This is a genomic window from Klebsiella sp. CN_Kp097 (assembly GCF_040064495.1).
GTDB classification, from domain to species: Bacteria; Pseudomonadota; Gammaproteobacteria; order Enterobacterales; family Enterobacteriaceae; genus Klebsiella; species Klebsiella aerogenes.
In genome coordinates this window covers 285,382-343,052 of record NZ_JBEAIL010000001.1, presented here as the reverse complement: position 1 = coordinate 343,052, position 57,671 = coordinate 285,382, and the positions used below count along the sequence as shown (strand labels likewise).

Here is a 57,671-nt window from a genome sequence, read left to right as displayed (position 1 = left end):
ATCCAGCTTGTAAACCGCCCCGCCCTGCACATCTTTAAAGCCTTCGGCGCTGGCGACGTACAGCGCATCACCCTGCGGGCTTAGCGCCATCTCGTACAACCCTTCCGCTAGCTGGCGCTGCAGCGGTTGCGCCACGTTAGCCGCAGGAGAGTTAACAACCGGTTGCGCGACGGCAGCGGAATGGTGAGTCGCGCAGCCGCCTAACGTCGCGCTGATGGCCAGCGCCAACGCCGGAAGAGTGTATTTCATTGGAACAACCCTATAAAAAATCAATGACCCGGTGGTCGCGCAGTGGCCGATATTGTGTGTTTCCGGCCTGCTGTCTTTGCGTCACCCTACGCCTTTGCTGTTCCTTGTGAACGACTCACTGGCGCAGATCGATCCCTGCTTAGCCTGCGAACAAAAAAGAGAATGAGAACTATACGCATTATCAGATGTCAGGCAACCCCCGGCGGGCAAAAAAGATAATCTGCTGATTATTTAACGTGGAATAGCGGATTGATAGGGGAAGAAAGAAACTTCGGGATCGATACATACCCGGATAGCGGGGCACTACGCCTTATCCGGGCGACAGGAGGCTATGCCGCACGCTTCTTGCGAAGGGCGGCTTAGCACGCTTAATGCAATTTCAGGCGCGGGCGAATAATCCGGTTAATCCCGCCGGACAACATCATCAGGCCGGTTTTTAAATAACCGTGCAGCGTCACCTGGTGCATCCGATACAGCGAATCGTAAACCATCCGCGCAATACGGCCTTCGACCATCATCGGGCCGATCGGTAGATGCCCCATGATGCTGCCAAAGGTCGTGTAGCCGGAGAGCGAAACCAGCGAACCACGATCGCGATAGGAGAACGATTTCAACTTATGCCCCTTCATCCGGGCGATAATATTGTCGGCAGTGAAGAGCGCCATTTGATGCGCCGCCTGGCCACGCGGTGGAATAAATCCGCCTTCCGGACGCGGGCACGCCGCGCAGTCGCCGAAAGCAAAAATATCAGCGTCGCGCGTGGTTTGCAGCGTCGGGGTCACCACCAGTTGATTAATACGGTTGGTCTCCAGCCCGGCAATATCCTTCATGAAGTCCGGCGCTTTTATCCCCGCCGCCCAGACGATTAAACTCGCCTCAATAAACTGGCCATCTTTGGTATGCAGGCCGCCTTCTTCAACGCCGGTGATCATGGTATTGGTCATCACATTCACGCCAAGTTGGGTCAGCTTTTCGTGCGCAGCGCTGGAAATCCGTTTTGGCAGCGCAGGTAAAATACCGTCGCCGGCTTCTATCAGGCTGACATTTAACGCTTCGTTGGTCAGATCTTTATAACCGTAGCTACGCAGTTCTTTTACCGCATTATGTAATTCGGCAGATAATTCAACCCCGGTAGCGCCCCCGCCAACAATGGCAATATTGACCTTACCTGACGTCTGAGGGTCGGCAGAATAGCGCAGAAATTGGTTCAGCATTTGCTGATGAAATACTTTTGCCTGCTCAGAACTGTCGAGAAAAATACAGTACTCTTTAACACCCGGCGTATTGAAATCATTGGAAGTACTGCCCAGCGCCATTACCAGAGTGTCCCAACATAATTTACGCTCCGGCACCAACACCTCGCCTTGTTCATCCCGCAGCGCGGCGATAGTAATCGTTTTATTCTGCCGATCGATATCCATTACCGAACCGTGCTGGAAGGAAAAGTGGTGTTTGCTGGCATGGGCAAGAAAGCTTAACGCATCCACGCCTTCATCCAGCGAACCAGTGGCGACTTCGTGCAGCAGCGGCTTCCACAGATGGCTCTGGCTGCGGTCTACGAGAGTGATATTCGCTTTCCCTCGGCGCCCTAATTTACGTCCCAGTTGGGTCGCCAACTCCAGCCCACCGGCGCCGCCGCCGACAATAACGATCTCTTTTAATGGCGTAGTCAATGTGACCTCCAAAATAATTAATTAAATGTTAATTAAAAACACTCTAAATAATTTTTAGTTAACAATAATCCAAACAATAAAATGCCAGACATCCATTAGATGATGACGCGGTGCATATTGGTAATCGCAAATTTAATTGGCGGCAATTTTTAATCGGGATATTATTGTACAAGTTTCCGGGTAATTTTCCTGCACGTATATTCGAGGTAAACAAAAAGGCCACCAAATTATTATTTGGCGGCCTGGTGGTGGATTAGATAATAATAACCAGCAAGTCTTATATTTCACTAATTAATGGTGATTAGCGGCATCCCGGTATTCCTGTGGTTTAATAACGCATCATCACCGATTTAAGTTCAGTATAATCATCAATAAACGCGCTACCAAACTCACGGCCAATACCCGATCCTTTCATGCCGCCGAACGGCACCGCCGGGTCGAGGAAAGTATGCATATTGACCCAGACGATCCCGGCGTCAATGGCCTGCGAATAGCGCAGCGCCTGGCGGATATTATCCGACCAGACGCTGGCCGCCAGTCCATACGGCGAAGCATTAATTCGGGCCAGCGCCTCTTCTTCACTGCGATAACCAATAAAGCTGCATACCGGGCCGAAGGTCTCCTCGCGCATCAGGGTGCTCTCTTCGCTGCGCACCTTAACCGCCGTCGGCTGCAGGAAATAGCCCTCGCCGGGCAGCGCTTCGCCGCCGCAGATGATGGTATCCCCCTCTTCGCGTGCGGTCTGAATGAGCCGCAAGACCTTGTCATACTGCTGGCGGTTGGCCAGCGGTCCCATCAGCGTTTGTTCATCCAGCGGCGACCCCGGCGCGAAAGCGCTGAGCCTGTCTTTCAGCAGCGCCAGCACCGCATCCAGTTTGCCCTGCGGCAGATAAAAGCGCTCAGCGGCAGCGCAAATCTGCCCCTGGTTGAGGTAACCGGCTTCGATAATGCCGTTCACCATGGCCTCCGGCGTCAGGTCATCGAGAAACAGCGCGGCGTTTTTACCGCCCAGCTCCAGCGTAACCCGTTTACCTGACGCACTGGCCGACTGCTGGACTTTTTCCCCGGTCGCCACCGAGCCGGTGAAGCTCACCTTGGCGCAGGCCGGATGCGTGATAAGGCGTTGGGCAATCTCGCCGCCGGCGCCGTTGACCACGTTAATGACGCCATCCGGGATACCTACCGCTTTCGCTAGTTCCGCCACCCGCAGCAGCGTCAGCGGCGTATACTCGCTCGGCTTGAGGACGATAGTGCAGCCACAGACCAGCGCCGCCGCCATCTTCCAGATGGCAATCATAATCGAGAAGTTCCACGGTACGATGCCGACCACCACGCCCAACGGCTGGCGGCGGGTAAAAGCGGTATATTTCTCCCCGGCCATCGACGGCAGCGAGACATCCAGGGTTTCGCCGGTGATTTTCCCCGCCCAGCCGGCGAAGTAGCGCAAAAACGCCACCGACTGATCCAGCTCGAGCATCCGCGCCAGCATGATGGTTTTACCGGAGCAGAGACTTTCCAGCTGCGCCAGCTCTTCGCGATGCTCTGCCAGCGTGTCCGCTAGTTTCAGCAGCAACGCGCCGCGCGCCAGCGTCGGCATCTCGCGCCACTGATTAAACGCCTGGCGGGCGCTTTCCATGGCTCGGTCCGCCTGGCCGACATCCGCCGCCGTGATTTCGGCAATCGCCTCTCCGGTCGCCGGGTTTATCACCGCGAACGGCGCGCCGTGGCCCGCCTCCCGATGACCGGCAATAAACTGCCCGTGCGGCTGGCGTAAAAAGGCAGTCACTTCCGCCAGTAAGGTTATTTCGCTCATCGTCAGCACCCGTTTTTCAGCAAAGTTAGCCCATCACAGCACGGTTGCTCCGCGACGCCCATCGTTCTAAAGAACGTCATTCTTCCGGACGATATTCAACGCCCGCGCGGCGTGCTGTGATGAAGACATTGAGCCAGGCAAGACGACAGGGTAACGCGATGAATATTAAAATCGATGCGCTGAACTACTACGGCGCGACGAAGAAATACCAGCTCCATTTTCCGGCGCTGCGGGAAGATATCGAAGCCGATGTGGTGATTATCGGCGGCGGCTTCTCCGGCATTAACACCGCGTTGGAACTGGCGGAACAGGGGATCACCAACGTGGTGGTGCTGGAAGCGCGCCATCTTGGCTATGGCGGTACCGGGCGCAACGGCGGCCAGGTGATGGCCGGGATCGGTCACGATATCGAAGCGGTGAAAAAACACGTCGGCAAAGAGGGGCTGGAAACGCTGTTTAAAATCGCCAATCTCGGCGCAGGCATCATTCGCGAACGCATCCGTAAATACAACATCGACGCCGATTTCGTCCCCGGCTACGGCTACCTGGCCTATAACCAGCGGCAGCTTAAAACGCTGCGCCAGTGGGAAAAGGAGTTTAAAGCCGCTACCCCGGATGAAGAGATTGAACTGTATACCGGGAAAGAGGTACAGCAGGTGGTCGGCTCCGAGGTCTACTGCGGCGCGCTGAAACATATGGGCGGCGGGCAGATCCATTCACTCAATATGCTGCTTGGTTCGGCACAGGCCGCGCATTCTCTGGGGGTGAAAATTTTCGAATCCTCACCGGTGGTGGAGGTGAATTACGGCAAACAGGTGCAGGTGCGCACCGCGATGGGCAGCGTTAAAGCCGCCAAACTGCTGTGGGCCTGCGACAGCTTCCTCAACAATATGGAGCCGGAGATCTACAACAAAACGCTGGTCACCTACTCTTATCAGGTATCGACCGAGCCGCTCTCCGATGAACTGATCGAGCGCATCAGCCCGCTGCGCGGCGCCTTCAGCGATATTCGCCCGGTGATTAACTATTATCGCGTCACTCGTGAAAACCGCCTGCTGTTTGGTAGCGCCACCCGCTTCCTGGAGTATACGCCGAATGATTTCGCCGCCTGGAATCGTACGCTGCTGGCGGAGGTCTTCCCGTACCTGAAAGATGTGAAGATCGATTTCGCCTGGGGCGGGCCGATGGCCTGCAGCGCCAACCTGTTCCCGCAGATTGGCACCTTACGCGACCATAACAACGTCTTTTACGTCCAGGGGTACTCCGGCTTCGGCGTCACCCCCTCGCACATCGTGTGCAAAATCCTCGCCGAAGGGATCAATGGCGGTTCCGACCGCTATCGTCTGCTAAGCAGCATTCCCCACGCGACCATCCACGGCCGTGACAGCCTGCGCTTGCTATTAGTCACCGCCGGAAAACTGATGCATCAAACCGCCGGTTTCTGGAAAGGCCGGAGTTAATCAGGAGAACGCTATGCACGCTTTTAAACTCAAACACCCGGTACCTGAACTGCAGCCGATCGGCAGCGTCAGCCTGCTCGGCGCGACGCCGACCGCCGGCGACCCGCAGGTGGCCGGGGCGATGATCTACGGCGAGCCGCAGGACGCCTTTACCTGCGGACTGTTTTCGTCCACTGAGGGGAGCTTTACCATGACCTATCCGTTTACCGAGCATGCCACCGTGCTGGAAGGCGAAGTGGAGCTGACCGTCGCCGGTGGCGAGCCGCAGCGCTTCGCGCCGGGGGACAGCTGGTTTGTCAAACAGGGTACCGAAGTGGAATGGAAAATCCTCACCCCACGTTTCGTCAAACACTATCTGGCGAACGTCGAGACGCTCTAACACGCTGATAATGCCCGGCGGCGCATTACGCCTTCTCCGGGCTACCAAATCGCACAGCGCTGTAGCCCCGGTAAGCGGCAGCGCCACCGGGGATTTTGAGGCCAAATTAAAGGCAGGCCGCACGGACCGTAGGCCGGGTAAGGCGCTAGCCGCCACCCGGCAGAAATACGCGCAACGTGGCAAGACAGATGGCCCCGCTTTCCGGGGCTATTTTATTTATCAACCGCCACATTCATGGACTACGTCACAGATTCACCCGTTGCTCTCCACCTTCCGGACGATATTCGTTGAGCAGGATGCCCGCCTAAATTATGACTATCCGGGAGTGGCGCTGGCTATTCCCTGCCCTCCCCTACATTGTGCAGAGGTTGACTATGTTTAGTAACAGACTCGCCAGCCATCTTGAACGCGGCGTCGTCGGCTTTCCGACGACCCTCGCCAGCTCGGTTGGGCTGATTATGGCAAGCCCGGTGATCCTGACGGTCACCAGCGGATTCGGCATGGGCGGCGACACCTTCGCGCTGGCGGTACTGCTGGCTTTTATTATGATGCAGGCGCAGGTCACTACCTTCGCTGAAGCCGCGACGTTAATCCCCACCACCGGTTCGGTGTACGACTATATCTCCTGCGGTATGGGCCGCTTCTTCGCCATTACCGGCGCGCTGTGCGCCTATCTTATCGTCCATATCTTCGCCGGCACCGCGGAGACCATTCTCGCCGGCATTATGGCGCTGGTGAACTTCGAATCGGTCAACGCGCAGATGGCCGCCCATCAAAACACCTGGATGGTCGGCGTCGGTATGGTGGTCATTTTCGGCCTGCTGAACGCCATTGGCGTGGAAATTTTCGGCAAGGTCGAAGTGGTGCTCACCTTTGGCATGTGGACGACGCTGACCATTTTCGGCCTGTGCGGCATTTTTATGGCGCCGGTGACTCACCTTTCCGGCTGGTTCGGCACGCCGCTGAACGTTAGCGATATCTCCGGCCTGTTCGGCTATATCGGCATGGCGATGTTTATGTTCGTCGGCTGCGAACTGGTGACGCCGATGGCGCCGGAAATCAAAAAAGCCCACCGCACCATTCCGCGGGCGATGGCGCTGGGTTTACTGGGCGTCGCCAGCTGCATGTTTATCTACGGCGCGGCGATTAACCGCCAGGTGGAAAACGTGGTGGTCGATGCGGCGAATAACATCCATCTGCTGGACACGCCGATGGCGATCCCGGCCTTCTCCGAGCGGGTGATGGGCCACGCCGGCCAGTATTGGCTCGGGGTCGGCCTGCTGCTGGCGGGCTGCGCCACAATTAATACTTTGATGGCCGCGGTGCCGCGTATTATTTACGGTATGGCGCTGGACGGCGCGCTGCCGCGTTTTCTTACCTGGCTGCATCCGCGCTTCAAAACACCGGTGATCGCGATTGCCATCGGCGTGGCCATCCCCTGCCTGCACGCCTGGTACCTGAACGGCGATCTGGACCGCATCGTGCCGCTGATCCTCGCCGCGGTCTGCGCCTGGGGCGTAGCCTATCTGCTGGTCACCCTGTCGGTGGTGATGCTGCGCATTCGCCGCCCGGACCTGCCGCGCGCCTACCGCTCGCCGTGGTTCCCGCTACCGCAGATTATCTCCAGCGTCGGGATTATCATCGCGATCGTGAATATTACCCCACCGGGAATGGACAGCCGCGAGGTGCTGGTGCCGTTCGGAATTATGCTCGGCCTGACCGCTGCCTATGCCCTGTTCTGGACGCTGTGCGTACAGCGCGTTAATCCGTTCAAGCCGCTGGAGGTGGAAGAGGTGGTCGAGCGCGCTATCGGCAATTACGAGAAACAGACCCGCGGGGAGATGACGCCTGATGTCCTCCGTCCCCTGGTTTGAAACGCCATTAATGAACGCGGTGCAGCGCGACTTAGCGAGCTGGCCGAGCGAAAAACTGAGCGAAAGCAGCGCGATGTTGCGGCTAAACGACGTCACCGCCGTCACCTTCAGCGTGCGCCAGAAGCGGCTATTTATGGCCAGCATTCACAGCTGCGAGTTTGTCGTCGAGGGGCCGGTTACCCGGCCCGCTCGCGGCAAGATCCGCGCCCACCAATCCGGCTGGCTGAAACGTCAGCCCATCCGCTTTATCGGCAGTAAAGAGAGCGCGGAACTCGCCGGCTATCTCAACGGTTTTCCTAATCTCCAGCAGACCTTAAGCGAGCTGGACTACCGCCGCTTTTCGTTGACCTTTGACGATAGCGGCTGGCGCTGCTGCATTGAACCCTGGGCCGCCAGCGAAGTGGTCTGTAAAATGCCGCCGCTGCGCCGTTATCTGAAGCTCGAAGCGCAGCAGCGGATGCTGCTGCTCAGCGTACTGGCGATGATTAATCAGGCGGTAAGTCAGTGGATGCGCGGTGAAATCGCAGAAGAGAAAGCATTGACTTCCCCGCCATCACCGCGGGGAAGCTGAGGTGGTTTATAGCAGACCAAACTGCTGCGCCAGCCGATCGATGGCCTGGCGCTGGAACTGCGCGAATGCGGCGCGCGGCTGCTGCTGCTGAATAAATTCCAGCAGCGGATCCTGAACCTCGGTGCGCACGCCGCTCAACGTTTCCATCACCGCCAGGCCGCAAAACGGCACGTAGGACTCGGCGTAGCCGCCTTCGTGCACCATCACCAGTTTCCCGCCGCACAGGCGATCCGCCGCCTGCTGGACCTGTTCGGTCATCGCCCGAAAGCTGTCGCTATGTAGCTGCATCCGCGCTAATGGATCCATCGCGTTGGCGTCATAGCCGCAGGCGACAATGATCAACTCCGGTTCAAAACGCGCCAGCGCGGGAATGACGATAGTTTCCAGCGCATAGCGCCAGCTGTCGTCGCCCGCCCCGGCCAGCAGCGGAATATTGATGTTGTAACCTTCGCCCGCGCCAACGCCGCGATCGTCCTCCCCGGAGTAGCCCGGCGGGAAGCAGCCATCCTGATGCAATGAGATAGTCAGCACATCATCGCGCTGCAGATAGATATGCTGTGTACCGTTACCGTGGTGAACGTCCCAGTCAATAATCGCTACCTTGCCGAGCCCCAGCAACGCTTTCGCCCGTTCAACGGCAATGGGAATATTGGCGAGGAAACAAAACCCCATCGACTGATCCGGCAGGCAGTGGTGTCCTGGCGGCCGCGACAGCGAATAGGCGTTATCCAGCTCCCCTTTCAACACTGCTTCCACGGCGGCACAGGCCAGTCCGGCGGAAAGGCAGGCGATTTCATAACTCCCCGGCCCCAGCGGCGCTTCTTTGCCGAGCATGCCGCCGCCGTTATCGCTGATTGCCTTAAAACGCTCAAGATAGCTATCGGGATGGATCCGCCGCAGGTCCTCAAGGCTCGCCGCCGCCGCGCTGCGTAGTTCCAGCTGCGGCGTCAGCCCGGAGACGTCCATCAGGTTTTTCATCCGCCGTTTGGTCTCCGGCGACTCGGCATGGCCGCCGCCGGCCGGCGGCTGCACCCAACCACCGACCGGCAGCGTTACCGCGTGCAGGCCGGTACTGTGCCAGAAACAACGTTCATCAAAGAAGAAACCGGTTTTTCTTTTCACTCTATCCTCCCGTTGGCTAAACCTTTTCCGGCGGACGACGCCGCCACAATCAAAATCAGCGACAGCAGCGCGCAGGCGCCTGCCGCCGCCAGCAGCGGATTGGCGCTGGCGAAGTGTTGCAGTAAGGCCCCCGCGAGCGCCGGACCGGCGGCCATTCCGCCGCCGATCACCAGATTGATGCTGTTCATCAACCGGCCGGTATTATCGAGCGCGGCCACGCGAGCGAGGATAAAGGGCAGCACGAATGTCCAGGTGAACTTAAACAGCAGCGCCGCAATGGCGTAACGCACCAGCAGCGGATGGCCCGTCAGTAACAGCACGCTGGCGATCAGCAGCGCGTATCCCAGCCACACCGCCAGCCGGTCCGGGCGATGAGTACCGCGCAGCGCCGCGCCGCCTGCGCCGATAATGCCGAACACCGTCGCCGCCGCCAGCACCAGACCGACCTGTGTCGGACTCAACCCCGCCCCGCTGCCGATGGTGCCGATAAAGGTCCATACCGCGCTGAGGCTGATATAGAAGGTGAGAACTGCGAGCACCGCCAGCGCCTTTCGCCACGACGCCGCAGGCGGTTGGCGATGGGAAGCCGATCGCGCTTGAAAACACGCCGGGAAGGCGGAAACCAGCGGCAAACAGCAGAGCATGATGGCGGCGAGAATCAGATAAACAACCTTCAGGCCAAAGGTCACGAACAGGCCGGGCAACACCAGCAGGCCAAGCATGCCTAACAGCAGCTGCCCCAGTACCCAGAATGCGTACACCCGCGATGGATTCGGCGTTCCCGCCGCGCAGCTGATGCACAAAATCATTAGCGTGCCGCCCGCCAGGGAAGCAATAAAGCGTACCGCCAGCAGCGACGCATACTGAGTTACCACCGCCGAAGCAAGGTTAGCGAGCAGAAATACCGCGCAGGCGACGAGTGCCACCCGCCGCCAGTCGAGGCGGTTCATCCACCACCACGCCGGGAGCGTCGCCAGGCTCATCGCACCGAGCTCCGCCGAAAATAGCCAGCCGATCTGTCCTGGTTTAAGGTGCCATTCGCTGGCCAGCTGCGCCGCCACCGCCGGCGCGGTCATTAAAATCCCCGGCGCAATGGCGGCGAAAATAACAATCGCCGCCAGCAAACGCAGCGACACCACCAGCCCGTCAGGCCGGGAAAGGGTATTTTCAGAAAGAGGTGTACTCGACATCGTAGGGCGTGCTCCAGTCAAAAAAGCCTCCCCCCGGACGGTTATCCAGGGAGTGATACCCACAGGCATCAGGAAAACGCCGTGCTGCCACGGCGCGCGCGGGATGCGATAGTCAGATTACAGATGCAGCGTACGCTGAGCGGCAGGCATCCAGGTTCGGGAAACGAGTTCAGTCCGGTTGACGACTTCGGTCTTGGCGAAAATATTGCGCAGGTGGGTTTTCACCGTCGAGAGCGAGATATCCAGCTGGCGGGCAATCAGCTTATTGCTGGCGCCTTCACGCACCATGCCAACGATTTCGCGCTCTTTGGCCGTCAGGATGGCAGGGAGTTCATCCTCTTCCTGCAGGAAATCGCGAATAGCCAATTCCACCAACGGCAGTACCGCCTGGGCCCGCAGCCGTTCCTCGCTGGAAAAAGGCACGTCGCGCATCAGCGAGATACCGGCAACGATCCGCCGTTCGCGGCGAATAAAGATTTCGGTCATGTCGCGTACGTTATTCGGCAACATAAATTCATGATAGTAATGGCGGTTGCGGTCGCAGAGCCGCGGCGTCATCGCTGCCATGGTCGTACTCTGGTGACTAAAGTGCGCCGGCAGGTGCGGATCCAACGGCTGGAAGCTCTCCAGATATTGTTGGTGTGTATTATCCGAAATATTATGCAATATATAGTTTTCAGGTTTTAAACGATTATTTACTCGATAAAAAACCGCTGAAGACAGTGGAATTAACTGTGAAATAGTCTGTAAACAACGGGCTATTATCGCATCATTACGACTGGCTTTTAATAAAGCAGACATGATATTTCCCCCCGTCAAGGTGGTGGTGCGTAACACGCGGATTACCAGAGTAAGATGAAGCATACATTTCACATTTAAGTAACACAATCATTAACATGTTAACAATGTGATATCGATTACATTATTTTCATCAATACATTGTTATTTAAAGCATTTAAAAACAAGCCAGCGTTCTGTTAACGTGTACACGTTAAAACATAAACAAAAGTTATTAACATTACGCGTTATTTTCCGGCAAGGATTAAAAACCCTTATATTGGCAGGTCCGATCTCATCCTTAAGAACGATAGTTTTTTGCATTTTTTCATTTATACCCTAAAAAGGATGTCGATAATTTAACGCCGCGGCTTAATCAACGGATTACGCCTGACTTGCTATTGCCCAAATATGCCGCCCAGGCCAGCAATTAATAGAGGATAAGCCGATGCTGAATATCGCCGCCTTACGCCAGCAGCAAATTCCGCTGGCCGTTGAACCGCGCTCATCGCTGCCGTTTCATATTCTGATGAAACCGATTGGTCCCGCCTGCAACCTCGCCTGCCGCTACTGCTACTACCCGCAGGATGAAACGCCGGTCAGGAAGATGGACGAGGCGCGGCTGGAGCAGTTTATCCGCCGCTATATTGCCGCCCAGCCCGCCAGCGCGCGGGAAATCAACTTTGTCTGGCAGGGCGGCGAGCCGCTACTGGCCGGGTTAAGTTTTTATAAAAAAGCGCTCGCCCTGCAGCAGCGCTACGCCCCTGATGGCGTAACCATCAGCAATAGCCTGCAGACCAACGGGACGCTGATCAACGACGCCTGGTGCCGGCTGTTCCGCGAACATGGCTTTATTATCGGCGTCAGCCTCGAAGGTAGCGAAGCGCTGCAAAACCACCATCGTCCTGATAAACGCGGGCAGGCTTCCTGGCCGGCTGCGCTGCGCGGTATCGCCCTGCTCCACCAGCATCAGGTGGAGTTTAATCTGCTGGTAGTGGTGCATAACGAAATCGCCGCCCACGCGGCGGCGATTTATGACCGGGTGGTCACGCTTGGCGCGCGCTATCTGCAGTTCCAGCCGCTAATGAGCGAAGGCGCCGCGCTGCGTGAGGGTTATCAGCTCAGCGCCGATAACTGGGGGCGTTTTATGGTCGGTATCTGGCGACAGTGGCAAAAGCGCTGCGATATGGGGCGGGTGTTCGTCATCAATATCGAACAGGCGTGGGCGCAATACTTTACCCATACCAGCGGCAGCTGCGTGCATAGCGCCCGCTGCGGCAGCAATCTGGTGATGGAATCGGATGGACAACTTTACGCCTGCGATCATCTGATCAATGCCGAACATCGGCTGGGTCGCCTTGACGAGCAGACGCTTGCCGCCGCAGTTGACGCTTCAGTTCAGCTCCCTTTCGGCCAGCAAAAAAGCCAGCGCCGCGAATGTCAGACTTGCTCCGTAAAAATGGTCTGCCAGGGCGGCTGCCCCGCGCATCTCAACGCCGCTGGCAACAATCGGCTATGCGGCGGTTATTACCGTTTCTTTAGCGAAATCCTCGCGCCAGTACGCCCCTTTTCCCGCGACCTTAACGGCCTGAAAGCCTGGCGGGCCGCGTTTGTTGGGGCCGCGCATCCCGCGTAGCCCTTTGCCCTGATGGTTGTCCCACTATGAACAGGAGAGTCAGTCGTGAACAAAAAAGCCATGGCCGCGGCGGTCAGCATGATCCTCGCCGGCGGCGCGCACGGCGCGCAGAATGAGCATCCAAACGTCATCGTGATTATCGCCGATGATATGGGTTATTCCGATATCAGCCCCTTCGGCGGTGAGATCCCCACCCCCAACCTACAGGCCATGGCGGAGCAAAGTATCCGCATGAGCCAGTATTACACCTCGCCGATGTCGGCCCCGGCGCGTTCGATGCTGTTGACCGGCAACAGTAACCAGCAGGCCGGGATGGGCGGCATGTGGTGGTACGACAGCACCATTGGCAAGGAGGGTTACGAGCTGCGGCTGACCGACCGCGTCACCACCATGGCCGAGCGCTTTAAAGATGCCGGCTATAACACGCTGATGGCCGGCAAATGGCATCTCGGTTTTGTTCCCGGCGCCACGCCGAAAGATCGTGGCTTTAACCACTCCTTCGCCTTTATGGGCGGCGGCACCAGCCATTTTAACGATGCGATACCGCTCGGAACCGTCGAGGCGTTCCACACTTACTATACCCGCGATGGCGAGCGCGTCTCCCTGCCGGATGATTTTTACTCCAGCGAAGCTTACGCCCGCCAGATGAATAGCTGGATTAAAGCGACGCCGAACGAGCAGCCGGTCTTCGTCTGGCTGGCTTTCACCGCCCCTCATGACCCCCTGCAGGCGCCGGACGAGTGGATTAAGCGCTTTAAAGGCCAGTATGAGCAGGGTTACGCCGAGGTCTATCGCCAGCGCATCGCCCGCCTGAAAGCGTTGGGAATTATTCATGACGATACCCCGCTGCCGCATCTGGAGCTGGATAAAGAGTGGGAAGCGCTAACGCCAGAGCAGCAGAAATACACGGCGAAAGTGATGCAGGTGTATGCAGCGATGATCGCCAATATGGACGCGCAAATCGGCACGCTGATGGAGACGCTGAAACAAACCGGGCGCGATAAAAATACCCTGCTGGTATTTTTAACCGATAACGGCGCCAACCCGGCACAAGGTTTTTATTACGAATCTACCCCCGAATTCTGGAAGCAGTTCGATAACAGCTATGACAACGTGGGCCGCAAAGGATCATTTGTCTCCTACGGCCCCCACTGGGCCAACGTCAGCAACGCCCCCTACGCCAATTATCACAAAACCACCAGCGCCCAGGGCGGCATCAATACCGACTTTATGATCTCCGGTCCCGGCATTACCCGGCGCGGTAAAATCGACGCCTCAACGATGGCGGTGTACGACGTGGCGCCGACGCTATATGAATTCGCCGGCATCGATCCCAACAAATCGCTGGCTAAGAAACCCGTATTGCCGATGATTGGCGTCAGCTTTAAGCGCTATCTGACCGGCGAAGTCCAGCAGCCGCCGCGCGGCAACTACGGCGTCGAATTGCATAATCAGGCGGCCTGGGTCGATGGCGACTGGAAGCTGCGGCGCTTAGTCAAGCTCGGCCTCAGCGCCGGCGACGCGCCGTGGCAGCTGTTTAACCTGCATGACGATCCGCTGGAAACGCACGATATCGCGGCCCAACATGCCGACCGGGTCAAAGCCATGATCGACGCCTACGAGGCATTTGCTAAGCGCACCATGGTTACCAAAGCGCAGGGCAAGATGATCGATTATGTCGGCATCGATAGCAAAACCGGACGCTACCTGGCGGTCGATCCGGCGACCATGAAGCCGGTGCCCGCGCCGCAAGCCATTCCTGTGAGCGAGGGCAAATAAACGAACCCGGTTATCGTTCTTCCGGGCGATAGCCGGAAGTAGACTCGCTTTCTAAGGTAATCCTGAACCCCATTACAGGAGAGAGCGGATGGCGAGAGTCGTGGTGATTACCGGCGGCGGAAGCGGGATTGGTGCCGCCTGCGCGCGGTTAATGAGCGCGGCGGGCGATCGGGTGTTTATTACCGGCAGACGTGAAGCGCCGCTACACAAGATTGCCGTTGAAACCGGTGCGACGGCACTGGTGGGCGATGCCGCCGACGGCGACGTCTGGCGGGAACGGCTGCTACCGCCGATTCTCGACCAGACTCACGGTATTGATGTACTCATCTGCAGCGCCGGCGGCATGGGCAATAGCGCCGCCGCCGATACCAGCGATCGCCAATGGCGCGAGGCGCTGGACGCGAACCTGAACAGCGCTTTTGCCAGCGTGCGTGCCTGCCTGCCTTCACTGATTGCCTGCCGCGGCAATGTGCTGTTTGTCGCTTCCATCGCCTCGCTCGCCGCCGGGCCGCAGGCCTGTGGCTATGTCACCGCCAAACACGCGTTAATTGGCCTGATGCGCTCCATCGCCCGCGATTACGGCCCACAGGGCGTCCGCGCCAATGCGATTTGTCCCGGCTGGGTCACCACTCCGATGGCGGATGAAGAGATGATCCCACTGATGCAGGAACACGGGCTGTCGCTTACCGAAGCCTATCAACGGGTGTGCCGCGACGTTCCGCTACGCCGCCCCGCCAGCCCCGAGGAGATAGCCCAGGCCTGTCAGTTTCTCTGCTCTCCGCAGGCCGCCATCATCAGCGGCGCGACGCTGGTCGCCGATGGCGGTTCCAGCATCGTCGATGTTCCAACGCTGGCGTTCACTTAACGCCCTACTCTACTCAGGAGCTCACATGACTTCAGAAGCCGTATTTATCCAGGTCGGCGCGCTGGCCGATGGTTTCGCCCCGCACGGCAACCTGCTGGCCACCGCCAGTCTGCCCGCAGGCGAACGCTTTACCTTTTATGCCGACGGGAGCGAGCCGCAGCAGTTGGTTATCGAAAATGACCAGACACTGCTTTGGAACGGCAAACGCGCGCCCTGGCGGGCAACCGCCCTGCGCCCCGATATTCTGTTTATCGATTTTCTTGACCCGGAGCGCGATAACGCCAGTATCAGCGCGGTATGCAACCTGACGCAGCGCAACGCCACGCTGGTATACGGCCAGCTACCGGACGAAGCCGCCGCGCGGCTGGACGCCTTCAGCCGGGTAGAACAAGGACTGCCGCTGACCGCCGTCGAGGCGCGATTTGTCTTCGCCCGCCTGGATACCCAGCCGGGACCGCTGCCGGACTTTACCACCGCGCTGGTCGGCATGCGCAATCAGTACACCTATAGCCCGACCGAGCGTTATGAACACATCTATCTCAACGATAATTTTTACGCCTGGCAGTGTCTGGATGGCGTGGAAAAGGGGCTGGCGGATGTCGATCGCTGCCATTACGTGCAGGTGGCTGAGGATCTCTATTTGTTCGTCTGGCGGGAGAAAATCATTCCCACGTTGGGGGCTATCTTGATCGATCTTCAGCAGATGCGTACCGATGGTAAGATCATGGGTTATCAGGGCAGTGATTTTGGCGCCTTGAGTAATTTCCCGGTCGGCGCGAGCGCGAAGATCCTCAACGTCACCCGCCATCAGGAATAATATTGCGTGGCCGGGAGACGCGCCCGTTCAACCGGAAGCGCCCCATCCGGTTGAACGGGCCCTGCGGGCGCGGGTGCTTCGGCATCAGGCACTGACGGAATTGCATGTTCAGGAGCAGAAACGGCGGGTGAGCCTGATGAGTAAAGGGGGTCATGTGTCGCTACGCCGGGCAACATCCGCGGATAAGGAGCAGCTTTGCGCCGGATGGCGGCTGCGCCTTATCCGGCCTACCGTTCGTGGGGCCCGCCGTTAATTTATTCACCATGGTGGCTGAAACTGTCGAGGTTGGGGGCCGCAAAATCCCCGGTGGCGCTACCGCTTACCGGGGCTACGGCACTGTGCGATTTGGTAGCCCGGACAAGGCGCAACGCGCCGCCTCCGGGGAGAGGGGCTGACTCAGGCGCTGGCGCTGTCGAGCCGCGCCAACTGCTCGCTGCTAAGGCTCAGCGCCGCCGCGCGGGCGAAGCTTTCCACCTGCGCCAGGCTGGTGGCGCTGGCAATCGGCGCGGTAACGCCTTCCCGGCTCATCAGCCACGCTAACGCCACTTCTGCGGGCTTCGCCTGCTGTTCTTCCGCCACCGCGACCAGCGTGTCAATAATCCGCATTCCGCGTGGATTGAGATATTTAGCGATGCCGCTACCGCGCTGGCTTTGCGCTAAATCGGACGGCTGGCGATACTTACCGCTCAGGAAGCCGGAAGCCAGGCTGTAGTAGGTCACCACGCCTATATCGCGGCTGACGCAGAGATCGCGTAGCGCCCCTTCAAAGGCGGAACGGTGATAGAGGTTATATTCCGGCTGCAGCACCTGCCAGGCAGGAAGGCCGCCTTTACGCGCCACTTCCAGCGCCGATGACAGCTGTCCGGCGTCGAGGTTTGAAGCGCCAATCGCCCGCACCTTGCCGGCCTGCTGCAGCGCCTGGAATGCTTCTAACGTTTCATCGATTGGCGTTTCAGGATCCGGCCAGTGGGCGAAATAGAGGTCGACGTAATCCGTATTCAGGCGGCGCAACGAGTCGTCAATCGCCTGCTGGATCCAGGCTTTTTTCAATCCTTTATGGCCGGGTAGCCCCATATCAGAGCCAACTTTAGTGAAGATTTTGACTTTATCGCGTATGCCAGGGCGCGCCTGCAACCAGCGGCCAATAATGGTTTCGGATTCGCCGCCCTGATTGCCCTCCGCCCAGCGGGAATACACATCCGCCGTATCGATAGCATCAAAACCGTGGTCAACAAAAGCATCAAGAATGGCAAAACTGGTTTTCTCATCGATGGTCCAGCCAAAGACGTTGCCGCCAAATACTAATGGGGCGATGGAAAATCCGCTTTTGCCCAATGGACGTGTCATCATGCCGATTACTCCTTAGCTTATATTCTGTTTCCCTCAGATAACCGCAGGGGGTCTGAAGAGGATGTCGAGTGGATAATCAGAAAAGGAATCTTGCGGCGGGCAGTCCATGCCCGCAGGGTACACTCTGACATTATGTCCCGGAATAAACGTCAAAGCTAAAATATTTCCCGGCCAGTTTTTTGTAGGTGCCGTCGGCAAGCATTTTCGCAATCGCGCCATTTATCTCTTCGCGCAGCGCATCGTCGCCTTGACGCAGGCCAATCGCCGCCCCGGCGCCGAACAGTTTATTATCCTGCAGTTGTCCGCCAACAAAGGCGAAATCCTTGCCCTGCGGCTGCTGCAGGAAGCTGTAATCGGCCATCATGCCGGAGAGTACCGCGCCATCGAGACGACCTGACTCAAGGTCGCGAACGACGCTATCGGCGCCCTGATAGGCGACAATGTTAATCCCCTGCGGCCGCCAGTACTGGTTCACATAAGTTTCCTGTGCCGACCCCTGCTCGACGCCGATAGTTTTCCCCTTCAGTTGCTCTGGCGTATTGCCTTTGAGGGTATTTTTGCGCGCCACCAAAAACACCGGCCCGTTGTACAGCTTATCGCTAAAAGCAATCTGCTCTTTACGCTTCTCGGTCATATACATCCCTGAGAGGATCGCGTCGAATTTACGCGCCTTCAGCGCCGGAATGATGCCATCGAAGTTGCTTTCCACCCACACGCACTTCGCCTGCAGTTGCTGACATATCGCGTTGCCCAAATCGATATCAAATCCCGCCAGCTTGCCCTGCGGATCTTTCCATTCAAACGGCGCGAAGGTCGGGTCAACGCCAAAACGGATCTCTTTCGCCCCGGCGGCCAGCGCCGACGTCGACGCCATTAATGCCAAACACAACAACAGTGATTTTTTCATTCGAAGTCTTCTCCAGGGATTAACGGCAGTGCGCTTGCACTAAACGCGCGAACAGCGTCGCGCCAGTGCAGATAATGTCATCGTTAAAGTCATAACCGGGGTTATGCACCATGCAGCCGCCCTTCTCGCCTTTTTCACCGTTGCCGAGCAGGAAGTAACAGCCCGGACGCTCGCGCAGCATAAAAGCGAAATCTTCGCTGGCGTTCATTGGCGATACCGACTCCAGCACCCCTTCGCGGCCAAAGACTTCCAGTGCCAGCGCCTGGGCGAAATCGGTCTCTTCACTACTGTTGGTTAATACCGGGTAAGAGTCGTAAATCTCGACTTCGCTACTGGCGCCATAGCTTTTGGCTGTATACTCGGTCAGCTCTTGAATACGCTTAATCAGCAGATCGCGAATTTCCGGTTTCATCGCCCGCACGCTGAGCTCCATCACCACGCTCTCAGGAATCACGTTCGAGGCGATGCCGGCCTGGAAAGTCCCCACGCTGACGACCGCCGTTTCACCCGGCGGCACGTTGCGCGCGACGATGCTCTGCAGCGCCATCACCAGCGCCGCGCCGGCCACGATAGGGTCGACGGTTCGTTCCGGATGCGCGCCGTGGCCGCCGTAGCCGGTAATCGTGATTTTGACCGTGTCCGCCGAGGCCATAAAGTTGCCGGCATAGAAGCCCAGCTTGCCAACCGGTAGCCCCGGCATATTGTGCAGGCCGAAGATGCGTTCGCAGGGGAACTGCTCAAACAGGCCATCTTTAATCATCAGATCCGCGCCGCCGATGGCTTCTTCCGCGGGCTGGAAAATCAGATGCACCGTGCCGTTGAACTGGCAGACCGGCGAGGCGATATATTTCGCCGCCGCGAGCAAAATCGTGGTGTGGCCATCATGGCCGCAGGCGTGCATTTTTCCGGGTACGGTACTGGCCCAGGGTAAATCGGTGGTTTCATAAATCGGTAATGCGTCCATATCGGCGCGCAGGCCAATAGTGCGCGGCGAGTCGCCTTTGCTCAGGCTGCCGACGACGCCGGTTTTACCGAGGCCGCGGGTCACCTGATAGCCCCATTCTGTCAGCTTACCGGCAACCAGCTCGCTGGTATTAAACTCTTCCAGACTTAATTCCGGATTGGCATGTAAATAATGACGGATAGAAATCATTTCATCTTCCGTGGCTTTAATTTCTGGAATTACACAATCAGACATGCCGTTCTCCGGGAATAGATTAAGAACTTAACAAGTTATCCTGGCGCAAAGTTTATGCAAGTAGCATTTCTAATTGCTGGAACACCATCCATCATATTTTTAATACAGACAAATCGCAGAACAATAACCATTAAAACTGGCAAAATTTAAATATAAACGTTTATTTTATGGGTTACACACCAACACTTACTCTACTATCCCCGCTTTAATTCAGTTTTAAATAAAAATAAACAGCCATGAAATATCATTTACTTTTACTTGCCTGCGCGCTGACGCTAACAGGCTGCAGCGCTGAGGGCGACACCGCCAGCCAGCAACGCGCCAGCATCCAAAAGATGCGTACCAACACGCTCAGTAAACTCTATAGCCTGTACCCGGAAGCGCGTAGCGATATCCAGCATTCAAAGGGCTACGCGGTCTTCGCCAGTAACAGCAGCAAGATATTAGTCTTTGGATTCGGTAGCGGTTACGGCGTGGTGAAAAATAGCGCCACCGGCAAAGATACCTATATGAAAATGGCCCAGGGCGGCGCCGGTGTGGGTATGGGCGTGAAACAGTTGCGTACCGTACTGGTATTCCACGATAAAGACGCATTGAATACTTTCATTACTAAAGGCTATATGGTCGGCGCGGATGCCAACGCGGCAGCGAAATATGACGACAACGGCATCGCCCCGATAGGCGCGTCAGCCAACGGCGTGGCGAAAGATACCTCTTCGCTGCCGTCAAAAGTCAACGTTTATGAAATCACCGAGAAAGGTTTGGCGGCTCAGGCAATGGTCAACGGTTATAAATACTGGCCGGATGACGAGCTGAATAAAAGGTGATCCACTGCGGTCCGTACAAGTTAGCATCAATAAGCCGGGTCAGACGTTAGCCTGACCCGGCGCGAATGCCATGCCGCAAGTATCATTATTTAATGACCGAGGGCGCCGCTTACCAGTATTGAGGTAATGATTCCTGTCGCTGCGGCGATCAGCACGTAATTGCCATCGATATAAGACCAGTGATGACCCTCCGGGGGGCGCGGCAGGCCACGTTCGTTCCAGTTACTGACGCGATATTCATCACCGCGATAATGCTCCGGCGCCGGATGGCCTTTACGGAAATCGTTACCCCTCCAGGCGAAATGGTCCTGTTCATGGCGTTCCTGGTGACGATCGTCATGACATCTTCGGTCCGGGCCGCGGCTATCATTGTTGCCCTGATGGTGATCGCCAGGACCGCCCGGCTGGTGGTGTCCATTCTGGTCACCCTGCTTCGGGCCATTCTGCCATACCTGCTGTTGCCCCGGACGATGACCGTCATTTGGGCCATCGGCAAAAGCCTGAGCGCTCAGCACACAGGATAAAATAACCGCCAGAGAAATCATCTTTTTCATAGTACACCTCCTGATATATCTCTTTTTTACCCTGCAAATGTGGAGAAATAGTGATTAGCAACCTATCCAGGACTATTCCTGGCTAATTCAGGAGGAAAGCAAACAATAATTTCAGCGAGCGCCAGACGTAAAAAAGGCCGCTAACGCGACCTTTTTTGTTCTCAGCGAGTCAGTATTACTCAGAGACTTTATTCTTTAACTCTTCAGCGCCTTGCTTGGTTTTATCCCAGCCTTTCTCGCTGACTTCTTTGGTTTTATCCCAACCTTTGCTGGCGCCTTCTTTAGTGGCGTTCCAGCCTTTCTCAGTGCCTTCTTTGGTCTTATCCCAGCCCTTCTCGGCGCCTTCTTTGGTTTTATTCCAGGTTTTCTGCGTGCCTTCGCTTATCTGGCTGCCGACGCTATCGCTTTTCCCTTCAGCAGCATGTTTGGACTTGAGCTTCATCTCTTCGCCCTGATTCTGCGCCTGGTGCAGTTTTTCTTTTGCCGTGTTGGCATTTTCGTGGGCTGCGGCCACGGTATCATCGGTTGCATGTGTAGTGGTTGCCGCGAATACCGGAGAAGCGACCAGAATAGCGGATAGTGCAATCATTGCTTTTTTCATATTTTTCCTCTCTTAACGCGTGCTTTATGTTACGAGTCACATTCAGCATGGCATAAGCTTCTGCGCTTGGCATTAGGAAAAGTTCTTAAAACTGCCTGACCGCTATTCCGTCGTTTTAGTGATCGAGATAGAGATAGCTTTCCCAGCTTTTCATACGGATGAGGATCTTTCTTATCAGCGACAGGTGCTCAAAATGTTCCGAATAGACGGCGGCTTCGACATCCGCGCCCTGCGGCAGCTGATAATTTGCCAGACGATCGTCGGTCACTTTTAATACCACCAGCGCTCGGCCGCGCGCCGCCAGATCGTTGGCCGTCAGCAACGTCCCCTGACCCTGAAACTGGCTTTCGCCAATCGCCGGCAGCACTTCCGCGACCTGCGCTTTAAATACGGTTCCCGGAATAGAGGGGAACAGTAATTCAGCCTGTTCACCTTTTTGCAAACGCTGCAGCGCGTTCTGACGGAATGCGGCGACGTATTCACGTGAATTCGCATTATCCGTTGGCACAAACGTCATTACCGGCTTCAGCCCCAACGCGGTGGACATGGTCCCAGGACGCAGGCCGACGGTACTGACATAGCCGTCAGACGGCGCGCGCACCACCGTGTTATCGAGCTTAAATTGCGCCTCGCGCAGCTGCGCCAGCAGCGAAGCGACTCTAGTGTTCTCGCCGTGCACCACCGAATTGAGATCGTTACGCGCCTGTGCGACCTTTGCCCGGGCGGCGTCAACCGCCGCCTGCGAGGCTTTCCAGTTCTGGCGACGGGTATCGACCATCTGATCGGAAAAGGCCCCTTTATCATGACCTGCCTGGAAGCGGGCGTATTCACGCTGGGCCCGGTCGCGCTCGGCGACCGCTTTGCTTAAATCAGCCTGCGCGCTGGTTAACCCCGCATCCAGCGACAACGCATCCTGGCTGGCCGCTTTCACTTGTGCGGTCAGGTCGTCCACCTTCGCCTGGAACGGGGTTGGGTCGATGGTGAACAAGATGTCGCCTTCATGCAGCATCTGATTTGGTTTCACCGGCACGCTGGTGACTCGACCGCGGGTTTGCGAAACAATGGGCACCGTGCGATAAACCTGCTTCCCGACTTCGCTATAGGGGAAGTTATAATTCATACCGAGGATTAACATGCCAATCAGTATCACGCCACCTAATACCGCAGTGGGAACCGTCCATTTATTTAATGGAATACGGAATACTTTAAATATCACGATACACAAGGCGGCATAACACAGCAGTAATAACGTTTCCATTATTTCCCCTCCTGATTGACGGCGCTATTTTTCAGACGGTTTAATTCCGCCTGCATCGCATCCAGACGCTGATGTAAATCGTGCTGGTCGGTCTTTAACTGCTGCATTCCCCAGCCGCGGTCTTCTCGCCACAGCGTGGCCCAGATCCACAGCAGCGGCCACAGCACGTGCAGGGTGAACAAGCTCACCCAGCCAGCGTAATGAATCGCATCCTGGTGCGGATGATTTCTTTTTTTGGCTATTTCATAAGGAATATCGTGGATCACGATAATTCCATAAAATAAAATCAGCACCACCGCAATCAGGATGGCTAAAGCAATATAATCCAGGGTCATAAAATAACTCCAGAATGTGTGACGTATTTCACATTCACTTTATACAGGCGTCAGCAAGCCGGGCATAATCGCCCTGACAACTGACCATATTAATCAGAATTTATCCGGTATTTTTCGGTCGATAGAAATAAGTTGACCTTTTTTCACCGTGATATAACCGCCTTCTTTTAACGCCGCTAAAACCTGATATACATAGCTGCGCGAAAGATTGGTCCGTTTAATAATAAAAGCGGACAGGCTTTCACGTTTTCCACAATCGATCTCGTTACGGTACAGATAACGCGATAGCATCGATTTTATGGTCTGAAAACCGGACAGGTTGCCGCGCTCGTTGTGCGCATCAAGAGCAAAAATGCCCATGTAGGCCAGAATAGTCGTCAGCTCTTTCATATACTCCGGCGAAGAGTAAAAGAAGATACGCTCGAAATCCTCCATGCTGATTCTGGCAAAACGGCAGCGATCGAGACATTGATATAGCAGCTCTACCGCCGGGCAGTAGTGCTCAAGCAGGCCCAGCGGCATATGCTCGATCACAATCCCCAACAGGTTATCAGGGTCGTTGACTGCGAGGGTGATTTGCCCGGACAGCAGAAAGTAAATGAACCCATCCTGCGGCTGAAAACGCTCGCCGGCGGCGCACTCGACGTTTTCGCTACAGGCGATGACGTGTGGGAGATGCGCATTTAACTGCAGCTTCTGGTAGCAGGCATGAATACGACCAAAACTGCTATTCAACTTCCCCGTATCCATTGCCGTACTTTCCCGTATCACCGACGTCATCAAATATATATAAGGCAAAGCGAGGGGAAAAGTCCACAGCTGGAGTTTTGGCGTAAAGATATGTGTGGCAAGACTATTTCGCTTCTCCACGATGCAATAAATCATCATAGATCGCCGTTAAAATCCCGCCGGGGCGGAATTGCTTCTTAATCCACTGCGTCACCTGGCCGGTAGCCGCGTGCTGGGTGGCCAGCAACATGCCGGAATCCTGGCGCGGGTTGTGGATCTGGCGGATCACCAACAGATTCTCCGCAATGGCTTCATGAGCCATATAGTCGGGTAAGAAGCCGATCCCTTCGCCGAGGATCTGACACTGACATTTGGTATTGAAGTCGGGAACCAGGATCGCCTCCTGGCCATGCAGCAGCCAACCGACCTTTTTATTGATCGTACTGGCGGTGTCCTCAACCATGATATTGGGATAGAGGCGTAACTGGCTTTCTGAAATAGGTTCGGGCATAAACGCCAGCGGATGATCCGGGGCAATAGCAAACACCCAGCGGATCGCGCCGATCTCGGTATAATCGATTCCGCCGCCGTCAAGTAGCGTATCCGGCGCGCCGATAGCAATATTCGCCTGGTTATTGATGATCGAATCCCAGACGCCGTTGTATACCTCGGTGGTAACGGTTATCTGGCAGGTGGGAAACTGTTTTTTCAACACCTGCAGCAGGCGGGCGGTATGGCGCGGCGTATATAGCAGTTGATTGATGCAGATGCGCACCCTCGCTTCAATGCCCTGCGAGATAGTATCAATGCTGCGCTTTATCGCATGGAAATCATTAAGCAGATCGGTAGCCTTGCGAAACAGATAGTAGCCAGATTCCGTCAGTTCAATGCTGCGGGTGTTGCGGGTAAACAGCACCACGTCCAGCCCGGCTTCCATCCGTTTGATGGTATAGCTGATGGCTGAGGTGGTTAACCCCAGCTCATCGGCCGCCTTGCTGAAGCTGCCAAAACGCGCCGCGGTGGTGAATGCCAGCAGATTTTCTTCAGTAAAAATCGAGTTCATGCGCCCTTCCCGCCTCCGCTAAACCATACCTGAGCTGAATGTATTGGTTACCGGGGCAAGGGGCAATCATTTTTGAACAATGCTTAATACCCGTCGCGGCTTCAGGCCCGCTCTTTACTGGTCGCCTCACTGAGTTTGCGCCCGCTATATTCTGAAATAAAGCCAACGCAGTTGCCCGCCATAAATCCCAGCAATGTCACCGTCCAGTTCAAACCGGTGGCGAAAAAGAGCGTCATGCCGAGGAAGCCGCCGGGAATAAATGAGGTTAGCGTAAAGCGCCCCTGCCAGACGATGACTGCCGAAAACGGCACCGTGGTAATAACGCTTGCCCAGAACCCCGACATACCGCTGGCTGAAGCGAGAGCGCCGGCGGCCAGCGCCGCCAGCCACGCCCACACTGCCCCGGAATAGTTAACGCACAGGCTTTTGACAAAGCCGGATTGGCCACCCCCTGCCGCATAGAAACTACAGAACGCGACGAAGCCGATGGTTCCCAATAATTCCCAACCGTGCTGCAGCCCGACGTGCGAGGAAATGAGCTGCCAAACGCCTGCGCAAATACCGACGGTGATCCCCGTAGCGGTGAGTCCGTTCATCTCTTTCCCCTCTGAAAAATAGATTGATGACGTTGCTTTCTGACGGCAACTATATCGAAAGAAAACCCGATTGCGTTAAGGGGTATAAGCGTAAAGAAGTAAACATTGCTCTGCCGCACAGTCTGCATCGATTGTTGAAAGTTATTCAATAATCTACCGGATTATGGCGAATAAAATTTAAGCGGGTTCTTTTATCTATTTCTGGTTGCTATGCTCAAGCCATCGAGAAAGTCTCAGCCGCAACAACAGGAGCAAGATGATGGCCACGGAAAATATTATTGTTGACTATCTTTTGGCTGCAGAGCAGGGAAATATCACGAAATTAACAGCCTGCCTGGCAAGTGGCGTCGATATTAATGCCAGTAATCGTCAGGGGCGAACCGCCATTACCCTCGCCAGCCTGAATAAACATTATGCTTGTGTCTCGGTTCTTATTGCCGCTGGCGCGGATATTAATAAGCAGGATCAAACCTGTTTTAATCCGTTTTTAATCAGCTGTCTGAATAACGACGTCGAACTACTGCGCTTAATTTTGCCGGCAAATCCCGACCTCGAACGATTAACGCGTTTCGGTGGCGTAGGCCTGACCCCGGCCTGTGAAAAAGGCCATCTTGAGATCGTCAAAATATTGCTGACGGAAACCAATATTAACGTTAACCACACCAATTTCGTTGGCTGGACACCGCTACTGGAAGCGATTGTCTTAAACGACGGCGGTGCGACGCAGCAGGAGATCGTCAAACTGCTGCTGGACCACGGCGCCAACCCGCATATGACCGATAAGTACGGTAAATCGCCGCTGGAGCTGGCATGGGATAAGGGATTCAGTGAAATCGCCCACCTGCTGGTCGCCGCCGGAGCCTGAGGAAGGAGAATCGCCATTAACACCTCCTCATGGCGGTGTGTGCAAGCGCTAACTGCGGATGAGAGCTTTCTCTCGCAGCGCGGCGGCGGACAGGTCGAGCAGGTTTTCACTCATGCGGTGAACCTGCTCATCCCCGGCAAACCAGGGCTTCTGACGCTGCTGTGTGAAACCTCTGATAATGCGCCCAATAGCTGTAGGTTAGCACTCACCCACTTTGACAACCTGCTCCGGCCAGGGGAAAGCGTCCGGTTTACCGATTCAGGGATTTACATTGGCGATAATACATGGATAGACATCCACCGTTGTGAGCGCTGGCAAACGCCGCAGGCAGTATTAAACGCGGCAACATTTAGCCAGATAGCCTGGCGACGATGGCGCAACATTATCGTTACGCAGTTACATGAGGATGACACGTTATTTCTCTATCGCGGCGACAATCCCTTTTATCACGCGATGCGTCATGAACTCCAGCAGCGACGGGAAACCTTATTTAAAGCGCTTGGCGAAAATAAAAATATCAACGCCGCCGTGGCGAACATGATCGGATTAGGCATTGGCCTGACGCCATCGGCGGATGATTATTTGCTAGGTCTAAGCGTTATTTTATTCATAAAGGGGCACCCGGCTAATCAATACCGGGAAGCATTTATAACCGCGCTGCAGAGCGCCCGACAAAATACTACGCCGCTCAGCGCGATAACGCTGGAGGCAGCGATAAACCAACGTTATCGCGAAAGTATCGCCGTGTTGATTAATCTGCTGGTTAATCAATCGACAACCTTTTCTATTGAGGCAATTGCCGATATTAAAAATATTGGCTCAAGTTCCGGCAGCGACATGCTATTGGGCATGGCGGATGCCTGCGCGCTGAGCCAAACGTATGGAGGGAATAATGTCAGTTAAAATAGTGGTGAAGAAGAATACCTATTTTGATTCCGTCTCATTAATGTCGATTTCCACCCGCGCTAATAAGCTCGATGGCGTAGAGCAGGCATTTGTGGCGATGGCGACGGAAATGAATAAAGGGGTGCTGAATAACCTTGGGCTGCTGACCCCGGAGCTGGAAGCAGCGAAAAACGGCGACCTGATGATCGTCATCAAGGGCAAAGACGGCGCCGATTGCGAACAAATACTCAGTGAAATAGAAGCGCTGTTCAGCAAAAAGGCCGAAAGCGGCCAGCACGAAGCGCGCTACGCTACCCTCGCCAGCGCCAAAAAACATCTTCCGCAAAGTAACCTCGCGATTATTTCGGTCAACGGCCTGTTTGCCGCTCGCGAAGCGCGTCAGGCGCTGCAAAACGATCTTAACGTGATGCTGTTTTCCGATAACGTCTCTATTGACGACGAACTGGCGCTGAAACAGCTGGCCCACGAAAAGGGGTTGTTGATGATGGGGCCAGACTGCGGCACCGCCATTATTAACGGTGCGGCGCTGTGCTTCGGTAACGCGGTTCGCCGTGGCAACATCGGCATTATCGGCGCCTCCGGCACCGGTAGCCAGGAGCTGAGCGTCCGTATCCATGATTTCGGCGGTGGTATCTCGCAGCTGATTGGTACCGGAGGCCGCGATCTGAGTGAGAAAATCGGCGGCCTGATGATGCTCGACGCCATTCAGATGCTGGAAGCCGATCCGCAAACAGAAATTATCGTCCTTGTTTCAAAACCACCGGCTCCAGCGGTGGCGAAAAAAGTGCTCGAACGCGCTCGCGCCTGCCGTAAACCGGTGGTGGCGTGCTTCCTCGGCCGCGCCGAGCCCCCCGCCGATGAGCCAGGCCTGCAGTTCGCCCGCGGCACTAAAGACGCGGCGCTGAAGGCCGTCCTGCTGAGCGGTATTAAGCAGGAAAATCTCGATGTTCATCCGCTGAACCAGGCGCTGATTGCTGACGTTCGCGCGCAGCTCACGCCACAGCAAAAGTACATTCGTGGCCTGTTCTGCGGCGGTACCCTGTGCGATGAAACCATGTTCGCGGTACTGGAAAAACACGCGGATGTTTATAGCAACATTCAGCCGGATCCGGCTTATCGCCTGAGCGATATCAATCGCAGCATCAAACACACCTTCCTCGATTTCGGCGATGACGACTTCACTAACGGTAAGCCGCACCCGATGATCGACCCAACCAACCGTATCAGTCGCCTGCTGCAAGAAGCGCGCGATCCCGAAGTGGCGGTCATCGTCATGGACTTCGTGCTGGGCTTCGGAGCGCATGAAGATCCGGTGGGTTCGACGATCGCGGCGATCAAAGAGGCCAAAGCCATTGCCGCCGCCGATGGCCGCCCATTAGCGATTCTCGCTTACGTGTTAGGCACCGACATCGATACGCCGTCGCTGGAGCAACAGCGCCAGATGCTGCTTGACGCTGGCGTCATTCTGGCCAGCAGCAGTACCAATACCGGTTTGCTGGCGCGTGAATTTATCTGCAAAGGGGAGCAAGCCTGATGAGCCAGTCGCTATTTAACCAGCCGTTGAACGTGATTAACGTCGGTATCGCCATGTTCAGCGACGATTTGAAAAAGCAGCACACCGCCGTCACCCAGCTCGACTGGACGCCGCCGGGCCAGGGCAATATGCAGGTGGTCGAGGCGCTGGATCGCATCGCCGACTCGCCGCTGGCGGATAAAATCGCCGCCGCCAACCAGCAGGCGCTGGAGCGTATTATTCAGTCGCACCCGGTACTCATCGGCTTTGATCAGGCCATTAACGTCGTGCCGGGCATGACGCCAAAAACCATTCTGCATGCCGGCCCGCCGGTGGAATGGCAAAACATGTGCGGCGCCATGAAAGGCGCGGTCACCGGCGCGCTGGTCTTTGAAGGGCTGGCGAAAGATCTGGATGAAGCCGCCGAGCTTGCCGCCTCCGGTGAAATTACCTTCTCACCCTGTCACGAACACGACTGCGTGGGTTCGATGGCGGGCGTGACGTCGGCGTCGATGTTCATGCACATCGTCGAGAACAAAACCTACGGCAATATCGCTTATACCAACATGAGCGAGCAGATGGCGAAGATCCTGCGCATGGGGGCTAACGATAAGAGCGTGATCGATCGTCTGAACTGGATGCGCGACGTGCAGGGCCCCATGCTGCGCGACGCCATGAAGATCATCGGCGAAATCGATCTGCGCTTAATGCTGGCGCAGGCGCTACACATGGGCGATGAGTGCCATAACCGCAACAACGCCGGCACCACCCTGCTGATTCAGGCGCTCACGCCGGGGATTATTCAGGCCGGTTATCCGGTAGAGCAGCAGCGCGAAGTGTTCGAATTTGTCGCCAGCAGCGATTACTTCTCCGGGCCGACGTGGATGGCGATGTGCAAAGCGGCGATGGACGCGGCCCACGGTATTGAATACAGCACCGTGGTGACCACCATGGCGCGTAACGGCGTCGAGTTCGGACTGCGGGTCAGCGGCCTGCCGGGACAATGGTTTACCGGCCCGGCGCAGCAAGTGATAGGCCCGATGTTTGCCGGTTTTAAACCGGAGGACTCCGGCCTCGATATCGGCGACAGTGCGATTACCGAAACCTATGGCATCGGCGGTTTCGCCATGGCGACGGCGCCGGCTATCGTCGCGCTGGTCGGCGGAACGGTAGAAGAAGCGGTCGATTTCTCGCGCCAGATGCGTGAAATCACCCTTGGCGAAAACCCGAACGTCACCATTCCGCTGCTCGGCTTTATGGGGATCCCGACCGCGATCGACATCACCCGCGTCGGCAGCAGCGGTATTTTACCGGTGATCAACACCGCTATCGCCCACAAAGACGCCGGGATCGGCATGATCGGCGCCGGGATCGTTCATCCGCCGTTCGCCTGTTTCGAAAAAGCGATCCTCAGCTGGTGCGATCGTTACGACGTTTAGCGTTGTAGCCCGGGCGAGGCGTTTACGCCGACCCCGGGAAATCCCCGGCAGCCCTACACCTGGCCGGGCGACTACCACAACCACACAATAACAATAACCACATCACCTTCTGTAGCGGAAGCCGGATATGAAAGAACTTATCGTCGTTGCCATTGGCGGCAACAGCATTATCAAAGATAACGCCAGCCAGTCGATCGAGCATCAGGCCGAGGCGGTCAAAGCGGTGGCCAGCACGGTGCTGGAGATGCTGGCTTCGGACTATAACGTGGTGCTAACCCACGGTAACGGCCCGCAGGTTGGGCTGGATTTACGCCGCTCGGAGATAGCTCATGAACGAGAAGGTCTGCCGCTGACGCCGCTGGCTAACTGCGTCGCCGATACCCAGGGCGGCATCGGCTACCTCATTCAGCAGGCGTTGAATAACCGCCTCGCCCAGCGCGGCGAGCAAAAGGCGGTTACCGTCGTCACCCAGGTTGAAGTGGATAAAAACGATCCCGGCTTTGCCTATCCGACCAAGCCTATCGGCGCGTTCTTTAGCGAAAGCCAGCGCGATGAACTACAACAGGCGCATCCTGAGTGGCGCTTTGTGGAAGATTCGGGCCGCGGCTATCGCCGGGTGGTCGCCTCGCCGGAGCCGAAACGCATTGTCGAAGCGGAAGCTATTAAAGCGCTGACCCGGCAAGGCTTTGTGGTGATCGGCGCCGGCGGCGGCGGGATCCCGGTGGTGCGCAGCCCGCAGGGCGACTACCAGAGCGTGGATGCGGTGATCGACAAAGATCTCTCAACCGCCCTGCTGGCCCGCGAAATTGATGCTGATATTCTGGTGATCACCACCGGGGTGGAGAAAGTGTGCGTGAATTTCGGCAAGCCTAATCAGCAGGCATTGGGTCGCGTCGGTATCGACGAGATGAGCCGCTATATGCAAGAAGGACATTTCCCGGCTGGCAGCATGCTGCCAAAAATCGTCGCCAGCCTCGCGTTCCTGCAACACGGCGGCAAGCGGGTGATCATCACTACGCCGGAATGTCTACCAGCCGCGCTACGCGGCGAAACGGGAACTCATATTGTGCATGACTGACACAAAAGGAAAAAAGGATGAATAAAGACAACAGCCGTCGCGAATTTCTTACCCAAAGCGGAAAAATGGTCACCGCAGCTGCCCTGCTGGCGGCAGGCGCGCCGGCGGCGTATGCCGCAAGCAACCCGCCATCCGCGGCCACCTGCGATAATAAAGGCGCGGTCAACGTCGCCGATAAACATTACTACCTTGATAACGTGCTGCTGGAAAGCGGCTTCGAATATGAAAACGGCGTGGTGGTTCACACCCGGACCGAACGGCAAACGCTGGAAATAAAAGACGGCAAAATCGTCGCCCTGCGCAGCAATCTGAGCCACCCGGACGCCACGCTGCCGCGCTATGACGCGGGTGGTAAACTGATGCTGCCTGCCATGCGCGACATGCATATCCATCTGGACAAAACGTTTTACGGCGGCCCGTGGCGCTCGCTGAACCGCCCGGCGGGCACCACCATTCAGGATATGATCAAGCTTGAGCAGAAATTGCTGCCGGAACTCCAGCCTTATACGCAGGCGCACGCCGAGAAGCTTATCGACCTGATTCAATCCAAAGGCTCGACCATCGCCCGCAGCCACTGCAATATTGAGCCGGTGTCCGGGCTGAAGAACCTTGAGAATCTGCAGGAAGTACTGGCGCGGCGTAAGCCAGGCTTTGACTGCGAAATCGTCGCTTTTCCGCAGCACGGGCTGCTGCTGTCGAAATCGGAATCACTGGTTCGCGAAGCGATGCAGGCCGGCGCCCATTATGTCGGCGGCCTCGACCCGACTAACGTCGATGGCGCGATGGAGAAATCGCTCGATACCATGTTCCAGATTGCGCTCGATTACGACAAAGGGGTGGATATTCACCTGCATGAAACCAGCCCGGCGGGCGTGGCGGCGGTGAACTATATGGTGGAAACCGTGGAGAAGACCCCGGCGCTGAAAGGCAAGCTGACCATCAGCCACGCTTTTGCGCTGGCGACGCTCAACGAGCAGCAGGTCGATGCCATCGCGACCCGCATGGCGGCGCAGCAGATCACCATCGCCTCCACCGTGCCGATCGGTACTCTGCACATGCCGCTCAAACAACTGCGCGAAAAAGGCGTCTTCGTGATGACCGGTACCGATAGCGTGATTGACCACTGGTCGCCATACGGACTGGGCGACATGCTGGAGAAAGCCAATCTCTACGCCCAGCTGTATATCCGCCCCAATGAGCAGACCCTGTCGCGCGCGCTGGCGATCGCCACCGGCGACGTGCTGCCGCTGAATGACAAGGGCGAGCGCGTATGGCCAAAAGCGCAGGACGACGCCAGCTTTGTGCTGGTCGATGCCTCCTGCTCCGCCGAAGCCGTGGCGCGAATTTCGCCGCGCACCGCCACCTTCCATAACGGTAAGATGGTCTGGGGCAGCGTCGGCGCCTGATGCCACCGTAATGCAAAAAACCCCGGCAAGCCGGGGTTTTGTCATTTACCAGACGCGATTACTTCTGCGGACGCATGGCCGGGAACAGAATAACGTCGCGGATGGTGTGGCTGTTGGTGAACAGCATCACCATGCGGTCGATACCGATACCCAGACCGGCGGTCGGCGGCAGGCCGTATTCCAGCGCGGTGACGTAGTCTTCGTCATAGAACATCGCTTCGTCATCGCCCGCCGCTTTGGCGTTGACCTGATCCTGGAAACGCTGCGCCTGATCTTCCGCATCGTTCAGCTCGCTGAAACCGTTACCGATTTCGCGGCCGCCGATGAAGAACTCGAAGCGGTCGGTGATTTCCGGATTCACGTCGTTGCGGCGCGCCAGCGGGGAAACTTCCGCCGGGTATTCGGTGATGAAGGTCGGCTGGATCAGATGCGCTTCCGCCACTTCATCGAAGATCTCCGTGACGATACGTCCCAGACCCCAGCTTTTCTCTACCTGAATACCGATAGATTCCGCCAGCGCTTTCGCCGCGTCGAAGTTATCCAGATCCGCCATGTTGGTTTCCGGACGGTGTTTCTTGATGGCTTCGCGCATGGTCAGTTTTTCAAACGGCTTGCCGAAGTCAAACACCTGGTCGCCATACGGCACTTCGGTTTTGCCCAGCACCGTCTGCGCCAGAGTGCGGAACAGCGACTCGGTCAGTTCGATCAGATCTTTGTAATCCGCATACGCCATGTACAGTTCCATCATGGTGAATTCTGGGTTATGGCGTACGGAGATCCCTTCGTTACGGAAGTTACGGTTGATTTCGAAGACGCGTTCGAAGCCGCCAACCACCAGACGTTTCAGATACAGTTCCGGCGCGATACGCAGGTACATATCCAGATCCAGCGCGTTGTGATGGGTGATGAACGGACGGGCGGAAGCGCCGCCTGGGATCACCTGCATCATCGGGGTTTCGACTTCCATAAAGCCGCGAGCAACCATGAACTGACGCATGGTGGCGAGGATCTGCGAACGGATACGGAAAGTATGACGCGACTCTTCGTTGGCGATCAGATCCAGATAACGCTGGCGATAGCGGACTTCCTGATCCTGCAGGCCGTGGAATTTATCCGGCAGCGGGCGCAGGGCTTTGGTCAGCAGACGCAGCTCGGTGCAGTGAATGGAGAGTTCGCCGGTTTGCGTTTTGAACAGCTTGCCGCGGGCGGCGATAATGTCGCCGAGATCCCATTTTTTAAACTGTTCGTTGTAGACGCCTTCCGGCAGGTCATCCCGCGCGACGTACAGCTGAATGCGGCCGCCGACGTCCTGAAGGGTGACGAAAGAGGCTTTACCCATGATGCGGCGGGTCATCATACGACCAGCAACAGAGACTTCAACGTTCAGGGAAGCGAGTTCATCGTTATCCTTCGCATCGAATTCAGCGTGCAATTGGTCAGAGGTATGATCGCGACGGAAATCGTTCGGAAAAGCGACGCCCTGCTCACGCAGCGCAGCCAATTTTTCGCGACGAGTTTTCAGTTCATTATTAAGGTCAATTGCCTCATCGGCACCTTGTGCTTGTTGTTCAGACATGTTGGTTCCTCATAACCCTGCTTTCAAACTAGCTTCGATAAATTGAACCAGGTCACCATTCAGCGCGGCCTGTCTCTGGTAACACACCAGAGAACAATCTTAACGACTCTGGATTCACTACAAGCTGATCTCACTCAGCTATGGCTTCACTAACGGTATTTTTTATCGTTGGCTTCCGCGCCTGCCAGAATATCCACCTCCTGATCACTTGGCTGTTGAGTTAATGTCCCCGGTCGCGCTGCGCTGGCCGGTGCTGCAAATCGCGGCAAAGGCGACAATGACAATTACCGCCACGCAGCCGATAGTCCACTCGCCCATCTGCGAGAAGAAATGCTGATAGGCGGCAATCGCCGTGTCGCTGATTTGCGATTCGGTGGTTTGCTGCGCCACCCCCCCGGCCAGCCAGTTGGCGACCGCGCCGGTGGCCAACATATAAATGCCGGTTAATACGCCGGTGACGCCGGGCATGTTCAGACGGGTTATCTGCGCCATCGCCACCGGGTCAATAAACAGTTCGGCAAAGCCCATCATTGCCAGCCCGGCGACCATCATGCCCATCGAGGCCTGACCGTCAGCCGCGCCGTGGCGGGCATTCAGCGCCAGCAGCATAAATCCACCGCCCATCAGCAGCAGGCCGAAAGCAAATTTCAGCCATACTTTTAACACCGAGCGGGTACGCCCTTCCGGGCGGATAAGCCACGCCAGGATCACGCCAGCCGCCATCACCGCTACCGCGTTAACCGACTGGAACAGCGCGGTCGGTACTTCAATATTGAACAGCCGGCGATCAACAAAGTGGTCGATAAACAGACTAATCGAGCTGCCGCCTTGCTGCGCCAGTACCCAGAACAGCGTTCCGGTCAACATCAGCAGAACGATTTGCCACAGCGCGCGGCGATGCTGCGGCGATTTGATCATGATCCGCGCCACCATCTGCGCGGCGAACAGGCAGACAATCGCCAGCAGATAACCGGACCAGTTGTTTTCTAACAGCAAGGTGAAGAACACCGGCGCCAGGCACAGCATCACCACCAGCCAGCCCCAGGTCGGCAGCACGAATTTCACCGCGCGCAGCGCCTGTTTATCGACGCCGCGGGTGTCGCGGAAGTAGCGGCTGCCGCTTAAGAAAATCATCAGGCCGATGAACATGCCGATCCCCGCCAGCGCAAAGCCGATATGCCAGCCGTACCACTGCGCCGCCAGCCCGCAGGCAATGGGCGCGGCTATCGAACCGACGTTACCGGCGGCATACAGCAGCGAGAAACCGCCATCGCGACGATGGTCGTCAGCGGCGTACAGTTCGCCGAGCAGGCAGCTGATATTGGATTTGAACAGGCCATAGCCGCAGATAATGATCGCCAGCGCCAGATAGAGGCTCCAGGTGGAATCAGATTCGACGCCCAGCACCACGTGGCCGAGGGTCATCAACAACGCCCCGGCAATCACCGCCGTGCGGTTGCCGAGCAGGCGGTCGGCAAGCCAGCCGCCGAGAATGGGGGTTACGTAAACTAAAGATGCGTAGGCGCTGAACAGACTGATGGCGTGGCTATCGTCAAAGCCAAGTTGGTGGGTGAGATAAAGGATGAGTAAGGCGCGCATGCCGTAAAAGCTGAAGTACTCCCAGATCTGGATCGCTACGATGTAGTAAATCGCGCGCGGCTGTGAGGGTGTTTTCATAGGTTCTCCTTGCAGCGTGAAAAAAGGGAAGTGGCAAGCCACTTCCCTTGTGTGCGTCTATTACTTGTTGTTTTCTTCTTTCAGCACTTTAACGGTGTAACGACCATCCGCCTGACGATATGCGCCGTGGATATCGGTTTCGAAGCCCGGGTAGTGAGCGCCGATTTCGCACAGCATCTGCAGGAACTCCAGCACCGGGCGGCTTTCTTCGGTGATCATCTCACCAGGCATGACCAGCGGTACTCCCGGAGGATACGGCAGGATCATGTTGGCGTTGACGCGGCCTACCATCTCTTCGAGGTACACTTCTTCAGTCTGACCGTGCAGCTCTTTCTGGAACGCGGCATACGGGGTCATCACCATGGATGGCAGCACTTCGAATGCGCGGAACATCAGGTCCGGCAGGTTGTGATGCTCAACCAGTTTATGGATGTTCTGCGCCAGGTCCTGAATACGCATGTTTTCATAGAATTCAGGATCTTCACGGTACAGAGACGGCAGCATGTTTTTCACCCGCAGGTTCAGGTCGAACGCGCGTTTGAAGTCGGTCAGCGCACGCAGCAGGCTCAGCGCTTTTGTCTTATCGATACCGATGCTGAACAGGAACAGCAGGTTGTACGGACCGGTTTTCTCAACCACGATGCCGTGTTCGTCGAGATATTTCGCCACGATGCTTGCCGGAATACCGAAATCATCCATGGTGCCGTCTTTCTTCATTCCCGGAGTCAGCAGCGTGACTTTGATCGGGTCGAGGTACATGTGCTCGTTATCGATGTTTTTGAAACCGTGCCATGCGCTATCGGAGCGCAGCGGCCAGCATTCAGCGCCATCGATATGTTCCGGCTGCCATACATCGAAGAACCAGCCTTCAGACTCGCCTTTCAGACGTTTGATCTCTTTACGGAACTTGATAGAACGTTCGATAGAACCGTCGATCAGGCGTTTACCGGCGTTACCGCGCATCATCGCCGCCGCGGTTTCGGTGGAAGCCACGATACCGTAGTGCGGAGAAGTGGTGGTGTGCATCATGTAGGCTTCGTTGAAGGTTTCTTCGTTAACGTCGCCTTTCACGTGGATCATCGAAGCCTGAGAGAATGCCGCCAGCAGTTTATGCGTGGACTGGGTTTCGTAGATCACTTTCCCTTCAACGCGACCGCCGCTCATCCCGCATTTGCCTTCATAGATCGGCGAGAAGTTGGTGTAAGGAACCCATGCGGAGTCAAAGTGGATGGATTTCACATCCAGGGTTTTCTTGATGAAGTCGGTGTTATACAGCAGACCATCATAGGTTGAGTTGGTGATAACCGCGTGTACCGGCCAGGTCGCATTCGGCGTCTCTTTCACACGCTTGGCGATAGTCGCGTGCTGGAACTCGCTCTGCGGGATCCCGCCGAGGATACCGTAGGCGTTACGGGTCGGACGGAAGTAGATCGGCGTAATGTCGCTCATCATCATCAGGTGAGTCAGCGATTTGTGGCAGTTACGGTCAATCAGCACGGTGCTGCCGGCAGGCGCGGAGTACATACCGACGATTTTGTTAGCGGTAGATGTACCGTTGGTCACCATGTAGCTGCGTTCAGCGTTAAACACACGAGCGATATACTCTTCCGCTTCTTTGTGCGGGCCGCTGTGGTCGAGCAGTGAACCCAGTTCAGAAACCGAAATGGAGATATCGGATTTCATGGTGTTGGAACCAAAGAAATCATAGAAGATGCTGCCTACCGGGCTTTTCTGGAACGCGGTACCGCCCATGTGGCCTGGGGTACAGAAGGTATATTTGCCTTCACGTACATATTTGAACAGCGCTTTGGTCAGCGGCGGCAGAATGGTGTCGATGTATTCATCAGTGTTCTGTTTGATTTTGTTCGCGATATCTTCAGCGGCGCCCAGCGCATATTCGAAGAAGCGAACCTGCATGCGCAGATCGTTCAGGCTAACGTCCAGGGTGGAGTAGGTGTTAGCGAAAGCGTACAGCGGCATGTACTCGTTCATTTTGCTGATTTCTTCGCACAGTTCGAGATTGTATTTATCCCAGTCGAAGATCACGCCGCACAGACGAGAGTTGTTTTCGATAAGTTTTAATAAGTCGTCACGGTCGTTCGGGTAGACAATACGGAAGTCCAGGCGTTCGAGAGCACGATGCAGTTCACGGATGGGTTCTTCTTTGAAGTAAACACCCATGTGATTCATGATTGCAATAACGTTCATAGTCAAATCTCCAGATGTAGAAAGCCCCTCCCGTCTCGATGTGACAGGTGATGGAAGGAGCCTCAGGAAAAAGGGTTACTGATTAGTGCGCGTTAGCGGGGCTGTTGTTATCCGTTGCGTTGTTCTGCTGGCGCTGGTGCATTTTGCGACCGTAGAACATCAGGATAATCAGGCTAACGATGAAGGTGCCGGCCAGTTCGAAGGAGCTTGCGCCCATCAGCGCGATGAAGCAGAACACGCAACCCAGTACCGAACAAATCAGGCTAACGAAGTTACGAATGTTGATGCCTTCGAAACGAATCAGGTCAACACAGGAGTAGAAGTAAGGCAGCATGGTCAGCAGTACCGCGATACCGGTCAGTTCGCCGAACAGGTCAGAAGCTTTACCACCGGCGGAGTTCATCAGGGTAATCAGCACCATCAGCGCGGTCATTTTCACCGCCGCCAGCAGCAGGCCTTTTTTCGGGATACCGTTGCTATCGACTTCGCCATACACTTTCGGGAAGTTACCGTCGTTGGCGGCACGTACGCCGGCCTGGCCAACCAGCATCATCCACGAGCCCAGAGAAGTCAGGCAAGCAAAGGCGGTAAAAGCGGAAACCATCGGAGCAGCCCAGCCGCCGAGAATGGTAGAAGCGCTAATCGCGAACGGCGCGCCGGATGCGGCCATCTGAGAAGCAGGATACATACCGGCGATAACCTGAGTCGCGGCGATATAGACGATACCAGCCATCGCAGTACCCAGCATGGTTGCCAGCGGTACGGTACGTTTCGGGTTTTTCACCATCCCGGTACTCACTGCGGCGGATTCTACGCCAACGAAGGCCCACAGGCAGAGCAGGATACTTTTAATGACCGCGTGGCTATCAGTGGTGCTGGAGGTGTTCCAGTTCGCCTGATAAGTTGCCGCGTCAAACCAATGCCAGCCGACGACCGCTGTCATCACCACCGGAATAAGCACCAGTACCAGACCAATAGTGGTCAGACGGCTTACCCAGGTCCCGCCGAGCATATTAACGAAAGTAAAGATCCACACGATGGCAATACAGGCAATACCTGCTGGCACCGGGTTATTTAAAATTGGGAAGAACGTAGAGAGATAAGAGACGGCGGTAATACCGATTGCCAGGTTACCAATCCAGTTTGCATGATAATAAAGGACGCCGGTCTGGAAACCGAAGGCCGGAGAAATTTCCCCTGCGTACGCAATTGGGCCACCCTGCTGCGGGTTCTTGGTCGCCAGTCGGGCATAAACATAAGCCAAAGACATCGCGCCAATAATAGAAATCACCCAACCCCAAATGGCAATACCACCGATGCTGGCGAGGTTCGCAGGTAATAGTGCAATACCGCTCCCCATCATATTACCGGCGACTACGCCGGTACAGGCAAATAGCCCGATCTTTTTGGCAGAACTCATGGTTGTTTTTCTCCTAAGTTTATTTGGGAGGTACAGATCATGATAGAGAACCATTTATTGACCCGACCAACTGCCAACAAGATTACTGATTCGTACGAGATAAATCCTAAAGATAAAGTGAAATAACTACAAACATCAGACAAATGATATTTTGACCTTTTTCGATTAACATATAAACATGACATGTTGATATCAAAAAAAGATAAACATCGCCTACTTACAAAGAGTTAGAGAGACATTATGGTGTTGAAATTGTGTTACCAGGCAGGAAAATAACGCTTATTTCAGGTAACAATCAGAGTGCTCATGAGATACATAAATTTAACCTCATCATACTCAAAACCATGAGCATGATGAGGGTTTACTTATTCTGAAGCGAGGAAATTGTCGAGATACGGTACTACGCGGGTGACGGAGGTCTGGAATACTCCGTTTTCAATCCAGTACAAGGTGTTTTCGCCAGGGCGTAAATTAAACGCCGTCAGGTAGGCATCGGCAGCTTCGCGGTTCTGTCCTTTCATCTCATAAACTTTTCCGAGCAGCACGTAATTCATCCACGACATTTCTAAATCAATGCCCGTGTTGATCGCGCTGTACGCTTCATCTATTTTCCCTTTGCCTAACATATCTACCGTTTTTATCTGGTAGAAAATCGCCATATCTTTAATGCCGGGCATTTCACCTACTTTTTCAACCTCGGCATACAGCGTCGCTAATTGTTTTTCATCCAACGGCTGCTGCGAATGACGTAATACATCCACCAGCGCTTTTTCGGCGTAAGCATAAATAAAGTCCGGCGATTGTTTAATGACGTCATCGAGTATATCGCTGGCTTTACCTAATGAATCGACATCACCTTTCATTAACAGCTGATGGGCCTGATAAAGACGGGTTAATGAAGGGCTTTGCGCGGGTTGATACTGTTTCAGCATCGCTTTCATGCGATCCGGCCACGGCTGCATTAGCGCGGTTGACAGACTATCCAGCAGGTCATTCTGAATGGTGAGCTGGTTATCCATGGTAATAAAGTAGCGTTTATCGAGCATCGTCGAGCCGTCGGCGTTATCGACCAGTTGCACCGACATAAAGCACTGCTGGGCGCGATAGTGGCGCTGATTAACGAATTCGATGGTCAACGTTTTACCCGAACTGCTGGGCTCGTTGATGTTGTAGTTGGTTTTATCGTGGACCATAAAGGTCGAGAAAGTGTTGAGCGAGGTGGTTACCAGGCTGCCCAATCCTACCGCATAGGCATGCTGCGATGCCCAGTTGTTGCATGAACTGCCGTTTACCAGGTGTATGTCGATATCGCGCGGGTTGAGCAGCAGGCGAGTTTTGGTTTCCGGCGGCCGCGATTCTATCGACGACAAAGCGACTAACGCGACGCAACTGCCCAACGCCAGCAGAAACAGCGTCCATACCCAGAAGGTGGTGATCCGTTTACGTTTTTCCGGCACTGCCGCCGCCGCTGGCGCAGCAGATGAAGGAGAAATAGTCGGTGGCGACGTTTCAGGAACGGTGACAGGGGCCACTGGCGGGACAACCGGCGCCAACTCTTCGCCCTCTTCCGTACACCAAATTACCGGGACCGTCAGCTTGTAGCCGCGTTTGGGCACCGTCGCAATATATTCCATGCTGCCGTCATCGCCGTCTTTCAGTGACTTACGCAACTCGGAAATACTTTGGGTGACGACATGGCTGGTCACCACGTTGCGCGTCCAGACGTGATCGATAAGCTCGTCCCGGCTAAGTACCTCGCCAGGATGTTGAGCAAAGTAGACCAGAAGATCGATTAAACGCGGTTCGAGAGTAAGCTGACGTCCGTTCCGGCTAATTTGGTTTACAGAAGGAGTAACGAGCCATTCCCCAACGCGAACAACAGGTTGTTGCATAAAAAAACCCCAGGACGAAAAGGGAAAGGCGCGATAATACCACATTTCGCCTACCTAATTATGCGGGTGGTCAATACCCCACACGTTTGGCATAAGCTACTCCCTTTATAAACAAATCAGTTAACAGTCTATGAACATCGTTGTCATTTAATCCAAAATAGCCAAGGTCTATGCTGCGTCCATCAAGTCGTTAAGGAGACGCATTATGTTATTCGACCACTATTCCTTGCAGGCCCTATCGTTAAACAACCGTATCGTGATGCCGCCGATGACGCGTTCCCGCGCCGGAGCCGGTGATGTCGCTACCGATCAGATGGCGGAGTATTACGCCCAACGCGCCAGCGCCGGTTTAATTATCAGCGAAGGCACGCAGATTAGCCAACAGGGACAGGGTTATGCCTGGACGCCAGGCATCTATAATGAAGCGCAGATCGCCGGCTGGAAAAAAGTCACCTCTGCGGTACACCAGTCGGGAGGCAAAATTTTTGCCCAGCTCTGGCACGTAGGGCGTGTCTCCCATACTGTACTGCAGCCGGGCAATGCCGCGCCGGTTTCCTCGTCTGCTATTCAGGCTGAAGGGGTGAAGGTCTTTGTCGATATCGAAGGCCGCGGCCCGGAAAACGGCGTCGGTGAAATGGTGCAGCACTCGATGCCGCGCGCTCTGACTCGCGAAGAGATCCCGGCTATCATCGAACAATATGCGCAGGCCGCGCGTAACGCTATGGCCGCCGGTTTTGATGGCGTAGAACTACACGGTGCGAATGGCTATCTGATTAATCAGTTTATTGATTCTCGAGAAAACCAGCGCACCGATGAGTACGGTGGTTCGTTAACCAATCGCCTGCGTTTCCTCAAAGAAGTCGCGCAGGCCGTTGCCGATGCGATTGGGAAAGAGAAACTGGGTATCCGCCTGGCGCCGCTGACCACCTTGATGGGGTCAAAAGACGATACGCCGGAAGCCACCTATCTGGCGGCGGCCAGCGTCCTCAATGATATCGGCATCGCCTATATCCATATCGCCGAAGCCGACTGGGACGACGCGCCGGTGATGCCCGCCGCCTTTAAAGAAGCGCTGCGCCAGGTGTTCCGCGGCACGATGATTTATTCAGGGAAATACACCGTAGAACGTGCCGAAGAGGCGCTGGCCAAGGGCTGGGCCGACCTGATTGGTTTTGGCCGTCCGTTTATCGCCAACCCGGATCTGCCCTATCGCCTGCAACACAACCTGCCGCTGAACCAGCCAATCAGAGAGCAGTTTTTCGGCGGTGGTAAAGAGGGCTACCTCGACTACCCTACCGTCGATGCGAAGTAAACGGAGCAAATCGCTTCATAGCACTTAAATAAAAAACCCGGCAGCGCTGTGGCATGCCGGGTTAAAAATAAGACTTTCGACGTTTATGTATAATTAATCAATGTGATTAATTATTTATACACTTCCGCCGTTGCTTCAAAGTTCGGCCCATGTTCACGCGCCGCGGTAATAATATAATATTTACCGCCCTTCTCATCTGCCAGCTTAGAAAGCTGGTCGTGCAGGTCAGAAGGTGAAGAGAATTGCCCGCCAGACGGCCCCACAGAAATACTGCCCACGTGAGTCAGTTTGAAATGCGAAGCTTCTTCTTTAGTAATTAATTGCGCTGCCGAGGCGCCAAAGGCAACAGCAGAAAGAGCTAAAGCGACTAATACCTTTTTCATCCTACATTCTCCTTGGATTAGAGCCTAATTGAGGCTCTTTCAGTATATACTCGTCATACTTCAAGTTGCATGTGCGTTGGCTTTCCTCGCTCACCCCAGTCACTTACTAGAGTAAGCTCCTGGGGATTCTCTGCGTCGCCGCCTGCCTGCAACTCGAATTATTTAGAGTATAGACACAAGATTAATAAGCGCGCTATTTATCGGATTATTTTTCACCGTTCACCGCGCTTAGTAGCGCGACGGTACCCCTTCCGGACGGGTCTTAAAACGACGATGCAGCCACATGTACTGTTCCGGCGCCATCAGGATACATTGCTCAATAATTTTGTTCATCCAGCTGGCGGTAGTTTCCGGGGAATCCAGCGGCGGCGTCGCCTCTGGCTGCAGCGCAATCAGCTCATACCCGGCACCATTGGGCTTTCTTCGCGGAACAAAAGGAACGATGGTGGCTTTTGACATTCTCGCCAGCATCCAGGTACCGGTGGTGGTCGCAGCATTATCCACATTGAAAAAGGGAACAAATACGCTACTGGCGCGACCATAATCATGATCCGGAGCGTACCAGAGGATCTCGCCCTCTTTCAGCGACTTAACCATACCTTTCAAGTTTTTACGATCCAGCATCGTCTTGTTAGAACGCAGCCGTCCCCAGGTTTGCAGCCAGTCGATCAGCGGATTATCATTTGGCCGGTAAACGCCAATCCCCGGCGTGAACATGCCAAACATCCGCGCGCCGAGTTCCAGGGTTAGAAAGTGAATGCCAATTAGCAAAATACCCTGCTTCTGTTCCTGCAGTTCAACGACTTCATTGACGCCACTGGTCTCAGTCCAGCGCTCGACGCGATGGGTTGGCCAGAACCATGCCATGCCGGTTTCCATCAACCCCATGCCCAAAGATTCAAAATTCTTAACCAACATTTCATGACGCTGCGCCGGGCTGAGGTGAGGAAAGCAGAGCTCAAGATTGCGCTGCGCAATACGTACCCTTCCGCGCAAAAAATGCATAGATAAACGCCCCAGACCATGGCCCAGACGATAGATCAGCGGATAAGGAAGTTGTACCATCAGCCACAATAAGCCAATGCCCAGCCATGCCGGCCAGTAACGCGGGTGTAATAATGAAAGAGAGAATTTGGGTAAATGCGACATCTGACTATTGCTCTTCAGGATCCTTGATTTACATGCCAGTGGGAGGCCTCAGTCCGAATTTGCGGATAAGGTACCCGATCCACAACATTTAGTTTTTTCCTATTCGTGCGGTAATACGCATACAAGTGTAGACTATAACCTCTACACTGCCCTGGTATTAAACGAACTGTGTAACAAATTTATTATTAATTAACCTGATGGTGATATGGAGGATTATATAAGATTTTTTCTCATTTGAAAATAAACGCTTACTAACATTAGTTTGTAGACTCACGCTTCATCAAGTTCGCCACATCCAAATTTGAACCATTACAACCGTGTGTACCGGCAGTGAGAAGGTTAAGCAAGCCCACTCAATCACTCTGACTGACAATTGATATCAAAAATCACTCTCCTCATTTAACTGTTTTTTTAACTTCATGCATGAACTATCTCTCTCCGTCACAACCGAAAGAAGATTTCGATGTGGAAAACGCTATGCTAGCGAATCCTATCATTTTATATACTCTATTTAAAATTATTAAATAGGCTCACAACACCATATTTAACAACAACTTTTTAAGATATTACAAAATAACAATTGAATTTTTTATGTTGCCATAACCGAACATTACATAGTAAATATAAAGATATAGTTACTATCATAGATAGATCATTTACAAGTTGCTGTAACGAAAATTTACACCAGAAGAATGTAAATCATTGGGGAATTAATAATGGGATACCGAGCAACCGTGTGGGTCATGGCATTTTCATTATGCGGAATCATTTGGTGTGGATTAGTAATCATCATAGCTGGTCTATTTTTTTAGAACTTCCGGAGACCTCATTTTACATCGAGTGCCAGGAGAATAAGAAAAGGGAGAATACACTTCATATCTCCGGCATTTCGATTAACGCGCGCTATGATAAGGAAGGCTAGTCACGGGATAACTGACCCGCTCAATGATTTCACATCTATCAGCCGGAGGTTTTCCCCCATAGAAAAACTGATATTGTTTTTTATCCACCAGATAAACCAAATCATCACCATTGCGAAATGCAGTCACTTCAAATCTAAGTCCGCTATTGGTCCGTCCTTTGAGGCTACCTGAAGCCACTTCGAAGTTATCCCCCCATAACATAGTACTAAGATGATAACTAAAGCGTGATATTAAAACATTTTCCCTGAAATGACACGATAAGCGAACCCCGGAATTTCCCATTGCTGCTACTGAGTTAAGCATGACTAAAGAAACCATAAGATTTTTTATTATCATAAATCTCGTTTGTAATTTTAAGAATTATTGCTGTCAATGATAAAAAAAAGCCACTCATATCAAGTGGCCTAATAAGTGATGTTAGAACAGCATTAGTTTTTATTGATTTAACAATTATTGTATCTTGATAATACAAACATGCAACATAAATAATTTAAAAAGAAAATTTAAAGAACTCACATTATTAAATAACCATTTAAATGAATTAGCATTGTCTATCAGGACTGAAAATAATAATATAATTGAGTTCATAGACATTTTTATTAGATTAACTTATGCAAAACAAGGCGGGCACATCAAATTCCTCCGTTGTAGTTTTCGTCGCTGATGTGTCCGCCACCTATATATGTCTTCCAATTTAATTGAATGCTTCCTGTTTAACAATCGACGCTAAACAATACATATCATTTACAATAAAAATGGAGTAAATATGCGCCTCGCTATTTTTCTTAAAAAGCTATTTGGTTATGAACAGTCTGAATCGCATCTTGAGCATGTGGCTTTATGGGTAAATAGTTTGGGTGGAATACAACATATCTTACAAAAAATGAATGAACATAACCTTACCCACGTTGTTTCTTCATGGCAAAGCAATAACAAGGCACTCAGCATTGATGCGGCTCAGGTCCTTGAGTTTATAGATTTTTCTGAGCTCCAGCCTCTTGCAGAGAAATGTGGCACCGATATTTTAGGCGCCGCAAACCTGGTAGCGCAGTTTTTACCTATGATTACGCCGAAAGCGGTGATGGATACCGCCACTTCTGGCACAGCGCCCCATAACGCTTAGCAACAATGGGGCATCACAAAAAATCGCTAACAACAATACTACTGCTTGCTATTCTGGTTATCTCACTTTATAGCGGTGGCGCTGCAGTATTGCTTTGGTGCGGACTTTCTTTTCATTATCTTCACTGGAGTACATTTATTATTGTCTGGCTTGAATTTTATGATGTTCGATACTTCAATGTGTTAATTTTTGTTTCTGGATTAGGTTTCGCACTTCCATCCCTAATCGCATGGATTATTTTCTTGATTTTTAAAGCATTCGGGGAATGGTTTTAATCAACCATTCCCCTTTTCTATTTTTCAGTGTGTGAGCGTTTTTTTCAGTACATTTTCGAGTGTGGAATTTACACCAACTCTTGTTGCTCTCGGCAGATGCCCCAGAAAAATCTCTTCTTGTCTTCGTAAAATGGTATCAGCCTTCTTTAGCAGTGCAATACCGCTCTCAGTAACGTCTGCCAGAGATACCCTCTTGCCACAGCGTCGTTTATGCTCCCTATTAATAAGCAACTTGCTCTCAAGCGAATCCAGGGTTTTTCTTATCGGTTCATGAAAATGACCAACATATAAATCTAATTCCTTTTGCTTAATAAAAGCGTCATCCGCAATAAGTCGTAAAACCATAAGCTCGCGAAGGGTAACCCCATAAGTGGCCAATCTACTTTCAAGACGCTCCTCTAGTAATCTGGACACAAAAAGTAAATTCAATCCACAATAATCCCAATATCCTCTGAGAGACTCATCCATTTTATTAGCTCCTGTGTAGTTTAAAAACCATACTGTCATTTTTATAATAAGAAGCCAGGCCACCAGGGCCTGGCTTTGCAACTATTTATCACTTCCCTGTGGTGTTGGCTTTTCTACTTTCTTATTCGCCCCTGCATCTTTACTCTCTTCTTGCTTTATTGTTATCACAGGTAAAGAACCATAATCAACGTGAACTTTTTTAAGCTCATCAATAATATCTTTCGTGATATTACTTCTCGAATCTATTGCAATCACTTGATTCTGGCTCAGTACCACATCTATTTTATGATTGACCCGGTACGCCTCAACGGCGGCAGCGATCGTCTTCATGCTGATTTCCCTGGCGTGACGCTGCTCTGCCTGCCACTGGTTATTAAGTATCGTTTGATCTGCCAGCGCACTTTTTTGTTTCTGTTCCGGCGTCATCTCCGCATAACGCGCTTCTGCATCCTTACCGGCCTGCAACAAAATATCATGCACTTTTTGCTGTCGGGCCTGTTCCTGCTTGCCAATAACCGACTCTGTTAATACCTTCCCTGGATCAAGGTAAGCAATTTTTTGCTGCATTTTATCTCCCTGGTCGCAACCTGATAATGTTGACAGTATCAGGCCAGTAATAAATATATTGCGTACAACATTAAAATACTTTAAACGCATAATAAACCTTCAACAGCCCCCCGGAGGGGGCATGATTTTAGAAATTAACTTTAAACCCGACCATCGCCTGAGTATCGCTGTAACCTTTGTCCCCAATTTGCTGGGCGATATTGCCCCACAGGTTCACGTTTTTATTCAGCTTCGCTTCAACACCGGTTTTCAGTTCACCAATATTGCGTGTTCCCGCGACTTTTACCGGCACGCCATCCAGGCCTGCGGTGAAGTCCTTGGTATTGTGGATCCAGTTCGCCTCGATAAACGGCTCAAACGTCCGGTCCTTACCATTATCCAGCTTGGCATTGTGTCCTTTGATAAAGAACCGGGCGCCCAGACGGGTCTGAACGTTATCATCGCCACCGAATTGTACGACCGTACCGTTCTGCTCTTTATGATCGTCCGCTTTGACACCCATCCAGGTCACCTGGGCCTGTGGCTGCACGTAATAACTTTCGTGGTCGTTGCGCTCACCCACTTTCCAGGTATACCCCGTCTCCACCGATGCGGTCAGACCTTTCGATTTATAGCTTTCTGAAGAAGCTCCTTTCGATGACACGCTGTTATCAAACCAGTTGTACAGCATCCAGGTATCGACATAGGCGCCGGTTTTCTCTTCATTATCCTGGAACCAGGTACCGTAAAGACCGGTGCTATAGCCGTTGACGCTGCCGTCCGCAGAGTAACCATTACGGTGGTTACGCGTGTTGCTGTGCTGATTCGCATAGCCGGCCATGACGCCAAGATGGAAACGATCGGCCCCGTCGCTGCTCCACTGGGCGATATCGCCCCCCAGTTGCGCAACATAGCGATTCGCCTGGGTTTTGTTCTGGCCGCTGCCATCATTAGAACGAGTGTGGCCGCCGACCTGGCGCAGCCACAGGCTGGTGGTCTGCTCCTGGCCCAGGGCATCGACATAGTGAGTCTCACCGAGGCGATCGTGCAGCGTCATGTTGAACAGGGTGTTCGCCGCCTGCATGTTGCTGGCATACGCCTTACCTTCCGGGCGAATATCCGGGGTATGCGGCTTATCTCCACCGCCATTGTCTGGCGTGTCTCCGCCATTATCCGGATTGACAGGATTGACCGGATCTACCGGCGTTTCCCCGTTGTTGGTCAGGTACCAGTTACCGGCATTACCACCCTGCCCACGTGCCAGGGTGTAGTCGTAGGCGCCGGCAACAATACGTCCTTTCTGAGTGAACTCACCGGCAGAGTTTCCACCGACGGAAACCACTTCAATACCATTCAGGGTTTTCGCGCCGCTGCCGCCGACATTGGTCACCGCCACCTGGGTGGTGCCGCTGGTATTGCCCTCCACCACCAGCTTGTCGGTGAGCGAGTTATCGCCGCCGAGTTGGGTGTTGAGGTTCAGCGTACCGCCGTTACCGGCATAATCCCCCATGACATGCAGCGTGTTACCTGCCGTCGTTGCGCCCGGCGCGCTGACGTTGATCACTCCGCTGTTACTCAGGTTTTGACCGATGGTAAAGGTATGGCCTGCGCTCGCGCTTGTATCAAGCGCGCCAATGGTCAGCGTACCGCGGTTGTTCACATCGCCGGCCGTACCGCCAAAGCCGCCAAACTGCGCGCCCTGCGCCACATTCACGGTGGAGGAAGCCAGGATGACATCATTGCCGTTGCTGCCCAGTTGCAGGCCGCCGGCATTGAGGTTGGTGGTACCGGTGTACTGCGCGGCGTCGGCGGTCATCGTGACCAGACCGGAACCGTTTTTGTCCACATCGCCGCTGCCGGTAAGGCTATTGCTCAGCAGGCCCTGTACGCCTTCGTTCAGCGCCAGCAGACCGTTATCCACGATTGCCGCAGAGCCCAAACCGGCAATGTCGTTCAGTTCCACCGTGGCGCCGTTGGCGATGGTCGTTGCCGCGTTCATCTGCGCATTCGCGCCATTAATCGTCAGGGTACCGCCGTTAACCGCCAGCGCCCCGTTCCCGGTCAGCCCGCCGTTCACGGTACCGCCATTGGCAGTGGTCAGACTGCCGCCATTAAAGTCGGTATTCGCCCCGGCATCGGTATTCAGCAGGCCAACGCTCTGGCTATGGCCATTCAGGTCGACGGTGGTATCCGCCGCCTGATGCAGTTCCGATGTTTGCCCCAGTACGTTGTCATTGTTCGCCAGTAGCGTACCGCTGCGAACGTCGGTTTTCCCGGTATAGTCGTTCGCCAGATTCGACAGCGAGACGGTATTGCCCGCGCCGCCATCAATCGCCAGATCGCCTGCGCCGGTGACCAGTGCGCTGAGATCTGCCGCCGCGCCGGTGGCGCCCTGCGCATTCAGCGTCAGCGCATTATCACCGCTGGTCAGCAGCTCGACTTTCGTCAGACCATAGTTGATGTACAGACCATCGCTGTTGTCGCCGGAGGTCAGACGGTAATCGTAGGTGGCGTTGGCCACCGTTTCCCCGTTCTGCATCACGGCGCTGCTCACCGCATCCGTGACCGCATTGCCGTTGCGGTCCAGCAGGGTCAGGTTGCCGCCGTAAGCCGATACGCTGCCGGTGGAGCCGGCCAGCTTCAGGGAGATATCGCCGTCATCCTGCGCCAGCAAATTGACCGCGTTATCAGGCATCGTCGGGCCGTTGAATACCGGGCTGTCGGTGTTCACCTGCACGTTGCCGGTACCGCTGATATCCAGGTTGCCGGTGGTGGTGATATAGGCATCCGATACCGACTTACCGACCGTGTCAGTATCAAATACCGCCGTACCGCCGTTGAACGCCAGGCCGCCAATCTGTTGGGTACCTTTTGCTACGTCAGTGATACTGCCTTCTCCCAGCTTCAGGGTGGCGTCTGACAATGCCTGGTTATTGGCGGTCGTTGCGCCATCCAGCACGAAGTGGCTGTTGGTCAGTTCCACCGTCCCGGCGAAGCTGTCGGCCTTGTTGTTATCGGTAAAGGCAAAGGTATGGTCCTGCCCCCCGAGATCGACGGTCACCAGGCCATCGCCCTGCAGGTGGCTGGCGAAATCGAGGTCCGTGCTGTCCTGCATCGTCAGCGTACTGGTGCTGTCGATATTCCAGCCCGCATCCGCAGCCGTTAAATCAAGCTGGGTATGATCGAGCGTGAAGGTGGAGTTATTCTTCAGCTCCACATCGGACATGTGCTGGATTTTGTCGGCATCCTTCAGGGTATAAACCGAATTGTTGAGAGCCAGCGTGTTGTGGCCCGCGCCGCCATCCAGAGTGGTGAACAACACCGGGTTTTCCTCTGCGGTGATATTCGTCAGTTCGAACAGGTCATCGCCCGCGCCGGTGGTGAACGCGGTTTTAGCCTGGCTGCCGTGCTCCAGGGTTACCGTGTTATTGCCGCTCAGCAGATTGACGGCGCCGGTCAGGTTACCGTTAGCCTGGTTGGTAAAGTGCACCGCCTGCTTATCCACATTCATCACCAGCGCATCAGCGGCCGTTGAGGCAATGGTGCCGCTGTTCACAAAGTCCGTGGTGTGGCCATTGTTGATATCCACCACCTGGGTGGCGGATGCCGATGCCAGCAGACCCGACTGTTCAACGTGCGCCGTCTGCCCGCCGATGACCAGCGCAGAGCCGCCGCTGGCATCATTCACATTGACGCTGACGCCGGTTTTAATATCCCCGGAGGTATTGGTGGTCATCCCGCGCCCTTCGGCGCTGTTGACGTTCACAACCAGGGCCTGGGACTGCGACATATCGTAGGCGTTGTCGGTCATCGAGCCGTCGGCATTCTGGAACAACAGACCGGTACCGCTGCCGATGACGTTTATCACGCCGCTGTTGCTCTGCGCCAGCGAAGCCGAAGTACGGACACCCGCGCCGTTATGGGCGTTGATCGTCGTGTTATCGAGATGGATACCGGCAATTTCAGCCTTGTTTTCAATGCCGTTGCCGGTACTAATCGGATCCATGTTGATGGTGGCATCTTTGACCGTAAGTCCTGTAGCGCCGTCATCCAGCAGGATACCGTGCGCCGACCCGGTAGCATGGGTAACGCCGCTACCGGTCAGATTGAGCGACGCGCCATCAGACAGTCTGAATGCGGCCCGACCATCGGTTGCGGTAATCACCCCGGTGTTGTTGACCGTCGAATTCGCGCCGATAATATCGACGGCGGTACCATTCACGCTAATAGAAGAGGTATTATTCAGCGTCCCGCCGTTGATCAGTACACCCGTGCTGTCCGCCGCCGCCAGATCGATAGTCCCGCTGTGGTTCAGCGTACCGCCGGTCAGTACCTTGTAGCCCAGGGCCCCGACAGCGACGTTATCCCCGTTCAGTACCGCCGCGCTGTTCAGAACGGATGCGCCGGTAGCGCCTTCTTCGCCGGTGATCGTCGTCGAGCCGCCACGGACGATCCCTGCCGTCGCGCCGTTCTGCGCAAGGCTAATATTGGTACTGGCGTCAATTGTCGCTTCCGCGCCGCCTTCCACGCGCAGCGCCGTCGCATCCTGGCCATTCACACGCAGCGTCATACCGGCCGTATTGATGTTGCTGGCCACCGTATTCTCGTCATTTCTGCCGGTCGCCAGCAGAATGGTGCTGCCGGTGCCGGACGCCGTCAGATCGCCGCCAGCCGCGGCATAGGCGGCCCCGCCGGAAATGCGATAGAGCGTGGAGCCATCCGTGCTGACGCTCTGCACGCTGTGGCTGTTAGTAATAGACGAATCGGCGCCATGGATGACATAACCCGTCTGGTTAACCCCGCTGACGAAATTAACGTTACCGCCATCAACGGCAGCCACACCGCCCTCTTTCACATACACGCCAATCGCGCCATCTCCGGTCAGATCAACGTTCCCGGTGAGCGTGGCTTTCGCCCCCTTCCCTTGTGACACAATACCGTAGTTGGGCGTCTTGCTCTGACCGTCGATCCCTTGAGCGACCACGATGGTACCGGAGTTGGTCGCTTCGGCCCTCTCACGCACGTTCATCCCCACGCCGTTAACGCCGTTCAGCGTAATGGTCCCGCTGTTTTCCGCCTGAGAGAATACCCAGACATCCATGGCAATGGACTGCGCAGGCACCTTGCCTTCAGGAGAATAAGCGCTGTTAATAGTGATCGTCCCTGCCTGGTTGACGGTGCCGCCTACGGATTTGATGGCGGTAACGCCGTGCGTCAGCGCGCCGGTGGTAATATCGCCGTTGTTAGTAAAGTTAGCGTTCGTGACCGCCACGCCCGTCACCCCGACCCAATTGACGGGCACGTCTTCACTGGCATCGGTCAGGCTGCGCTGCGCGGAACGGCCAATAGAAATAGTGCCGTTATTCACCATCGAGACGCTTCGGTCATCAGATCCCCGGCCAGCCAGGCTGGCCCCGATATTACCAACACCGGTCCCCAGCACGCTGGTGGTTTGTGGATTAGCCGCTACGTTAATCGCGCCATTGTTGATGATGGTGCTGTCGCCCGTGGCGCTAATACCAGACTGAATGCTATAGCTTTGCGGTGAGGTGACGTTAATAACGCCATCGTTAATGATAGCGGTATCTTTTGCATTAATACCTGTCACCCTGCCCAATTGTATGTAATTAACCATATTATGGCCGTTATAATAGAACGCCCCAACTTCCTGGTTTGTTCCTGCATCAATGACGCCCGTTGCCGTGTTATGTACGGAACTGCTGTCTGCTGAGATCACAAACGAACCACCGGTAATGCCATTATAGAAAGACCCAATGGTGCCTGAGTTGGTAAGTTGCGCGCCGTTCTCAACCCGGATCAAACTGGCATTGGTGCGAAACAGTTGAATATTGGCACCATCAGCGACATTGACGCTGGCGCCAGGACCGGTGGCATAGATATACGCCACCCGGGCTTTATTAATGGTCTGAGTTACCGGATCGCCTGCGCTTACGCTGTCAATCGCGCTGATAGTGCCTCGCTTTAAGGATTTATTAAATTCGGAAACATAATCGGTATATGACAGGCGGTTTTCCTGTAAGGCCTTAATAAGCGCTGTGTTATAGACCTTAATATCATCGAGATTGTTAATGGTGAATGTGCCGATTTTAGAATCAATAGTTCCTCCTACTGGCACCTGAAAGGCGGCGATTTGTCGTGGCTCGACAGAACCGATATTATCGGAGTTGCCCAGAGAAACGATGGTTTTACCACTGTAATTTAACGCCCCCCCCTCCTCGACTTTATACACCGCTGAAGTAACTTTCGATTCATCACCACTGCTCTTCATGATGATATTGACAAAATTCGCCGGGTTATTGACCCATGCTGAAGATTTGTCTCCGACATCGACATTTAGCATGGCGGCGGGAGAAACATCATAGATAAATTTATCGACATACTGCCCTTCAGGCCCAACGTCATAATGGTTGGCGAAGGTAAATGCCGCCAGGGAGGTGGTAATCATGTCGTCATTATCAAACACGTTAATCGTTCGCGCGTTTCCCGTGACGGGATCGATAATGGTCGTCGTTCCACTTAACCCACCCTGCTGGATGTTAAATGCATTGGCATATTCAATCCCTGAGGTCAGAATGCCCTGCGCCAGCGCATCCTTAACTGAAATGGCTCGAAAACCACTATCATTCCCCAGCAGCTCAGCAAACCCTTTTCCGCTTCCCTGGATCAGATTATCGTTGCCGGAAATAACAATGGTGTCAGAGGTGGGGGTAAAAGGCGTAACCTCCCTATCTGCGGCAAAGGCTGAGGAAGATATCAGCGAAGCACTACCAAGCAGGCCTGCCGCCCAGACGCGAATCAGGCGGGACGTTTTGGTTTTCTTCTTTCCAGCGGCAAATTCTCCTGCAACGACCCAGTCCTGCAATGATTCGTTCCAAATAATTTTATACGATTTATTCATCTGTTATTTATCCTGTTTTCACGCGGTATTTATGAAATAAAGAGTTGTAGCCCTCTTCTAATAAACAGTTAAAAATAAACTAACCTTCAATGCCTTAGCGTCATAAGGATCTGTTACCATTACTTTAGTGGTGAAACTTTATTGTTCAATCCACCCCACATCCACTAAAAACACCTTTTAAAAAAGCTGAATAACTTTCAATTAGGCTGAAAAGAAATAGATTTCCAAAAAATCAGTAACCATACAAAAACAATGGGATACATGACCATTTGGCATCATTCCTATTGCCTGCAGACCACAAAGCACACATGGTTTTTAATGTTCTTAAAAAGCACTTTTAATTGCTTTGTCGTTGATGTTGATTACTATTTCTCCATCCATCAGTGGGAAATAAAAAAACGATATGTTTATTAAATAATTAGACTAAAAGGAAAATATCGTGAACGAATCACTGGATTTGAAAGTATTGCGAGTTATTCATTTTCTGGTGACTAACGGGAGTGTGACCAGAACAGCTGAGTTGTTAAATGTCTCCCCTGGAGCCGTGAGCTATATGCTCAATAAAGCGCGACATTTTACCGGTTCAGCACTGTTTTCCAGATCGGGCAATGGGATGGTGCCTGACAATGTTGCCAGGGAACTTAGCCTTCGCTATCAAAACATCAAACGAGAACTCTCCGAGATCTCTGGTACGAAAAAGCTTGAAAACCGAATGGTCACCATTAGTACCTATTCGTTATTCGAATTTATGATTTCCATGAGAATCTCCGATAAGCAAAACTTCCCGGGGATGTTTCATTTCTCTCCCCCAGAAATGGATTGCGAAACACGCCTGCGCCGCTTAAGAAGTAAAGAGGTAGATATTGATATCGGCACTGGCTTACAGCAAGACCGAAGCATAGTGCAAGTTTCATTATTTAAATGTAAGTTGAACATTCTTATGAGGAGGGATAATAAAAAAGCCAATAGCAACTTCACCCTAAAAGACTGGCAGGAAAGCCATCACGTAAGATGGTCAAGGAGAATGAATTTTACCTGCAATGACTATAAACATGCTAACAGGTTCCATGAGTTGATGGAGGAGCGGAATATCTCCATGATTTCAAGCGACTCATTAAATATGGTAATGCTGTGTGCCTTTACAGATCACATTATGTTAATGCCTGAAGTGCTGTCGAGAAACCTGGAGAATTATCTACCGCTGAAGTCCATTATCCCACCTCCAGAGTTGCAAATGAATTTTGAGTGTTTTCTTCATTATCATCGCTCGTTATCAGGTGATAATGCACTTCAGATGATTTTGGATAAACTGCATCAAATTACAACGGTTGAAAACGTCACTCCATAACATTCTTATCAAACTTATTATATAGAAGGGATATCATTATGGTAAAAAATCGTACAGCTGAAAACCTTGAGAAAAAAGGGTTATGGCGTAGAGCCGCTACTTGCTGGCTATCGATTATGGACCATTGTCACACCGCAGAAGAACAGGATTGGGTAAGAAGACGGAGAAACTACTGCCTGGCACATATTAAACGTACCAAACATTCATCCGGTCTTGACCCCGCCAAAGTACACCGTTCAGTATCAACTATGATAAACAATATCCCTTAGCAGCCAAATCCATGAACGCAACTAAATCTATATAAAACATAAAATTACAATAGAAAATTTATTTTTAGTGTAGTTAAACCACACTATTATACTATTTTTGATAAAATGCGAGATTATTTTAAATCGATAATCTCCATGCATAATTTAGATATTAGATCATTGAGAGTGATACATACACTGGTTAATTGCGGTAGCGTCACGCGTTCTGCAGAGTTACTTAATGTCACCCCCGGTGCAATTAGCTATTACATAAACAAAGCCAGAAAATCGACCAACACTGCACTGTTCTTTAAAACAAAGAATGGGATGATGCCAGATAATATAGCCAGGGAACTTTCAAAACGATATTTAAGTATCGTCAATAATAGCTCTTTTAGCAGCAAAGCGATTAATCTCTCCAGTAGAGACATCACACTCAGCTCTTACGCAATCCTTGAATTGTTAATAGGTCTCTCCTTTAATCATCGCTCTGAAACCAGAAAAATTAATTTCACCCCTTTACCTACCGATGACACCGAGCGCTTACAAAGGCTGAGAAATAAGGAGGTTGACATTGATATTGGCACCCGACTTATGCCTGATAATAATATCATTCAATCAAGACTATTTTCTTGCGGGGTTAAAATAGTTGCAAACAAGCAATATCCTCTGTCAAATGACCAATTTAGTCTTAGCGATTGGGAAAAAGCAACCCATATCATATGGGGTCGAGGCATGCATCTTTTTCATGATGATTTTGAACACGTGAATCTGTTCCATAAACACATGAATTTAAGAAACATTGTCTGCAAAGCCAGTAACTCGATCAATATGATACTGATGGCAGCATATAGCCAACATGTTGTACTAATGCCTGAAGTGATCGCTAACCAACTGCTTGGCAAAATTCCAATTAAACTTTTCACCCCACCGCCGGAGTTACAAATGATTTATGAGTGTTTCATCCATTATCACAAATCATATGCGGAAGAAAAAATCATTTCAGATATGTTGCAATCACTTTGCGCTATTTTTTAAAAGAAAAAACCACCAGTAACCTGGTGGTTAAAAAGGAAAAAAGATATGGCACCATGATATCATAAGACATATCGAAACAAGGGAAGAATGCCAATCAGCTTGCTGAAAAACATATATTGGCCTACAAAGTTAATTGTACTTAAAACCGTTAAGACTGCAATAAAAAATACAAAATCAGGTTTTCAAAAAACAAACGTTATTGCAACACCATGAACGTAAAAAAGCACTACCTTCCTGGCGGTGCTTTTAACTACTTTTCTTTTAAGCAACTAAAAGATAAGCAACAACGCTTATCTTTTATAATTCTATTATATTTTAAGAATGATTCAACATTGT

At 53.7% G+C, this 57,671-nt stretch carries 46 protein-coding genes (1 of these 46 running past the window's edge); 19 read left to right on the top strand and 27 right to left on the bottom strand.

All coding sequences use genetic code 11. From position 1 onward, the window contains the following. From ABLV07_RS01635 to ABLV07_RS01625, 3 genes are all read right to left on the bottom strand, one after another. Positions 1 to 249 carry the start of an SMP-30/gluconolactonase/LRE family protein gene (locus tag ABLV07_RS01635; RefSeq protein ID WP_015704680.1) on the bottom strand. It extends 834 nt beyond the left edge of the window, so the window shows 249 of its 1,083 coding nt (coding positions 1–249); the start codon lies at positions 247 to 249; its stop codon lies beyond the left edge, outside the window. Between the two features lie 368 nt (positions 250 to 617). Then, positions 618 to 1,922, bottom strand: a complete 1,305-nt coding sequence (locus ABLV07_RS01630; protein WP_348853231.1) for an NAD(P)/FAD-dependent oxidoreductase — start codon at positions 1,920 to 1,922, stop codon at positions 618 to 620. Between the two features lie 328 nt (positions 1,923 to 2,250). Next, the gene (locus tag ABLV07_RS01625) at positions 2,251 to 3,735 is read right to left on the bottom strand and encodes an aldehyde dehydrogenase family protein (RefSeq protein ID WP_042893702.1); all 1,485 of its coding nucleotides are present in this window, start codon (positions 3,733 to 3,735) and stop codon (positions 2,251 to 2,253) included. Positions 3,736 to 3,893: 158 nt separating this feature from the next. Here ABLV07_RS01625 and ABLV07_RS01620 point away from each other — a divergent pair, with 158 nt between their 5' ends. The 4 genes from ABLV07_RS01620 (at position 3,894) to ABLV07_RS01605 (ending at position 8,019) form a co-directional block, all read left to right on the top strand. After that, positions 3,894 to 5,195 carry an FAD-binding oxidoreductase gene (locus ABLV07_RS01620; protein WP_020079404.1) on the top strand — a complete coding sequence of 434 codons (1,302 nt, stop codon included), beginning with the start codon at positions 3,894 to 3,896 and terminating at the stop codon, positions 5,193 to 5,195. A 13-nt stretch (positions 5,196 to 5,208) separates the two neighbouring features. Continuing rightward, positions 5,209 to 5,574: a cupin domain-containing protein gene (locus tag ABLV07_RS01615; RefSeq protein ID WP_348853232.1), complete on the top strand. Its 366-nt coding sequence runs from the start codon at positions 5,209 to 5,211 to the stop codon at positions 5,572 to 5,574. A 374-nt stretch (positions 5,575 to 5,948) separates the two neighbouring features. After that, on the top strand, positions 5,949 to 7,448 hold the full coding sequence (locus ABLV07_RS01610) for an APC family permease (protein WP_348853233.1): 1,500 nt from the start codon (positions 5,949 to 5,951) through the stop codon (positions 7,446 to 7,448). Continuing rightward, positions 7,426 to 8,019, top strand: coding sequence for a DUF3156 family protein (locus ABLV07_RS01605; protein ID WP_348853234.1), 594 nt, complete (start codon positions 7,426 to 7,428; stop codon positions 8,017 to 8,019). Before ABLV07_RS01610 ends, ABLV07_RS01605 begins: the two co-directional genes overlap by 23 nt. A 6-nt stretch (positions 8,020 to 8,025) precedes the next feature. Here the strand turns inward: ABLV07_RS01605 and ABLV07_RS01600 are convergent, their stop codons facing one another. The 3 genes from ABLV07_RS01600 to ABLV07_RS01590 all read right to left on the bottom strand — a co-directional run bounded on the left by ABLV07_RS01600 (position 8,026) and on the right by ABLV07_RS01590 (position 11,132). Next, positions 8,026 to 9,141: a class II histone deacetylase gene (locus ABLV07_RS01600; protein ID WP_047038941.1), complete on the bottom strand. Its 1,116-nt coding sequence runs from the start codon at positions 9,139 to 9,141 to the stop codon at positions 8,026 to 8,028. Further along, a complete protein-coding gene (locus ABLV07_RS01595; RefSeq protein ID WP_320470099.1) occupies positions 9,138 to 10,331 on the bottom strand; it encodes an MFS transporter in 1,194 nt (397 codons plus the stop codon). Before ABLV07_RS01595 ends, ABLV07_RS01600 begins: the two co-directional genes overlap by 4 nt. A 117-nt stretch (positions 10,332 to 10,448) precedes the next feature. Further along, complete coding sequence (locus ABLV07_RS01590; RefSeq protein ID WP_015367829.1) at positions 10,449 to 11,132, bottom strand: LuxR family transcriptional regulator; 684 nt, start codon at positions 11,130 to 11,132, stop codon at positions 10,449 to 10,451. Between the two features lie 424 nt (positions 11,133 to 11,556). Here ABLV07_RS01590 and ABLV07_RS01585 point away from each other — a divergent pair, with 424 nt between their 5' ends. From ABLV07_RS01585 to ABLV07_RS01570, 4 genes are all read left to right on the top strand, one after another. Continuing rightward, positions 11,557 to 12,744: an anaerobic sulfatase maturase gene (locus ABLV07_RS01585; protein ID WP_020079410.1), complete on the top strand. Its 1,188-nt coding sequence runs from the start codon at positions 11,557 to 11,559 to the stop codon at positions 12,742 to 12,744. Positions 12,745 to 12,789: 45 nt separating this feature from the next. Next, complete coding sequence (locus ABLV07_RS01580) at positions 12,790 to 14,523, top strand: arylsulfatase (RefSeq protein ID WP_320470100.1); 1,734 nt, start codon at positions 12,790 to 12,792, stop codon at positions 14,521 to 14,523. A gap of 88 nt (positions 14,524 to 14,611) precedes the next feature. Next, a complete protein-coding gene (locus ABLV07_RS01575; RefSeq protein ID WP_348853235.1) occupies positions 14,612 to 15,388 on the top strand; it encodes an SDR family oxidoreductase in 777 nt (258 codons plus the stop codon). A gap of 25 nt (positions 15,389 to 15,413) precedes the next feature. Next, positions 15,414 to 16,205: a MoaF C-terminal domain-containing protein gene (locus tag ABLV07_RS01570; RefSeq protein WP_045411880.1), complete on the top strand. Its 792-nt coding sequence runs from the start codon at positions 15,414 to 15,416 to the stop codon at positions 16,203 to 16,205. A 396-nt stretch (positions 16,206 to 16,601) separates the two neighbouring features. Here the strand turns inward: ABLV07_RS01570 and ABLV07_RS01565 are convergent, their stop codons facing one another. The 3 genes from ABLV07_RS01565 to ABLV07_RS01555 all read right to left on the bottom strand — a co-directional run bounded on the left by ABLV07_RS01565 (position 16,602) and on the right by ABLV07_RS01555 (position 19,660). Continuing rightward, on the bottom strand, positions 16,602 to 17,555 hold the full coding sequence (locus tag ABLV07_RS01565) for an aldo/keto reductase (protein ID WP_015704664.1): 954 nt from the start codon (positions 17,553 to 17,555) through the stop codon (positions 16,602 to 16,604). A 130-nt stretch (positions 17,556 to 17,685) separates the two neighbouring features. Continuing rightward, a complete protein-coding gene (locus ABLV07_RS01560; protein ID WP_015367838.1) occupies positions 17,686 to 18,462 on the bottom strand; it encodes an ABC transporter substrate-binding protein in 777 nt (258 codons plus the stop codon). 19 nt (positions 18,463 to 18,481) lie between these two features. Further along, positions 18,482 to 19,660: a M20 aminoacylase family protein gene (locus tag ABLV07_RS01555; protein ID WP_348853236.1), complete on the bottom strand. Its 1,179-nt coding sequence runs from the start codon at positions 19,658 to 19,660 to the stop codon at positions 18,482 to 18,484. A gap of 236 nt (positions 19,661 to 19,896) precedes the next feature. Between ABLV07_RS01555 and ABLV07_RS01550 the strand changes: the two genes are divergently transcribed. Beyond that, positions 19,897 to 20,487 carry a YSC84-related protein gene (locus ABLV07_RS01550; protein WP_015704661.1) on the top strand — a complete coding sequence of 197 codons (591 nt, stop codon included), beginning with the start codon at positions 19,897 to 19,899 and terminating at the stop codon, positions 20,485 to 20,487. A gap of 89 nt (positions 20,488 to 20,576) precedes the next feature. Here ABLV07_RS01550 and ABLV07_RS01545 read toward each other — a convergent pair whose 3' ends face one another. From ABLV07_RS01545 to ABLV07_RS01515, 7 genes are all read right to left on the bottom strand, one after another. After that, the gene (locus tag ABLV07_RS01545) at positions 20,577 to 21,041 is read right to left on the bottom strand and encodes an RcnB family protein (protein ID WP_348853237.1); all 465 of its coding nucleotides are present in this window, start codon (positions 21,039 to 21,041) and stop codon (positions 20,577 to 20,579) included. A gap of 175 nt (positions 21,042 to 21,216) precedes the next feature. After that, positions 21,217 to 21,642, bottom strand: coding sequence for a hypothetical protein (locus ABLV07_RS01540; RefSeq protein ID WP_015367842.1), 426 nt, complete (start codon positions 21,640 to 21,642; stop codon positions 21,217 to 21,219). Positions 21,643 to 21,757: 115 nt separating this feature from the next. Then, positions 21,758 to 22,900 carry an HlyD family secretion protein gene (locus tag ABLV07_RS01535; RefSeq protein WP_032714019.1) on the bottom strand — a complete coding sequence of 381 codons (1,143 nt, stop codon included), beginning with the start codon at positions 22,898 to 22,900 and terminating at the stop codon, positions 21,758 to 21,760. After that, positions 22,900 to 23,235, bottom strand: a complete 336-nt coding sequence (locus ABLV07_RS01530) for a DUF3302 domain-containing protein (RefSeq protein WP_020079414.1) — start codon at positions 23,233 to 23,235, stop codon at positions 22,900 to 22,902. Before ABLV07_RS01530 ends, ABLV07_RS01535 begins: the two co-directional genes overlap by 1 nt. Positions 23,236 to 23,328: 93 nt before the next feature. Then, positions 23,329 to 23,985, bottom strand: coding sequence for a helix-turn-helix domain-containing protein (locus ABLV07_RS01525; RefSeq protein WP_213198848.1), 657 nt, complete (start codon positions 23,983 to 23,985; stop codon positions 23,329 to 23,331). 103 nt (positions 23,986 to 24,088) lie between these two features. Continuing rightward, on the bottom strand, positions 24,089 to 25,027 hold the full coding sequence (locus tag ABLV07_RS01520; protein ID WP_047054940.1) for a LysR substrate-binding domain-containing protein: 939 nt from the start codon (positions 25,025 to 25,027) through the stop codon (positions 24,089 to 24,091). Positions 25,028 to 25,128: 101 nt separating this feature from the next. Next, positions 25,129 to 25,623, bottom strand: coding sequence for a DUF1097 domain-containing protein (locus ABLV07_RS01515; RefSeq protein WP_032712790.1), 495 nt, complete (start codon positions 25,621 to 25,623; stop codon positions 25,129 to 25,131). 259 nt (positions 25,624 to 25,882) lie between these two features. On the opposite strand from ABLV07_RS01515, the gene ABLV07_RS01510 reads away from it, so the two are divergent. The 6 genes from ABLV07_RS01510 (at position 25,883) to ABLV07_RS01485 (ending at position 32,830) form a co-directional block, all read left to right on the top strand. Continuing rightward, positions 25,883 to 26,488 (top strand): ankyrin repeat domain-containing protein, encoded by a 606-nt coding sequence (locus ABLV07_RS01510; RefSeq protein ID WP_032712789.1) that lies wholly within the window; start codon positions 25,883 to 25,885, stop codon positions 26,486 to 26,488. A 39-nt stretch (positions 26,489 to 26,527) separates the two neighbouring features. Next, the gene (locus ABLV07_RS01505; RefSeq protein ID WP_032712788.1) at positions 26,528 to 27,391 is read left to right on the top strand and encodes a DUF2877 domain-containing protein; all 864 of its coding nucleotides are present in this window, start codon (positions 26,528 to 26,530) and stop codon (positions 27,389 to 27,391) included. Further along, complete coding sequence (fdrA, locus tag ABLV07_RS01500) at positions 27,381 to 28,928, top strand: acyl-CoA synthetase FdrA (protein ID WP_015367852.1); 1,548 nt, start codon at positions 27,381 to 27,383, stop codon at positions 28,926 to 28,928. The genes ABLV07_RS01505 and fdrA overlap by 11 nt, the downstream gene beginning before the upstream one ends. Beyond that, positions 28,928 to 30,346, top strand: a complete 1,419-nt coding sequence (locus ABLV07_RS01495; RefSeq protein WP_015367853.1) for a DUF1116 domain-containing protein — start codon at positions 28,928 to 28,930, stop codon at positions 30,344 to 30,346. The genes fdrA and ABLV07_RS01495 overlap by 1 nt, the downstream gene beginning before the upstream one ends. A gap of 127 nt (positions 30,347 to 30,473) precedes the next feature. After that, on the top strand, positions 30,474 to 31,424 hold the full coding sequence (locus tag ABLV07_RS01490) for a carbamate kinase family protein (RefSeq protein WP_020079420.1): 951 nt from the start codon (positions 30,474 to 30,476) through the stop codon (positions 31,422 to 31,424). Between the two features lie 17 nt (positions 31,425 to 31,441). Beyond that, complete coding sequence (locus ABLV07_RS01485) at positions 31,442 to 32,830, top strand: amidohydrolase family protein (RefSeq protein WP_032712786.1); 1,389 nt, start codon at positions 31,442 to 31,444, stop codon at positions 32,828 to 32,830. 58 nt (positions 32,831 to 32,888) lie between these two features. Here ABLV07_RS01485 and lysS read toward each other — a convergent pair whose 3' ends face one another. The 5 genes from lysS to cadC all read right to left on the bottom strand — a co-directional run bounded on the left by lysS (position 32,889) and on the right by cadC (position 41,603). Next, positions 32,889 to 34,406: a lysine--tRNA ligase gene (lysS, locus tag ABLV07_RS01480; protein ID WP_015704650.1), complete on the bottom strand. Its 1,518-nt coding sequence runs from the start codon at positions 34,404 to 34,406 to the stop codon at positions 32,889 to 32,891. A 204-nt stretch (positions 34,407 to 34,610) separates the two neighbouring features. After that, positions 34,611 to 36,083 carry an oligopeptide:H+ symporter gene (locus ABLV07_RS01475; RefSeq protein ID WP_348853238.1) on the bottom strand — a complete coding sequence of 491 codons (1,473 nt, stop codon included), beginning with the start codon at positions 36,081 to 36,083 and terminating at the stop codon, positions 34,611 to 34,613. Positions 36,084 to 36,143: 60 nt separating this feature from the next. Next, positions 36,144 to 38,291: a lysine decarboxylase CadA gene (gene cadA / locus ABLV07_RS01470; protein WP_015367858.1), complete on the bottom strand. Its 2,148-nt coding sequence runs from the start codon at positions 38,289 to 38,291 to the stop codon at positions 36,144 to 36,146. Between the two features lie 82 nt (positions 38,292 to 38,373). After that, positions 38,374 to 39,711, bottom strand: a complete 1,338-nt coding sequence (cadB, locus tag ABLV07_RS01465; RefSeq protein WP_015367859.1) for a cadaverine/lysine antiporter — start codon at positions 39,709 to 39,711, stop codon at positions 38,374 to 38,376. Positions 39,712 to 40,076: 365 nt separating this feature from the next. Next, positions 40,077 to 41,603, bottom strand: coding sequence for a lysine decarboxylation/transport transcriptional activator CadC (cadC, locus tag ABLV07_RS01460; protein WP_015704648.1), 1,527 nt, complete (start codon positions 41,601 to 41,603; stop codon positions 40,077 to 40,079). A 205-nt stretch (positions 41,604 to 41,808) separates the two neighbouring features. Between cadC and ABLV07_RS01455 the strand changes: the two genes are divergently transcribed. Continuing rightward, positions 41,809 to 42,915 (top strand): alkene reductase, encoded by a 1,107-nt coding sequence (locus tag ABLV07_RS01455; protein ID WP_126027568.1) that lies wholly within the window; start codon positions 41,809 to 41,811, stop codon positions 42,913 to 42,915. Positions 42,916 to 43,025: 110 nt separating this feature from the next. Here ABLV07_RS01455 and ABLV07_RS01450 read toward each other — a convergent pair whose 3' ends face one another. The 3 genes from ABLV07_RS01450 to ABLV07_RS01440 all read right to left on the bottom strand — a co-directional run bounded on the left by ABLV07_RS01450 (position 43,026) and on the right by ABLV07_RS01440 (position 45,706). Then, positions 43,026 to 43,298, bottom strand: a complete 273-nt coding sequence (locus ABLV07_RS01450) for a DUF1471 domain-containing protein (RefSeq protein WP_015367862.1) — start codon at positions 43,296 to 43,298, stop codon at positions 43,026 to 43,028. Positions 43,299 to 43,526: 228 nt separating this feature from the next. Next, positions 43,527 to 44,447: a Kdo(2)-lipid IV(A) acyltransferase gene (locus tag ABLV07_RS01445; RefSeq protein WP_348853239.1), complete on the bottom strand. Its 921-nt coding sequence runs from the start codon at positions 44,445 to 44,447 to the stop codon at positions 43,527 to 43,529. A gap of 893 nt (positions 44,448 to 45,340) precedes the next feature. Beyond that, complete coding sequence (locus ABLV07_RS01440) at positions 45,341 to 45,706, bottom strand: hypothetical protein (protein ID WP_075208683.1); 366 nt, start codon at positions 45,704 to 45,706, stop codon at positions 45,341 to 45,343. 430 nt (positions 45,707 to 46,136) lie between these two features. Between ABLV07_RS01440 and ABLV07_RS01435 the strand changes: the two genes are divergently transcribed. Further along, the gene (locus ABLV07_RS01435) at positions 46,137 to 46,493 is read left to right on the top strand and encodes a YidB family protein (RefSeq protein ID WP_020079424.1); all 357 of its coding nucleotides are present in this window, start codon (positions 46,137 to 46,139) and stop codon (positions 46,491 to 46,493) included. A 299-nt stretch (positions 46,494 to 46,792) separates the two neighbouring features. On the opposite strand, the gene ABLV07_RS01430 is transcribed toward ABLV07_RS01435, so the two are convergent. The 3 genes from ABLV07_RS01430 to ABLV07_RS01420 all read right to left on the bottom strand — a co-directional run bounded on the left by ABLV07_RS01430 (position 46,793) and on the right by ABLV07_RS01420 (position 54,701). Further along, positions 46,793 to 47,236: a hypothetical protein gene (locus ABLV07_RS01430; protein WP_032707571.1), complete on the bottom strand. Its 444-nt coding sequence runs from the start codon at positions 47,234 to 47,236 to the stop codon at positions 46,793 to 46,795. Between the two features lie 81 nt (positions 47,237 to 47,317). Next, positions 47,318 to 47,803, bottom strand: a complete 486-nt coding sequence (locus ABLV07_RS01425; RefSeq protein WP_032712781.1) for a hypothetical protein — start codon at positions 47,801 to 47,803, stop codon at positions 47,318 to 47,320. A gap of 127 nt (positions 47,804 to 47,930) precedes the next feature. Continuing rightward, positions 47,931 to 54,701, bottom strand: a complete 6,771-nt coding sequence (locus ABLV07_RS01420; protein WP_348853240.1) for an autotransporter outer membrane beta-barrel domain-containing protein — start codon at positions 54,699 to 54,701, stop codon at positions 47,931 to 47,933. Positions 54,702 to 55,140: 439 nt separating this feature from the next. On the opposite strand from ABLV07_RS01420, the gene ABLV07_RS01415 reads away from it, so the two are divergent. Continuing rightward, positions 55,141 to 56,049 carry a LysR family transcriptional regulator gene (locus tag ABLV07_RS01415; protein WP_015704641.1) on the top strand — a complete coding sequence of 303 codons (909 nt, stop codon included), beginning with the start codon at positions 55,141 to 55,143 and terminating at the stop codon, positions 56,047 to 56,049. A 404-nt stretch (positions 56,050 to 56,453) separates the two neighbouring features. Further along, a complete protein-coding gene (locus ABLV07_RS01410; protein ID WP_348853241.1) occupies positions 56,454 to 57,335 on the top strand; it encodes a LysR family transcriptional regulator in 882 nt (293 codons plus the stop codon). Positions 57,336 to 57,671 lie beyond the last annotated feature (336 nt).

Excerpts from the sequence above, each read along its gene's own strand:
- ABLV07_RS01430 (WP_032707571.1), bottom strand. The coding sequence starts at position 47,236 with ATGGATGAGTCTCTCAGAGGATATTGGGATTATTGTGGATTGAATTTA.
- ABLV07_RS01425 (WP_032712781.1), bottom strand. The coding sequence starts at position 47,803 with ATGCAGCAAAAAATTGCTTACCTTGATCCAGGGAAGGTATTAACAGAG.
- ABLV07_RS01570 (WP_045411880.1), top strand. The coding sequence starts at position 15,414 with ATGACTTCAGAAGCCGTATTTATCCAGGTCGGCGCGCTGGCCGATGGT.
- ABLV07_RS01455 (WP_126027568.1), top strand. The coding sequence starts at position 41,809 with ATGTTATTCGACCACTATTCCTTGCAGGCCCTATCGTTAAACAACCGT.
- ABLV07_RS01435 (WP_020079424.1), top strand. The coding sequence starts at position 46,137 with ATGCGCCTCGCTATTTTTCTTAAAAAGCTATTTGGTTATGAACAGTCT.
- ABLV07_RS01490 (WP_020079420.1), top strand. The coding sequence starts at position 30,474 with ATGAAAGAACTTATCGTCGTTGCCATTGGCGGCAACAGCATTATCAAA.
- ABLV07_RS01625 (WP_042893702.1), bottom strand. The coding sequence starts at position 3,735 with ATGAGCGAAATAACCTTACTGGCGGAAGTGACTGCCTTTTTACGCCAG.
- ABLV07_RS01410 (WP_348853241.1), top strand. The coding sequence starts at position 56,454 with ATGCATAATTTAGATATTAGATCATTGAGAGTGATACATACACTGGTT.
- ABLV07_RS01585 (WP_020079410.1), top strand. The coding sequence starts at position 11,557 with ATGCTGAATATCGCCGCCTTACGCCAGCAGCAAATTCCGCTGGCCGTT.
- ABLV07_RS01575 (WP_348853235.1), top strand. The coding sequence starts at position 14,612 with ATGGCGAGAGTCGTGGTGATTACCGGCGGCGGAAGCGGGATTGGTGCC.
- ABLV07_RS01445 (WP_348853239.1), bottom strand. The coding sequence starts at position 44,447 with ATGTCGCATTTACCCAAATTCTCTCTTTCATTATTACACCCGCGTTAC.
- ABLV07_RS01610 (WP_348853233.1), top strand. The coding sequence starts at position 5,949 with ATGTTTAGTAACAGACTCGCCAGCCATCTTGAACGCGGCGTCGTCGGC.
- ABLV07_RS01615 (WP_348853232.1), top strand. The coding sequence starts at position 5,209 with ATGCACGCTTTTAAACTCAAACACCCGGTACCTGAACTGCAGCCGATC.
- ABLV07_RS01560 (WP_015367838.1), bottom strand. The coding sequence starts at position 18,462 with ATGAAAAAATCACTGTTGTTGTGTTTGGCATTAATGGCGTCGACGTCG.
- ABLV07_RS01535 (WP_032714019.1), bottom strand. The coding sequence starts at position 22,900 with ATGGAAACGTTATTACTGCTGTGTTATGCCGCCTTGTGTATCGTGATA.
- ABLV07_RS01495 (WP_015367853.1), top strand. The coding sequence starts at position 28,928 with ATGAGCCAGTCGCTATTTAACCAGCCGTTGAACGTGATTAACGTCGGT.
- ABLV07_RS01605 (WP_348853234.1), top strand. The coding sequence starts at position 7,426 with ATGTCCTCCGTCCCCTGGTTTGAAACGCCATTAATGAACGCGGTGCAG.
- fdrA (WP_015367852.1), top strand. The coding sequence starts at position 27,381 with ATGTCAGTTAAAATAGTGGTGAAGAAGAATACCTATTTTGATTCCGTC.
- ABLV07_RS01620 (WP_020079404.1), top strand. The coding sequence starts at position 3,894 with ATGAATATTAAAATCGATGCGCTGAACTACTACGGCGCGACGAAGAAA.
- ABLV07_RS01515 (WP_032712790.1), bottom strand. The coding sequence starts at position 25,623 with ATGAACGGACTCACCGCTACGGGGATCACCGTCGGTATTTGCGCAGGC.
- cadC (WP_015704648.1), bottom strand. The coding sequence starts at position 41,603 with ATGCAACAACCTGTTGTTCGCGTTGGGGAATGGCTCGTTACTCCTTCT.
- ABLV07_RS01485 (WP_032712786.1), top strand. The coding sequence starts at position 31,442 with ATGAATAAAGACAACAGCCGTCGCGAATTTCTTACCCAAAGCGGAAAA.
- cadA (WP_015367858.1), bottom strand. The coding sequence starts at position 38,291 with ATGAACGTTATTGCAATCATGAATCACATGGGTGTTTACTTCAAAGAA.
- lysS (WP_015704650.1), bottom strand. The coding sequence starts at position 34,406 with ATGTCTGAACAACAAGCACAAGGTGCCGATGAGGCAATTGACCTTAAT.
- ABLV07_RS01590 (WP_015367829.1), bottom strand. The coding sequence starts at position 11,132 with ATGTCTGCTTTATTAAAAGCCAGTCGTAATGATGCGATAATAGCCCGT.
- ABLV07_RS01545 (WP_348853237.1), bottom strand. The coding sequence starts at position 21,041 with ATGAAAAAGATGATTTCTCTGGCGGTTATTTTATCCTGTGTGCTGAGC.
- ABLV07_RS01555 (WP_348853236.1), bottom strand. The coding sequence starts at position 19,660 with ATGTCTGATTGTGTAATTCCAGAAATTAAAGCCACGGAAGATGAAATG.
- ABLV07_RS01420 (WP_348853240.1), bottom strand. The coding sequence starts at position 54,701 with ATGAATAAATCGTATAAAATTATTTGGAACGAATCATTGCAGGACTGG.
- ABLV07_RS01565 (WP_015704664.1), bottom strand. The coding sequence starts at position 17,555 with ATGATGACACGTCCATTGGGCAAAAGCGGATTTTCCATCGCCCCATTA.
- ABLV07_RS01440 (WP_075208683.1), bottom strand. The coding sequence starts at position 45,706 with ATGATAATAAAAAATCTTATGGTTTCTTTAGTCATGCTTAACTCAGTA.
- ABLV07_RS01450 (WP_015367862.1), bottom strand. The coding sequence starts at position 43,298 with ATGAAAAAGGTATTAGTCGCTTTAGCTCTTTCTGCTGTTGCCTTTGGC.
- ABLV07_RS01475 (WP_348853238.1), bottom strand. The coding sequence starts at position 36,083 with ATGAAAACACCCTCACAGCCGCGCGCGATTTACTACATCGTAGCGATC.
- ABLV07_RS01595 (WP_320470099.1), bottom strand. The coding sequence starts at position 10,331 with ATGTCGAGTACACCTCTTTCTGAAAATACCCTTTCCCGGCCTGACGGG.
- cadB (WP_015367859.1), bottom strand. The coding sequence starts at position 39,711 with ATGAGTTCTGCCAAAAAGATCGGGCTATTTGCCTGTACCGGCGTAGTC.
- ABLV07_RS01510 (WP_032712789.1), top strand. The coding sequence starts at position 25,883 with ATGGCCACGGAAAATATTATTGTTGACTATCTTTTGGCTGCAGAGCAG.
- ABLV07_RS01540 (WP_015367842.1), bottom strand. The coding sequence starts at position 21,642 with ATGAAAAAAGCAATGATTGCACTATCCGCTATTCTGGTCGCTTCTCCG.
- ABLV07_RS01550 (WP_015704661.1), top strand. The coding sequence starts at position 19,897 with ATGAAATATCATTTACTTTTACTTGCCTGCGCGCTGACGCTAACAGGC.
- ABLV07_RS01520 (WP_047054940.1), bottom strand. The coding sequence starts at position 25,027 with ATGAACTCGATTTTTACTGAAGAAAATCTGCTGGCATTCACCACCGCG.
- ABLV07_RS01525 (WP_213198848.1), bottom strand. The coding sequence starts at position 23,985 with ATGGATACGGGGAAGTTGAATAGCAGTTTTGGTCGTATTCATGCCTGC.
- ABLV07_RS01530 (WP_020079414.1), bottom strand. The coding sequence starts at position 23,235 with ATGACCCTGGATTATATTGCTTTAGCCATCCTGATTGCGGTGGTGCTG.